At 55.6% G+C, this 44,995-nt stretch carries 42 protein-coding genes; 37 read left to right on the top strand and 5 right to left on the bottom strand.

Translation table 11 applies throughout. The annotated features are described in order from the left end of the window. The first annotated feature begins 147 nt into the window (after positions 1-147). From HMPREF1627_RS05240 to HMPREF1627_RS05175, 14 genes are all read left to right on the top strand, one after another. Positions 148-795: a malonic semialdehyde reductase gene (locus HMPREF1627_RS05240; RefSeq protein WP_034501660.1), complete on the top strand. Its 648-nt coding sequence runs from the start codon at positions 148-150 to the stop codon at positions 793-795. An 18-nt stretch (positions 796-813) separates the two neighbouring features. After that, a complete protein-coding gene (gene rbfA / locus HMPREF1627_RS05235) occupies positions 814-1,260 on the top strand; it encodes a 30S ribosome-binding factor RbfA (protein ID WP_034501659.1) in 447 nt (148 codons plus the stop codon). Further along, positions 1,260-2,270 carry a tRNA pseudouridine(55) synthase TruB gene (gene truB / locus HMPREF1627_RS05230; RefSeq protein ID WP_034501656.1) on the top strand — a complete coding sequence of 337 codons (1,011 nt, stop codon included), beginning with the start codon at positions 1,260-1,262 and terminating at the stop codon, positions 2,268-2,270. Before rbfA ends, truB begins: the two co-directional genes overlap by 1 nt. Positions 2,271-2,282: 12 nt before the next feature. Beyond that, entirely contained in the window at positions 2,283-3,272 is a 990-nt protein-coding gene (locus tag HMPREF1627_RS05225; RefSeq protein ID WP_034501654.1) for a bifunctional riboflavin kinase/FAD synthetase, read from the top strand. 162 nt (positions 3,273-3,434) lie between these two features. Continuing rightward, complete coding sequence (gene rpsO / locus HMPREF1627_RS05220; protein WP_034501653.1) at positions 3,435-3,704, top strand: 30S ribosomal protein S15; 270 nt, start codon at positions 3,435-3,437, stop codon at positions 3,702-3,704. Between the two features lie 243 nt (positions 3,705-3,947). After that, positions 3,948-6,302, top strand: coding sequence for a polyribonucleotide nucleotidyltransferase (locus tag HMPREF1627_RS05215; protein ID WP_034501652.1), 2,355 nt, complete (start codon positions 3,948-3,950; stop codon positions 6,300-6,302). A 431-nt stretch (positions 6,303-6,733) separates the two neighbouring features. Continuing rightward, positions 6,734-8,044, top strand: coding sequence for an MFS transporter (locus HMPREF1627_RS05210; RefSeq protein WP_034501651.1), 1,311 nt, complete (start codon positions 6,734-6,736; stop codon positions 8,042-8,044). A gap of 28 nt (positions 8,045-8,072) precedes the next feature. Then, positions 8,073-9,053 (top strand): acetyl esterase, encoded by a 981-nt coding sequence (gene aes, locus HMPREF1627_RS05205; RefSeq protein ID WP_034501650.1) that lies wholly within the window; start codon positions 8,073-8,075, stop codon positions 9,051-9,053. Positions 9,054-9,093: 40 nt separating this feature from the next. Then, complete coding sequence (gene caiA / locus HMPREF1627_RS05200) at positions 9,094-10,227, top strand: crotonobetainyl-CoA dehydrogenase (protein ID WP_009407921.1); 1,134 nt, start codon at positions 9,094-9,096, stop codon at positions 10,225-10,227. Positions 10,228-10,246: 19 nt separating this feature from the next. After that, positions 10,247-11,467, top strand: a complete 1,221-nt coding sequence (gene caiB, locus HMPREF1627_RS05195) for an L-carnitine CoA-transferase (RefSeq protein ID WP_034501649.1) — start codon at positions 10,247-10,249, stop codon at positions 11,465-11,467. A 3-nt stretch (positions 11,468-11,470) separates the two neighbouring features. Then, entirely contained in the window at positions 11,471-13,027 is a 1,557-nt protein-coding gene (locus HMPREF1627_RS05190; RefSeq protein WP_034501648.1) for a crotonobetainyl-CoA--carnitine CoA-transferase, read from the top strand. Positions 13,028-13,038: 11 nt separating this feature from the next. Further along, positions 13,039-13,914: a MaoC/PaaZ C-terminal domain-containing protein gene (locus tag HMPREF1627_RS05185; RefSeq protein WP_009407924.1), complete on the top strand. Its 876-nt coding sequence runs from the start codon at positions 13,039-13,041 to the stop codon at positions 13,912-13,914. A gap of 19 nt (positions 13,915-13,933) precedes the next feature. Then, positions 13,934-15,322: an MFS transporter gene (locus tag HMPREF1627_RS05180; RefSeq protein ID WP_034501647.1), complete on the top strand. Its 1,389-nt coding sequence runs from the start codon at positions 13,934-13,936 to the stop codon at positions 15,320-15,322. Between the two features lie 3 nt (positions 15,323-15,325). Further along, positions 15,326-16,003 (top strand): MBL fold metallo-hydrolase, encoded by a 678-nt coding sequence (locus HMPREF1627_RS05175; RefSeq protein WP_034501646.1) that lies wholly within the window; start codon positions 15,326-15,328, stop codon positions 16,001-16,003. Here the strand turns inward: HMPREF1627_RS05175 and HMPREF1627_RS05170 are convergent. Further along, positions 15,964-16,596, bottom strand: a complete 633-nt coding sequence (locus HMPREF1627_RS05170) for a TetR/AcrR family transcriptional regulator (RefSeq protein WP_034501704.1) — start codon at positions 16,594-16,596, stop codon at positions 15,964-15,966. The genes HMPREF1627_RS05175 and HMPREF1627_RS05170 overlap by 40 nt on opposite strands. Positions 16,597-16,742: 146 nt before the next feature. Between HMPREF1627_RS05170 and HMPREF1627_RS05165 the strand changes: the two genes are divergently transcribed. From HMPREF1627_RS05165 to HMPREF1627_RS05150, 4 genes are read left to right on the top strand one after another with little or no spacing between them, the layout of a single operon-like run. Beyond that, positions 16,743-17,504 (top strand): electron transfer flavoprotein subunit beta/FixA family protein, encoded by a 762-nt coding sequence (locus HMPREF1627_RS05165; RefSeq protein ID WP_034501645.1) that lies wholly within the window; start codon positions 16,743-16,745, stop codon positions 17,502-17,504. 15 nt (positions 17,505-17,519) lie between these two features. After that, the gene (locus tag HMPREF1627_RS05160) at positions 17,520-18,392 is read left to right on the top strand and encodes an electron transfer flavoprotein subunit alpha/FixB family protein (RefSeq protein WP_034501644.1); all 873 of its coding nucleotides are present in this window, start codon (positions 17,520-17,522) and stop codon (positions 18,390-18,392) included. A gap of 8 nt (positions 18,393-18,400) precedes the next feature. Continuing rightward, positions 18,401-19,705, top strand: a complete 1,305-nt coding sequence (locus tag HMPREF1627_RS05155) for an FAD-dependent oxidoreductase (protein ID WP_034501643.1) — start codon at positions 18,401-18,403, stop codon at positions 19,703-19,705. Positions 19,706-19,718: 13 nt separating this feature from the next. Next, positions 19,719-20,015: a ferredoxin family protein gene (locus tag HMPREF1627_RS05150; protein ID WP_034501642.1), complete on the top strand. Its 297-nt coding sequence runs from the start codon at positions 19,719-19,721 to the stop codon at positions 20,013-20,015. Between the two features lie 41 nt (positions 20,016-20,056). Here the strand turns inward: HMPREF1627_RS05150 and HMPREF1627_RS10165 are convergent, their stop codons facing one another. After that, positions 20,057-20,755 (bottom strand): LacI family DNA-binding transcriptional regulator, encoded by a 699-nt coding sequence (locus HMPREF1627_RS10165; RefSeq protein WP_234305253.1) that lies wholly within the window; start codon positions 20,753-20,755, stop codon positions 20,057-20,059. Between the two features lie 185 nt (positions 20,756-20,940). On the opposite strand from HMPREF1627_RS10165, the gene HMPREF1627_RS05145 reads away from it, so the two are divergent. From HMPREF1627_RS05145 to miaA, 14 genes are all read left to right on the top strand, one after another. Beyond that, on the top strand, positions 20,941-21,549 hold the full coding sequence (locus tag HMPREF1627_RS05145; RefSeq protein ID WP_052040850.1) for a hypothetical protein: 609 nt from the start codon (positions 20,941-20,943) through the stop codon (positions 21,547-21,549). Next, entirely contained in the window at positions 21,546-22,880 is a 1,335-nt protein-coding gene (locus HMPREF1627_RS05140) for a M16 family metallopeptidase (protein ID WP_034501641.1), read from the top strand. Before HMPREF1627_RS05145 ends, HMPREF1627_RS05140 begins: the two co-directional genes overlap by 4 nt. Then, positions 22,877-23,434, top strand: coding sequence for a GNAT family N-acetyltransferase (locus tag HMPREF1627_RS05135; RefSeq protein ID WP_034501640.1), 558 nt, complete (start codon positions 22,877-22,879; stop codon positions 23,432-23,434). Before HMPREF1627_RS05140 ends, HMPREF1627_RS05135 begins: the two co-directional genes overlap by 4 nt. Before the next feature lie 49 nt (positions 23,435-23,483). Next, the gene (locus HMPREF1627_RS05130; protein ID WP_034501639.1) at positions 23,484-25,175 is read left to right on the top strand and encodes a ribonuclease J; all 1,692 of its coding nucleotides are present in this window, start codon (positions 23,484-23,486) and stop codon (positions 25,173-25,175) included. Positions 25,176-25,226: 51 nt separating this feature from the next. Beyond that, positions 25,227-26,165, top strand: a complete 939-nt coding sequence (locus HMPREF1627_RS05125) for a PfkB family carbohydrate kinase (protein ID WP_034501638.1) — start codon at positions 25,227-25,229, stop codon at positions 26,163-26,165. 63 nt (positions 26,166-26,228) lie between these two features. Further along, the gene (locus HMPREF1627_RS05120) at positions 26,229-28,913 is read left to right on the top strand and encodes a DNA translocase FtsK (RefSeq protein ID WP_034501637.1); all 2,685 of its coding nucleotides are present in this window, start codon (positions 26,229-26,231) and stop codon (positions 28,911-28,913) included. Positions 28,914-28,932: 19 nt separating this feature from the next. Then, complete coding sequence (pgsA, locus tag HMPREF1627_RS05115) at positions 28,933-29,586, top strand: CDP-diacylglycerol--glycerol-3-phosphate 3-phosphatidyltransferase (RefSeq protein ID WP_234305251.1); 654 nt, start codon at positions 28,933-28,935, stop codon at positions 29,584-29,586. Between the two features lie 189 nt (positions 29,587-29,775). Further along, on the top strand, positions 29,776-30,096 hold the full coding sequence (locus HMPREF1627_RS05110) for a helix-turn-helix domain-containing protein (protein ID WP_034501696.1): 321 nt from the start codon (positions 29,776-29,778) through the stop codon (positions 30,094-30,096). Then, positions 30,093-30,341: a DUF3046 domain-containing protein gene (locus tag HMPREF1627_RS05105; protein WP_034501636.1), complete on the top strand. Its 249-nt coding sequence runs from the start codon at positions 30,093-30,095 to the stop codon at positions 30,339-30,341. Before HMPREF1627_RS05110 ends, HMPREF1627_RS05105 begins: the two co-directional genes overlap by 4 nt. A 201-nt stretch (positions 30,342-30,542) precedes the next feature. Then, on the top strand, positions 30,543-31,634 hold the full coding sequence (gene recA / locus HMPREF1627_RS05100; protein WP_034501694.1) for a recombinase RecA: 1,092 nt from the start codon (positions 30,543-30,545) through the stop codon (positions 31,632-31,634). 3 nt (positions 31,635-31,637) lie between these two features. After that, on the top strand, positions 31,638-32,237 hold the full coding sequence (locus HMPREF1627_RS05095) for a regulatory protein RecX (protein ID WP_034501635.1): 600 nt from the start codon (positions 31,638-31,640) through the stop codon (positions 32,235-32,237). Beyond that, positions 32,227-32,727 carry a CinA family protein gene (locus HMPREF1627_RS05090; protein WP_034501634.1) on the top strand — a complete coding sequence of 167 codons (501 nt, stop codon included), beginning with the start codon at positions 32,227-32,229 and terminating at the stop codon, positions 32,725-32,727. The genes HMPREF1627_RS05095 and HMPREF1627_RS05090 overlap by 11 nt, the downstream gene beginning before the upstream one ends. Before the next feature lie 11 nt (positions 32,728-32,738). Then, on the top strand, positions 32,739-34,271 hold the full coding sequence (miaB, locus tag HMPREF1627_RS05085) for a tRNA (N6-isopentenyl adenosine(37)-C2)-methylthiotransferase MiaB (RefSeq protein ID WP_034501633.1): 1,533 nt from the start codon (positions 32,739-32,741) through the stop codon (positions 34,269-34,271). Beyond that, positions 34,271-35,281, top strand: a complete 1,011-nt coding sequence (miaA, locus tag HMPREF1627_RS05080) for a tRNA (adenosine(37)-N6)-dimethylallyltransferase MiaA (protein WP_052040849.1) — start codon at positions 34,271-34,273, stop codon at positions 35,279-35,281. Before miaB ends, miaA begins: the two co-directional genes overlap by 1 nt. Before the next feature lie 31 nt (positions 35,282-35,312). Here the strand turns inward: miaA and HMPREF1627_RS05075 are convergent, their stop codons facing one another. Beyond that, complete coding sequence (locus tag HMPREF1627_RS05075; protein ID WP_034501632.1) at positions 35,313-35,930, bottom strand: class I SAM-dependent methyltransferase; 618 nt, start codon at positions 35,928-35,930, stop codon at positions 35,313-35,315. A 127-nt stretch (positions 35,931-36,057) separates the two neighbouring features. Here HMPREF1627_RS05075 and hflX point away from each other — a divergent pair, with 127 nt between their 5' ends. The 3 genes from hflX to HMPREF1627_RS05060 all read left to right on the top strand — a co-directional run bounded on the left by hflX (position 36,058) and on the right by HMPREF1627_RS05060 (position 40,603). Continuing rightward, positions 36,058-37,575, top strand: coding sequence for a GTPase HflX (hflX, locus tag HMPREF1627_RS05070; RefSeq protein WP_034501631.1), 1,518 nt, complete (start codon positions 36,058-36,060; stop codon positions 37,573-37,575). Next, a complete protein-coding gene (locus HMPREF1627_RS05065; protein ID WP_034501630.1) occupies positions 37,572-39,521 on the top strand; it encodes an ATP-dependent DNA helicase in 1,950 nt (649 codons plus the stop codon). The genes hflX and HMPREF1627_RS05065 overlap by 4 nt, the downstream gene beginning before the upstream one ends. Before the next feature lie 95 nt (positions 39,522-39,616). Then, a complete protein-coding gene (locus HMPREF1627_RS05060) occupies positions 39,617-40,603 on the top strand; it encodes an L-lactate dehydrogenase (protein ID WP_034501629.1) in 987 nt (328 codons plus the stop codon). Between the two features lie 67 nt (positions 40,604-40,670). Here the strand turns inward: HMPREF1627_RS05060 and lexA are convergent, their stop codons facing one another. Next, entirely contained in the window at positions 40,671-41,360 is a 690-nt protein-coding gene (gene lexA, locus HMPREF1627_RS05055; protein WP_034501628.1) for a transcriptional repressor LexA, read from the bottom strand. 185 nt (positions 41,361-41,545) lie between these two features. On the opposite strand from lexA, the gene HMPREF1627_RS05050 reads away from it, so the two are divergent. Together HMPREF1627_RS05050 and nrdR are read left to right on the top strand one after the other, a co-directional pair. Then, complete coding sequence (locus HMPREF1627_RS05050) at positions 41,546-42,001, top strand: LysM peptidoglycan-binding domain-containing protein (RefSeq protein ID WP_052040854.1); 456 nt, start codon at positions 41,546-41,548, stop codon at positions 41,999-42,001. Between the two features lie 72 nt (positions 42,002-42,073). Further along, positions 42,074-42,553, top strand: a complete 480-nt coding sequence (gene nrdR, locus HMPREF1627_RS05045; RefSeq protein WP_034501627.1) for a transcriptional regulator NrdR — start codon at positions 42,074-42,076, stop codon at positions 42,551-42,553. Positions 42,554-42,563: 10 nt separating this feature from the next. Here nrdR and HMPREF1627_RS05040 read toward each other — a convergent pair whose 3' ends face one another. After that, positions 42,564-44,822, bottom strand: a complete 2,259-nt coding sequence (locus tag HMPREF1627_RS05040) for a HelD family protein (protein ID WP_034501626.1) — start codon at positions 44,820-44,822, stop codon at positions 42,564-42,566. Between the last annotated feature and the right edge of the window lie 173 nt (positions 44,823-44,995).

Raw genomic sequence — 44,995 nt, 5'->3', positions numbered from 1 at the left:
GCCACAACACACTTACGGTGGGGTCTTGGAACACAGTGTTCCAAGACCCCACCGCATTTCTTACACCCACAACACACACCACCCCAGCTACCACTAGCACGACTTGCTCTCTCAGCAGCCTTCCTGCTCCAGCGTTAAAGTCGAGGTATGAGTGAAGTTTCCAAATCCTTAAGCTCTATGTCGCAGTTCCGTGATGAGCTGAATGCGCGCGAAGTTCTCGCTGAACTTTTCACTGACGCGCACACCGCATACACCTTTACTGATGAACCGGTTACGGATGAGCAGCTTCGTGCCGCTTACGATTTGGCTAAGTGGGCACCGACTGGAGTGAACGGCCAGCCGCTTCGCGTCGCAGTCGTTCGTGCTGGAGCAGCGAAACAACATCTGCTCAATGCTCTTCCCCGCGGGAACAGGGAGCAAGCTCAAGGCGCACCTTTAGTATTGGTGTGCGGTGCAAAAATGGATTTTTACCGCGATCTTCCCGCACTGCATCCACGTGGTGAACACTATGAAAAGCTCTTGATGGCAAATGAGAAGATGCGCACGCATATGGCCCATACATCAGCCACGATTCAAGTTGCTTATTTGATTCTGGCTCTTCGGGCACAGGGCTTGGAAACCGGCCCCATGAACCCAGATGACGCGCGACTTCTTCATGACTACTTCTTCCCTGGAGAGGATATCGAGCCTATTTTGGTGATTAATGTTGGCCACGCGGGTGCGAATGCATACCAGGAACGCGGGCCACGGGTGGGGTACGATGAGGTGTTTCGCGAACCGCAGGTTAACGCCTGAAGCCACGAGGAGGATGCCATGGCTGATGAAGCACGAGTTCGAAAAGTTCAAGATCGTATCCAAGAGACGGTCGCTTCTCTTTTAGGACGTCGCATCAAGGATCCGCGCCTAGGCTTTGTCACGATCACTGACGTTCGCGTGACCGGAGATCTCCAACACGCCTCGATTTTCTACACTGTGCTCGGAAATGAAGACGACCGTGCCGGTACCGCGCGCGCCTTCGAATCAGCAAAGGGCCTTATTCGTAGCGAGGTTGGTAAAGCCCTTGGCATTCGGCTCACTCCCAGCCTGGAGTTTATCCCGGATGCTCTACCAGAAACGGTAGCCTCGCTCGAGACCGCACTCGCATCAGCGCGTGCACACGATGAAGAAGTCTCACGTCTCGCGGTCGGCGCAAGCTACGCTGGCGACGAGGATCCCTATCGCAAGGCTGATGACGAAGAAGACGAGCAGGACGAGCGTTAATGTCTGCTGCTTCGGTGAGCTCGGGGCTTCTGATCGTTGACAAACCCCAGGGAATCACAAGTCACGATGTTGTCTCGCGCGTTCGTCGCCTCGCGCATACACGCCGTGTTGGTCACGCAGGAACGCTTGACCCAATGGCGACCGGCGTCTTGGTCCTTGGAATCAACAAAGCGACACGACTTCTCACGTGGATCACTGACCATTCAAAACGTTACGAAGCTCGCCTACGCCTCGGCGTGGAGACGACAACTGAGGACGCGGAAGGGGAAGTGACGCTCGCGCGAGGGTGCACCGGCCTCGATAGTGAAGAATTTGCGCGTACACTGGAGCGCTTTCGCGGGCTAATCTCGCAAGTTCCCTCCGCAGTCAGTGCAATTAAAGTTGACGGAAAGAGGGCTTACGCGCGGGTTCGCGCCGGAGAAGAAGTGAAGCTCAAGCCTCGGCAGGTGGAAATTTCCCTGCTCGAGGTCAAGGGCGAAGCGCATCCTCACAGCGTCACTTACAACGTTGAAGGGGAAGAACGCCGTGTCCCCTGCGTAGATGTCGATATCGTCGTTGAATGTTCCGCCGGAACATATATCCGTGCTCTCGCCCGCGATATCGGTCATGCACTTGGCTGCGGCGCGCATTTGATTGCACTGCGACGTACTCGGGTTGGAGAGTTCTCTCTTGAACGTGCACACACTTTAGATTCTCTTTCCGAGGCCCAGCACCGCGACGGGGAAGACCTACCGGAAAATGAAGGAGCTCCGCTCCCGTTGACATCGCTCAGCGAGGCAGCGCGTGCAATGTTCCCCGTGCTTGAACTGACGCAAGCCGAGGCCGGTGCTTTCGCCCATGGGCAGGCGCCTCGCCGTTCTGCCCTTGAAGTTCGCGAATTTGCTGAGCGATGTGGGGGAAGGGACACAGCTTCGACCTGCGGTCCCATTGCCGCGATTAATGGCGAAGGGGAAGTTGTCGGACTTCTTGAGATTCGTGATTCTCGTTTGAAGACAATCCTTGTTTTTTAGAAAGTGACCACTGTGAAGATTTGGCGTTCGATTGAAGAAATCCCGAACGAGATAACGTCGGTGGTGACAATCGGCAATTTCGATGGGATGCACGAGGGGCATCGTCAGGTGATTGCGACAGCTGTTGCTCGGGCAAGAAGTAGGGGAGTGAAGGCTGTTGCTTGCACTTTTGATCCCCACCCCCGCATCGTTCATAATCCTGACACTGCACTCAAACTTATTTCTCCGCTGCGGGATCGTTTGGATGCGATGGCAGCAACCGGTTTGGATGCGACTTTTGTTATTCACTACGACGCTTCGGTCTATTCCCTCACCCCTCGAGACTTTGTCGAGAAATACCTAGTTCAGGCGCTGGGGGCAGTCGAAGTTGTCGTCGGCAAAGACTTCCGTTTTGGCCGTGAAAATTCCGGCGATCTTACGACTTTGACGCAGTTGGGCCAAGAATTTGGTTTTACAGTCGAGTCAGTCGAGGACGTTGAAGCTCCTGAAGGGCGCCGCTGGTCATCATCTTGGGTGCGAGAACTCCTTGAAGCAGGCGATGTTTCTGGCGCGGCGCGTGTGCTTGGTCATCTTCACCGCATCCGTGGCACGGTTGAGCATGGGTATAAACGAGGCCGTGAGTTGGGTTTCCCCACCGCAAACCTGTGCAATGACATTGAAGGTGTCGTTCCAGGTGATGGCGTCTACGCTGGATGGCTTGTCAGGCACGTCGGGGACAGCGGTGCGGCAGAGTTCCTTCCCGCTGCGATTTCTGTGGGGACAAATCCTCAATTTGACGGTGAAGTACGCACTGTTGAAGCGCATGTTCTGGGCAGAAGCGACCTGAATCTCTACGGAGAGAACGTATCGATTATGTTCGTGAGTCGTATTCGAGCGATGGAATCTTTTGATTCCTTGGATGCCCTGCTGTGTCGTATGGATGAGGATCTTCGGGTTACTGCGTATGTTCTTGGCGTTGGTGTACCAACGCGCGTTGATCCGCAGGCAGTGACTGCGCGCTGAACTGTGCCATAGGCTCTGATCTCGGTTGACGCTCGTGCTACAGATCACGACAAAAGCTTTGAGATGAGATGCTAAACTTGCCTATGCCGTCATGTCGGCCACGGATAGTATGCGCAGGGGATGGCCCTGTGGCTCCGTGCAACAAGTATGAAGGAGAAGCCTGTGCCACTGAGCAAGGACGTCAAGGATCAGATCATCGCCGAGTACGCTACCCACGAGGGTGACACCGGCTCCCCCGAGGTCCAGATTGCGCTGCTGACCCAGCGAATCAAGGATCTGACCGAGCACTTCAAGACTCACAAGCACGATCACCACTCACGTCGTGGTCTGCTGCTGCTGGTTGGTCGTCGTCGTCGCCTCCTCGGCTACCTCGCTGAGGTCGACATTGAGCGTTACCGCTCACTGATCGAACGACTGGGCCTGCGTCGCTGATTGTCATCCGGCTCGATTCCCTGTTGGAATCGAGCCGGATCACTACGTGTGGGCAAGGTGCTCGCGCAATAACTCAATAGTTTGATAGAGGCGTGAACGTGCGCGGTTTTCGACAGTGGTTTACGGCTTCTCTGGCGCCCAAAGTGATATGGGAAGAGCCGGATCAAAGCCGTGGACTTCGATCGAAGGCCGATACGAACGCCCAAGTAGTGTGAAACACGTAAATTCAAGGAGAACACACATATGATGGAAGGCGAAGATATCGTCTCTGCAGAGGCGATCATCGACAATGGTCGTTTCGGTAAGCGCGTTGTCCGCTTTGAAACTGGCCGCCTCGCCAAGCAGGCCGCAGGTGCGGCCATGGCCTATCTTGATGATGAAACTGCGATTCTTTCCGCAACCACCGCGGGCAAGCAGCCCAAGGACCAGTTCGACTTTTTCCCGCTGACCGTTGACGTTGAGGAACGTTCCTACGCTGCGGGTCGTATCCCCGGATCCTTCTTCCGCCGTGAAGGCCGTCCCGGAACCGAGGCAATTCTTGCGGCTCGTCTGATCGACCGCCCGCTGCGCCCCGGATTCAAGAAGGGCCTGCGCAACGAGGTTCAGGTTGTCGCAACCGTCCTGGCTGCACACCCGAACGACGCCTATGACGTGCTGGCGATTAACGCGGCCTCCATGTCGACCCAGATTGCTGGTCTGCCCTTCTCCGGCCCCATTGCCGGTACCCGTCTGGCTCTCATCGACGGCCAGTGGGTGGCATTCCCGCGCTGGTCGGAGATGGAACGCTCTGTCTTCAACATCGTTGTCGCAGGCCGTATCGTCACCACTGAAGATGGTGGCGAAGACGTTGCGATCATGATGGTCGAAGCTGGCGGCGGCGAAAACGAATGGGACCTGATTCAGGCAGGCGCCGTTGCTCCTACCGAAGATGTGGTCGCTGACGGTCTCGAAGCTGCCAAGCCCTTCATCCGCGCGCTGTGCGAAGCCCAGATGAAGGTTGCTGCTGTCGCCTCGAAGGAAACCACCGAATTCCCGATCTTCCTCGATTACACGGATGAGCAGTACACCGCTGTTGAGCAGTGGGTTGGCGATAAGCTCGCCAAGGCACTCCTCACCGAGGGCAAGCTTGCTCGCGAAGAAGCTGTGGACGCCGTCAAGGCAGAGATGCTTGAAGCTTTGGCAGAAGAGTGGCCCGAAGCTGAGAAGGAACTCAAGGCAGCTTTCCGCTCCCTCGAGAAGCAAACCATCCGTAACCGCACTCTGCGCGAAGAAATCCGCATGGACGGTCGTTCGCTGCGCACCATCCGCTCCCTGAGCGCAGAGGTCGAAGTTCTGCCTCGCGTTCACGGTTCGGCTCTCTTCCAGCGCGGCGAAACCCAGATTCTGGGCGTGACGACACTGGCCATGCTCCGCATGGAACAGCAGCTTGATAACCTTTCGCCCATTACGGCGAAGCGCTACATGCACCAGTACAACTTCCCGCCGTACTCGACCGGTGAAACCGGCCGCGTTGGCTCGCCCAAGCGTCGCGAAATCGGCCACGGTGACCTTGCAGAGCGCGCTCTCAAGCCCGTGATTCCTTCACGCGAAGAGTTCCCCTACGCAATCCGCCAGGTCTCCGAGACCATGGGATCCAACGGTTCTTCTTCGATGGGCTCTGTGTGTGCATCGACCCTGTCGCTGCTCCAGGCTGGTGTGCCGCTGCGCGCCCCCGTCGCTGGTATCGCAATGGGCCTCATGACCGGTGAAGTTGATGGCAAGCAGAAGGCCGTCACCCTGACCGACATTCTGGGTGCTGAAGACGGCTTCGGCGACATGGACTTCAAGGTCGCCGGTACCCGCGAGTTCATTACCGCTTTGCAGCTGGATACCAAGCTCGATGGTATCGACTCCCAGGTGCTGCGTGGCGCGCTGGCACAGGCCCGCGATGCACGTTTGCAGATCCTTGACCTGATGGAGCAGGCAATTGACGCTCCCGATGAGATGAGCCCCTACGCTCCTCGCATCATCACCGTCCAGGTCCCCGTCGACAAGATTGGCGAGGTCATTGGTCCCAAGGGCAAGATGATCAACCAGATCCAGGAAGACACTGGCGCGGAACTCACCATTGAAGACGATGGAACCGTTTACATCGGTGCATCGACCGGTGAAGCTGCAGAAGCTGCACGTGCAATGGTCAACCAGATCGCCAACCCACAGATGCCCGAGGTGGGGGAGCGCTTCGTGGGAACCGTCGTCAAGACGACCTCCTTCGGTGCCTTCGTTTCCCTGACCCCCGGCAAGGATGGTCTCCTGCACATTTCGCAGGTCCGTCGCCTGGTCGGCGGCAAGCGCATTGATTCGGTTGAAGATGTGCTGCAGGTTGGCCAGCAAGTCGAGGTCGAGATTCACGAGATTGGTGACCGCGGTAAGCTCAGCCTGTACGCCGTCGTCGATGGCGAAACCGGTGAACTCGAGGCCAGCGATGAACAGCCTCGCCGCCGCGAGCGCTCAGAGCGTCCCGAGCGCCGTGAGCGTCGCGAGCGTCGTCCCCGCACCCGCACTCGTCGTCGCCGTGAAGACGACGAGGCCGCGGCAGAAGGCTCTGACGAGGAGTGACCTCGCGCTGAGGGCGCTGTCCTAGGACGCGTTGACGAACCTTAAACCCTGTGTGGGGCGAAGGAAATCCTTCGCCCCACACGGCATATTTGTGCCTTTGCAACAGCCTGTTTATCGCCATCAGGGTGTCATCTCAGTTATTTAGAAAAACGGTAATTATCGACGAATCTCGTCGGAAAAAATTTGATTCTTTGGGTCTAAAGACCCCTCATTTTCGTGTGGCGCCATTGATAGCGTTGGGGATGTGTCAGCGATTATTGCCTGTGACATATCGTGTTTCGACACCGATGTATGTTCGCAGAAATTCACCGCCCCCAGTGGCGGGATGCTGCACGAACAAGCCGCAATTATGGACGAATGTAGTCCAGGATATGTGCGGTATCACCCTAGTCTGATGAACTCTATTCTTCAGTGATAGAAAGGTCTTTCACATGTTGGGTTCTGCAGAGAGAAAAGCGAGTGACCTGAGCGCGGGTCACCGCATCTTCCTTCTGATCTTGGTCTCGATCGGTAGCTCGATCATTTACACCCCCGCCTATCTTCAGTATGTCTTCGAAGAACCGCTGGGTAAGGCCCTCATCGCCTCGGGTGGTGCTACGCCCGAAAACGTTGCCACCACGCTGGGTACACTTCTGAGCGCATACGCTATGACCGCACTTGTGTGCTATCTGCCCTCCGGTATCGTGGCGGATATTGTTCGCGTTCGTACCCTTTCGTGGGTCGGTTTCGGTCTGACTGCGCTGCTGACCTTCTGGTACGCAATGTTCCCCTCGCTGACCACGATTCGCTTCCTGTTTGTCGCGATGGGCGTCACAACCATCCTCATTTGGTGGGGTATTCGTTACAAGCTGGTGCGCCTGATCTCCGATGAAAATGGCTACTCGCGCAACATTGGTCTTTCTTACGCTTTCTACGGCCTCGCAGGTCTGATCCTGGGCTTCTTCAACTCATGGCTGGTTGCCCACCTCGCATCGCGTGGTGACATCATCCCCATGCGTACCCTGCTCTTCATCCTGGGTGGCCTGATTATGGTTCTCGCTGTCCTCTCCTTCTTCTTCATTCCGAAGTTTGAAGGCGAAATCGGCTCCACCGAAGGCGGTTTCTCGGTTAAGCAGATCGGACAGGTCTTGGCGAACCCCGTCGTGTGGTTGGCAGCTGCCACCTTGTTCTTCGTCTACTTCTTCTACACCGGCGTGAACCAGACCACCGGCTACATGAATAAGGTCATGATGCTTGCTCCCGCAGTGGTCACCATGGTCGCAACCGTCCGTACCTATGGTATTTCTCTGGTCTCGGCTCCCTTCTTCGGATGGGTTGCTGAGAAGGTCGGTTCGCCTTCGCGTGTCATTGCAGCTGCTTCGTTGCTGGTTGCTGTGCTCTTTGCCGGATTCGCTGTCCTGCCCTCGGGTGCAAACGCTATCCTCACCGCTGGATTGGTGATCGTCTTGGCCTTCATTGCCAACGGTGTCTTCGGCATTGTTTCCTCGCAGCTCACTGAGGGTAAGGTCGCTCCCGCGGTCTTTGGTACGGCCTCGGGCCTGCTCTCGGTCATCGGCTTCCTTCCCGATACCTTCTCCTACACCTGGTTTGGCTCGATTCGCGACGCCGCAGGTGATGCACAAGAATCAGCGTTCCATCAGATCTTCATGATCCTTGGCGGCGCAGCCCTTCTGGCAGCAGTTTGTGCGATCGCTCTGGTTGTCGTGATTCGTATTCGCGAGAAGAAGAACGTCGAGGCCTGAAAACCACGTACTGAGGAAGGAGGACGTAGTGGCACACAAACTTGATGTTCCCAGCATGTGGAGTGAGCAGATGGGCGCCGTCGTTGCCAAGCAAAACGAGCTGGCAAAAGACGCATACTCGACCGATCAGAGCATCGAAGAGATGCGACAGGCCTATCGCAGTGAACGCCGTTTCTGGAACGAGGGCGGTCCGCATGTGGAAAGCGCGGAAGATCGAATGGTCCCGACGCGTTACGGGAGTATCCCGGTGCGCCGCTACGTCCCCCAGGCCTCGGAAGAAGAACATAACGAATCTGCTCGCCCCCTGATTGTTTATGTTCACGGTGGCGGCTGGTTGATCGGCGATGTCGATACCCATGATCGCATCACGCGCACGATTGCCTCGCTCACAGGAGCCATCGTCGTTTCAGTGGGCTATACGCTCTCTCCGGAAGCGCAATACCCGCAGCCGATTGAAGAAATTTCAGACGTCACCGACTACATCGTCCAGCACGCTCAGGAGTGGGGAATTGATCCTCAGGATGTCTCCTTCTCGGGGGACAGTGCGGGTGCAAATATGGCATTCGGTGCGCTGCTCTACCTGCGTGATCACGGCAAAGCTGTGAACGCGCGCAGCATGTTGCTCTTCTACGGAGCATACGGCTTGCGTGACTCTCGTTCGATGCGACTGTTGGGCGGTCCTTGGGATGGGCTTACCGAAGCCGATTACGAGTACTATCTCAAGGCCTACCTTGGGGACCTTGAAAAGATTCGCGAACCTTACGTGAATATTTTGGATAACGATATGTCTTCGGCAGTCCCTCCCTGTTTCATCGTGGCCGCAGGCTTGGATCCTCTCAAAGACGATTCCGAGGCGCTCCACGAACTGCTTGATATCGCGGGGGTGGATAACGAATTCGTCGTCTATCCGAAGGTCATCCACGCATTCCTTCATCATTCTCGGATGTTGGATGACACGATCGATGCGATGCGGCGGGCCGCTGACTTCTTCCACAGCCACAAAATCTAAGAAACTCACACATTTCACATCACTGACGATAGGAAGCAAAATGGACTTTTCACTGAGCGAAGACCAGCAATTGATGGTCGATGGATTCACCGAATTGATGGAGTCGCGTAACTGGGAGAAGTACTTCCAGGAATGCGATGAACGCTCCGAATACCCCCAGGAATGGGTTTCGGCCATTTGCGAGCTCGGTTTTGACCAGATCCTCCTTCCTGAGGAAAACGGCGGTCTGGGGGCCGATTGGGTAACCCTTACCGCCGCTTACGAGGCCCTTGGCCGCGCCGGTGGCCCCACCTACGTTCTCTACCAGCTTCCCTGCTGGGATACCGTTCTGCGTGAAGGCACCGAGGAACAGAAGGAAAAGATCCTTTCCTTCGTGGGCACCGGTAAGCAGATGCTCAACTACGCAATGACCGAGCCGAGTGCAGGATCATCGTGGGATGACATGCGCACGACCTACACCCGTAAGGACGGTAAGGTCTATCTGAACGGTCACAAGACCTTTATTACTTCCTCCAAGTACGTGCCTTACCTGGTTGTCATGGCTCGCGATAGCGACAACATGGACACCTACACCGAATGGTTTGTCGATATGTCCCTGCCGGGCATTACCAAGGAACCCCTGCACAAGCTGGGCCTGCGCATGGACTCTTGCTGCGATATCTACTTCGATAACGTCGAACTTCGCGAAGAAGACCTCTTCGGAACTGAAGGAAATGGATTCCGCCGCGGAGTCGCCGACTTCGATCTTGAGCGTTTCCTTGTTGCTCTGACCAACTACGGCCAGGCCTACTGCGCCTTCGAGGACGCAGCGCGCTACGCCAACCAGCGTGTCCAGGGTGGACAGGCAATTGCCCGCCACCAGCTCATCCAGCTCAAGTTCGCGGACATGAAGGTTGCGCTCACCAATATGCGCAACATGCTCTACGAAATTGCATGGAAGCACGATAACGGTCTGCTTGGCCGTGGTGACTGCTCCATGGCGAAGTACTACTGCGCACACGCAGCATTTGAGGTCGTCGATAATGCTCTTCAGGTTCTGGCAGGCGTCGGTATTACCGGTGAACACCGCGTCCAGCGTATGTTCCGCGACCTGCGCGTTGACCGCGTCAGCGGTGGCACTGACGAAATGATGATCCTCACCGCAGGCCGTGCAGCTCTGAAGGAATACCGCTGATCGGCGGGAGGTGTATCTGATGTCATTACCCGTTGATAAGCCGTCCTACGGCAACCTTGACGGCCTGAAGGTCGTTTACTCTGCGGTGGAGATTGCTGTTCCTACCGCATGCGAAATTATGTCGGAGTGGGGTGCCGATATCACCTGGATTGAGAACACCTACAGTGGTGACTCTGTGCGTGATACCGAGTTCGTCAAGGAGATGGAACGACGTAATCAGCGCTCCATCTCGATGAATCCTTTCACGGATGAAGGAAAAGAGATTATCCGCGCGCTGGTCAAGGATGCGGATATCTTCATCGAATCCTCGAAGGGCCCGGTGTGGGCACGAAAGGGGATCACCGATGACTTCCTGTGGGAGGTCAACCCCCGCCTAGTCATTGTGCACGTTTCCGGTTTCGGCCATGTTGGTGATCCCAAGCGTGTTCACTCTGCGGCATATGATCTGACCGTCCAGGACTATTCGGGTTACGTGTACCAGAACGGCACGCCTGAAGAAGCAATGACGGCAGCGCCCTATACCGGTGACTACTTCAACTCGCTCATGGTGATCTCCTCTGCACTGGCTGCGGTTTTCCGCGCTCAGCGCACCGGAGAAGGTGAGTCGATCGACATCGCAATGTATGAAACGATGCTGCGCGTCGGCAGCTACTACATGATCGACTACATGAATAAGGGTGTGCTCTACCCGCGCGCGGGCGCTCGTCACCAGAACCTGTGCGCGATCGGCCAGTACAAGACCAAGGATGGTGTCTTGGGTCTGTGCTGCTACGGCATTCCTCAGAACAAGTACCTGCTCGAGGTCATTGGTCTGGGTGATCTGTGGGGGACAGAAGAGTACCCCGAGGACACCTCAGCGCTGTGGCTTGACGGCCCCAAGGCCTCGTTGATCGAGCAAAAACTGGAAGAGTACCTGCTCACCCAGAACGTCGACGATGTTGAGGCAGATTTTGTTGCCCACAAGATCGCTGCTCAGAAGTGCTTGGATTTCGACGACCTCATGGCCGAAGAACACACCAAGCTGCGCGGAAACTTCATGGAGTGGGAGAACCGCGAAGGGGAGACGATCAAGGGCCTGAATACGGTTCCTCGTTTTGCACATCGCCCCGGCGGTTTCTGGCGTCCGATGCCCGCATTGGGTGAAGACACTCGAGATGTCCTCCACCGCAGCGGTTTCTCAGATGCGGATATCGAGCGTTTCAAGGCCTCCGGTTCCATCAAGTTCGCCGAAGAGGACTGATTCGTGACGATTCGGGATGAGATTCACTCGCGCACTAATCTGCGCGACATCTGGGAGGATGCGGTCAATGCAGCCCCAGAACGCAGCTTCCTTATTTTTGAGGATGTGTGCGCTGGCGTGCGCGTTGAACGCTCCTACCGTCAGACAGATGAGCAAGTGAATCGATATGCGAATGTCCTTCTCAAACTGGGCTTTCGCAGCGGTGACCGCATTGCACTCTACCTGCCCAATAGCGTCGAGTTCATCGAATGCTTCTTGGCGATCGCGAAGATCGGTGCGGTCATCGTTCCCCTGGACACGAAGGGAACTTCTTTTGAACTTGCCGGGCTGATCGGTGCCAGTGGTGCTCGTGCGGTGATTTGTACCCGAGGGTGCTCGCTGACCCTCGACGAGGCCGTGTTGGCCTCGGGAGTTCAGGTGCTCTTGGTGGGAAGTGATGCCGGTGAGGAGGAGTCTTCTCTACCCGCTCTCAGTCGGAGCTGCTCGCCTCAGCTGGATTACGATCCGCAGCTTGAAGCGCTGAGTCTTTTGGAAATTATGTTCACCTCTGGGACGACCGCGTCTCCTAAAGGTGTCATGATCACGCATGCCAATGCCGTATTTTCAGGAAAATACGTTAACTGGGAACTGGCGATGACCAGTGATGATCGCTACGCGACTTCTATGGTTGCTAGCCACGTGAATTTCCAGCTCTCAGCCTTCATTCCGGTCATCACCGCTGGAGCGACGCTGATTCTTCTTAGCCGTTACAGCGCACATCGTTTCTGGAAATCGGTGTGTGAAACCCGAGCGACTTTGGTCCAGGGAATGGCACTGATTGTCATGACGATGCTTGCTCAACCCGTGGATCCAGAAGAACAGAACCACTGCGTGCGTCAGATGCACTATTTCCTGATGCTGTCTGATGAAGATAAAGAACGCTTTGAAAAGCGTTTTGCTGTTCCACTACTCAATAACTATGGCTCGACCGAGACCCTGGTTGGAGTTGTCACCGATCCGCCCGTGGGGGAGCGGCGCTGGCCTTCAGTGGGACAGGTTGGTCCTGGCTATGAGCTCAAGATTTGTGATGAATCCGGAGCAGAAGTAGCGCAGGGACACAATGGTGAGATCCGCATTCGGGGCGAGATGGGGATCTCGCTTATGCAGGGGTACTGGCAGCGCCCCGATGCGACTGGGGAGGCGGTCATCGATGGGTGGTATCACACCGGTGACTGGGGATACGTTGACCCCGACGGATGGCTCTTTTTCGTCGATCGGCGACACGACCTCATCAAGCGCAACGGTGAGTCGGTGACCTCGGGTGAAATTGAAAACCTTCTTCGCCAAATCCCGGAAGTGAGCGATGCGGCGGTCGTTGGAGTACGCCACCCCATTCGCGGGCAAGATATTCATGCCTTCCTCACCCTCCACCCGGGTAAGGAGCTGAGCCCTGACAGTGTGTTGGAGTTTTGCCGCCAACGACTGTCTTCCTTCAAAGTTCCCAACGAGGTACGGATCGTCGATGAGCTGCCTCGCGGTGAATACGGCAAAGTCAACAAAGAATTACTCAAAACCCTGTGAAAGGAACAGGCATGGCAATCAATACGGATATGGTCGGACAGACCTTCGGTCCTTTCGTCCGTGACTACACTTTCCGTGATCTTGAGCTGTTTGCTCTTGGCTGCGGTGCAGGTATCGATGGCAAGGACGGCCTCGAATACCTCAACGAGCACGATGAACGTAATCCTCAGCTCAAGGTTCTGCCCATGTTTGGTGCGATGCTCATCGTGGATTCCGAGGTCACTCGTACCATTGACTACGGCTACAACTATGCGGGCTCCCTGCACTGGGGCTTCGATATTCGTTTCCACCAGCCGATCACTAAGATGAGCGATCACTTGGAAACTATGGTTCGCCTTGAAGGCCTCTATGACCGTGGTGAGGGCCGTGGCCTGCTCGCTCAGCATATTGGGGACACCTACGATTCGGACGGAAACCTGCTTTTCACGAACGAATCTTGGGACTGCCTGATTTACGACGGCGGTTGGGGTGGCCCCAAGCCTCCCAAGGACATCGTTGAGATGCCAGAGCGCGAGGCTGACGTCGAGGTTGTTGAGCGTATTCCTGAGAACCAGGCTTTGATCTACCGCCTGTCGGGCGACTATCACCCGCAGCATATCGACTGGGATTATGCAGCTGAGAACGGTGAGCCTCGTCCCATTCTTCACGCGATCTCTTACGCGGGTGTTGTTATGCGTCATGCAATCAACGCTTTCGTTCCCGGAGAACCCGAGCGCATCACCCGTTTCAAGACCCGCATTACTTCGCCGGTTCTGCCCGGAAGCACTCTGAAGACGAAGCTGTGGAAGGTCGGAGAAGGCGAGCTCCGTTTCCAGCTGGTGGACGAAGATGCTGATGTCACCGGTGCGAAGCCGCACCTGAACTGGGGGATTATCGAATACCGCTGAAGTAACCTTGAAAGCATAGCTGCGTGATCACACGATGATCTGCAGTTCTGCTATCGAGGTGTTAGAGGAGATACACGCAGTGAAAAAGGAAGTAACAGATCTCGAAGATCTGGATATGTCGGGTGTGCTGTGGCGCATCATCGCATTTTCCAGTGGTGGTCCATTCCTTGAAGGCTATGTTCTAGGAATTATCGGCGTGGCGCTTTCACGCCTAGGTACCGATATCGAGATCAGTAATTCCATGTCGGGCTTGCTGGGAATTGCCGCTTTGGTCGGTCTTTTCTTAGGTGCCGCAGTCGGAGGATGGCTGACGGACCTCATTGGTCGTCACAAGATGTTCATTCTTGACCTGATTGTCATTGTCGTTTTGTCGGTACTGTGTGCCGTCGTTACGTCTCCTCTGCAATTAGTGGCTCTGCGCTTCCTCATCGGTGTGGCAATCGGCGCAGATTATCCGATTGCCACATCGATGATTGCGGAGTTCTCACCGCGCAAACATCGCGCAATGTCGATGGGCATGATCGCTGCCGCATGGTATCTCGGTGCCAATGTCGCAGCTCTTGTGGGCTACGCGCTTTACGAAACCCCTCACGGCTGGCGCTGGATGCTGGCGTCGTCTGCGATCCCGGCAGTACTAATTCTTATCGGACGTTGGGATATCCCCGAATCTCCCAGGTGGTTGGCATCGAAAGGCCGCCAAGAAGAAGCCGATCGCGTTGTCATGAAGCTTTTCGGTGAAAATGTCCGCCTTCCTGCGCAAGAGGTTGCCGAGAAAACTGAGTTTAAGAAGATCTTCAGTGGTGTTTATCTGCGTCGCGTGATCTTCGTTGGTGTGATTTGGCTCTGTCAGGCAATTCCGATGTTTGCTCTTTACACCTATGGCCCCACAATCGTTGGCTCCATTGGCCTTGGAGAGGGACGCAATTCGCTGATTGGCGAGCTTGTTATCGGCACCTTCTTTATGCTCGGTACATTCCCCGCAATGTACTTGGCTGAACGCGTGGGGCGTCGTCCGCTCATCATCTGGTGTTTCTTCGGCATGACGATTGCGCTTGGTTTGATCGGTTTCTTCCCGCAGGGGGGAATCGTTCTGATTTCCATTTGCTTCATCGCCTACGCACTTCTTGCTGGCGGTCCGGGCAACCTCGAGTGGCTCTACCCCAACGAGCTCTTCCCAACCTCCATTCGCGCCTCGGCAATGGGTGTTGCTATGGCTCTGAGCCGAATCGGCACCGTCTACTCAATGTTCGTCCTTCCGGCATTTATCGCCGATTACGGGATCTCGGCAACCATGCTTGCCGGTGCGCTCATTTCGGCACTTGGATTTGGTGTTTCCTTCGCTTGGGCCCCTGAAACCAAGGGACTGAGCTTGGACGTTACAGGATCAGCGGACTTCAAGGGGCGCTAAACGATGTATCGCATTGATTCAGTGGTTGTGAGCGCGTACCGCACGAATTGCTACGCGCTAACGAATGAAGGCGGGACGATTATTGTCGACCCGGGCGACCAAGCGAGCTTCCTACAGCAATGGACGCAGGACTTGGACGTCGTCGGTATCGTGCTCACCCACTGTCATTGCGACCACATCGGGGCAGTTAATGAACTTGTCGCTCAACACGGGTGCTGGGTCGCCTGTGGAGCTGCAGATGTTGCTGGAACGCGCGACTTGCATCTGTCTGGATTCGATGTCGAAGGTATCGACTACGTCGTGGATCACGTTGATCGGCCTTTGAAGGAAGGCGATGTCATTGAGTGGGGGAGCGATCGCCTTGAGGTGATCGATACCCCGGGACACACTCAGGGACATATCTGTTTGATCGATCGCGCCAACTCGATCCTGTTCAGCGGCGACATGCTATTTGCCGGAACGATTGGACGGACTGATTTTCCCGGGGGAGACCGGGCGCTTATGGCCTCATCCTGCGCGAAACTCGCAGAGGTTAATCAGGATCTTCGCGTACTTCCCGGGCACGGTCCAGCCACCACTTTGGCGGCAGAAAAGGCGCAGCTCACGCACTGGGCGCGCGTTCTCTGTCCGCGGGAAGTGGCTCAGGATACTGCGCGTAGTGACGAATTGAGATTGCCATGAAGCTGATCGTCAATCAAAGCTTCAAGGTAACGCGGAACCTTCAGCATGAAGCAGTCGATGTAGTCATCGGGCAGGCAGAAGGTGCGCATCAGAACCGAGCCTTCAATCGCGTCAAGCAGGCGGGTCACCGACAGGGTGTCCTTAATCTGCCCCGCGCTCTTGAACTCCCACAAGCGTGTGCGAATCGCACCCAGGGGGGTAACGAAAATCTTGTTGTGAATCAGGGCGATCGTCGGATCGTTCGTTTCACCAGCCTCGACGAACAGGCGACGAACTGCCCGACGATTCGGCCCAAGGTACTCGCGAAGGCGGAATTCGGCCTCGTTCATCAAAACTTCCCGCGCGCTATTCCCGCGTGGGCCAGGGCAACGAACCAATCGCGCGAAGGCGTCCTTCAGGAGGGCATCGCGGGTTTCCCAGCGTGTGTAAATGCTGGATTTGCCCACTCCGGCAGCGCTGGCGACCTTGGTCAGGTTGAAAGCGGCCCAGCCGACCTCTCCGTAGAGCGTCAGGGCGCTTTCGATGATCTTGGTTTCGACCACTTCATCGCGTGGCCGACCAACTTTGGGCGCGTCTTGTCGAGGATTCGGCACGACTTGCACCTTTCTTTCATAGCTGCTGGTAAGCGCCATATTACTCGCACCTTGCGGGTTAATGCGTGCGCTTTTCGGGAGCTGAGAAAACTTGGGGAGTCTTCCCTGTATCTATCCGAAAACAACACTCAAGAGAGAAGGACACGATGAGTATCGTTGTCGCGTATAAGTACGCTGCAAACCCGCAGGATACAACCGTGGGTTCTGATGGTGTCGTTGACTGGTCGCGTGCGAAGGCCGCGGTGAGTGAATACGACCCCGTTGCCATTCAGGTGGCACGCACTGTCGCAGATGCTAAGGGCGAAGAGCTCGTTGGTATTTCCGTAGGAGACGCACTGGTGTCCTCCTCAATGGCAAAAAAGGCTGCTCTTTCGCGCGGATTCGACCGTGCGTTGGTCGTTGCCGATGATGCCGCTCGTGATCTGAACGCCACTGCGGTCGCAGCTGCGCTTGCCGCTCTGGTTCGCAAGGTTGAAGGCGCGAATATCCTCTTGACGGGCGACTCTTCCATTGACGAGTCCGCCAAGATGATGTCTGCTCTGGTCGCAGGTTACCTGGGATGGCCCTGTTTCCAGGAGGTTTCCGCGGTTGAGGCCAACGGAAATGGATGGACCATCACGCAGGCTACCGCCTCTGGTACACGTACGATCACGGTCGATGGCCCCGTCGTCGTTGCCGTGACAACAGATGCTGCGACCGTCAAGGTTCCCGGTATGAAGGATGTTCTGCAGGCAGGAAAGAAGCCGATGGACACCGTTGCTCTTGCAGATCTGGGTGTCGAGCCGATTTCTGTTGAGGTCACCGGCCGCCTGCGCCCGGTCGCTCAGGAACGTAAGAAGGAAATTCTCAGTGGTGACGACGCCGCTGTGAAACTGGTCGAGGCGCTGCGTAGCGCTGGTGTGCTCTGAGAAAGGACTTGGACAATGACTAACACATGGATCATTACGACATCGAATCAGATTGCATCCCTCGTCGAGGCCGCGCGTGCGATCGGTCCCGTAACCGTCATCGCTCTTGGCGACGAGGCCACCGGCATCGCTGGTGTTGACCGCGTTGTGGCCATCGGTCGTGGAAGCAATGCGCCTCTTGAGGCTTTTGCCCCCGCAGTGAACGCTGTGTTGGAAGGCGCTGGCGCAGATATCGTCTTCGCCGCGAACCGTCCCGTTGAGCGCGTCCTTGCCGGCGCTGTCGCAGCGCGCCTGGGCCTTCCCCTCATCAACGGTGCGCTCCGCGTTTCCGCTGGCGAGGCCGAAGTTTCGCGCTTTGGTGGCCTGACTCAGGAGACCATTTCCTTCCCCGGCGGCGCTGTTGTCGTCCTCGAAGGTGGAGCCCCCGTCGAAGGCGCAGAAGTTGCGCCCGAGGCCGGCTCGGAAGAGCACTACGAGGCCAGCGTGAGCGCTGTGGAGCCCGCTGGTTCAGGTCCCGCCAATCTTGCTGCAGCGCGTCGTATCGTCGCAGCCGGTCGGGGCTTCAAGGCCGAGGAAGATCTGCAGATCGCCCGCGACCTGGCCGCAGCACTGGGCGCAGAGCTCGCCTGCTCCCGTCCCTTGGCTGAAGGTACCGCTTGGCTGTCAAAGGATCGCTATGTTGGTGTTTCCGGCATGCACGTTGCTCCGGATCTGTACCTTGCTGCCGGTATTTCCGGTCAGGTTCAGCACACCTCGGGTATGTCCGATTCGAAGGTCGTCGTTGCTGTCAATAGTGATGCCAATGCCCCGATCTTTGAGGTTGCTGACTACGGAATCGTGGGCGACCTCTACGATGTCCTGCCTGCGATTACCGCAGCACTTTCCTGAGGAAGAGTATGTCTGAAGAAGTAGAGGTTGATTTCGAGGTCATCGTGATCGGTGGAGGTGTAGCCGGTTGTGTTGCCGCCTATACTCTTGCCGGACAGGGACACGAGGTCCTTCTCATTGAGCGTGCGATGGAACCCGGTTCCAAGAATCTCTCGGGTGGTGTTTTCTACTGCCGAGTAATGGAACAGGTCTTCCCGGACTTCATTCATGAAGCTCCTGTAGAACGCCGAATCACACGTAATATCGTCAGCCTGCTCAATGAAAAGTCAGCGGTCAACATTGACTACTGGGATCAGCGTCTTGCTGAGCCCGCTAATGCAGTCACAGTGTTGCGCGCAAAGCTCGATTTGTGGCTGAGCGAGAAGTGTGAGGAGGCCGGTGTCACTGTGATGCCGGGTGTGAAGGTTGACTCCCTCATCATCGAAAACGGACAGGTTGTTGGTGTTCGTGCCGGGGAAGATGAGCTGCGCTCCCACGTTGTGGTTGCAGCAGATGGGGTGAACTCTTTCATTGCCCAGCAGGCGGGAATCCGCACTAAAGAGCCGAAGAAACACCTTGCAGTGGGTGTGAAGTCGGTGATCGCTCTTCCCGAGAAGGTCCTTGAAGATCGCTTCAATGTTCGCGATAACTGCGGTGCAGCCTACGCAATGGTTGGGGATGCGACCCAGGGCGTTGCAGGCGGAGCTTTCATGTACACCAATAAAGATTCCGTCTCTATCGGTGTTGTCATGCGCCTTGATGACTTGGAAGCATCGGGCTTGTCTTCTTCGGATGTCCATGATCACCTGCTCACCCATCCGGCAATTGCTCCTCTTCTTGAAGACGGCGAATTGCTTGAGTACGGGTGCCACCTGACCATTGAAGATGGGCCTCAGATGGTGACGCATGATCTCACCCGTCCGGGGTTGGTGATTATTGGCGATGCAGCTGGATTCACTCTTAATACTGGTTTGACTATTCGAGGGATGGATCTTGCTGCGGGTTCTGCGCTAGCGGCTTCAACGGCGGTTCATGCTGCCCTTGAATCCGGCGATTTCTCTCAGGCAGCGATGGATCGCTACCTCAGTGAGTTGAAATCTTCCTTCGTCGGGCAGGACATGCAGACCTACGCGAAGGCCCCTGCTTTCCTTGAGCGTCCTCGTATGTACAAGGACTATGGACGCCTTGCTGCAGAGGTTTTCTACGGAGTCTTCAACCATGATCTTCGCCCGCGTCGCCACATCATGAAGGTTGCGATGGACGCGTTCAAGGCTTCTGGCCTGCGTTTGCGTGCTCTCATTAGTGACGGCTTGGCCGGTATCAAGGCGTTGTGAGGCAGGAGGAACAATGAGCACATTGAAAATTGAGAGTGTTCCCGCCCGTCTTTCGCGTAACACTTACAACCTTGACGAGGAAGAATCTCATATCGAGGTCAACCAGGAGCGCGCTCGTGCCACCGGTGCCGGCAAGCTCTTGGAGCGAATCTGCCCGGCACATGTCTACTCGGTAGAAGAGGATGGGACCGTTGGAGTGGAATATGCCGCATGCCTAGAATGCGGTACCTGCTTGGCTATTGCCCCTGAAGGTGTTTTGAAGTGGCACTATCCCAGGAGCGGTTTCGGGATCATGTTCCGAGAAGGCTAAGGGCTTCTCCATTTGAAGTGGTGGGTTGAAAGCGTCTGCTTTCAACCCACCATTCTTGTTGTGTCCCTCGAATCCATAACTGCCTCAATGCATTCGGTGATATTTCCACGGGTGAGGGAATGACCCTCTGCAGAATTCCCGCCTACATGTAGAGGACGCCATTCAAGTGATGCAGTCTTTCTTTCTCCATGGAGTCTTTGTGGGCCATGAGCATTTAGATGAACCTCAAATATGGGAAGATCCCGAGTCGCTGAGGTGCTTTGACCTATCGGAAACAATCGATGCTCATCCGCATGCGTTCCCGTCGCATGTGCATCGGCGTCGATGAATGTGCACGAGGAAGATTCAGCGCTAAGACATATGAGGAGTGAATGTAAGTGTGATCGCTTCGCGCGCATGACGATATCCGTGCAATCTTCTAGGCACAAATGTTTGGCGGAAGAATGAGTGGTGGAGAGGACCAACGCTTCCATTCCGCTTCGTCCCAGTTCCCGGGCAAAAGGGAGAAGGAAAGTGCAGGCGGCTTGTTCCACTTCTTTGCGTGCGCCTAAAAGCCCGACACCAACGATGTTTTGGTAACCCAAGCGAAGTGCTTGGGCTGATGGATCAACTCTGTATCCCAAAGTTTCTGCCGCCTCGTGAACGCGCTTGGTGAGCGCATCGCTGACGTGAGCGCTTCCCCGCAGGACATGAGAGACAGTCCCAACGGATACTCCAGCAAGAAGAGCAACGTCGGACATTGTTGGTGTTTTGGCCATGAGAGCCCCCTTTCTCTGGCCAACACTGTGCCGTAATCGCACGCCTGCCGGGTGCAGAACAAGTAAATTGTGGAAACACGCCGATGGGGTTCTTCCCTGTGCATAGGGAGACTGCGCCTTGCACGCGTGCATATTAAGCTGGTCATCAGGCGACCCTAGGAGGAGAAATGCTGCGACGCCTGACGGACACGATCGTATGTGGAGTACTGCTGATCTTTGATGTGCTGGCGTGGCTCATTGTCGGAACCTTTTCGGGTTTTGATCATTCAGAACCGGGAAAGATTGCTTCAGTGTCCTTGAGTGCTCTCATCATTGTTGCTGTACCCGCACTTGCAACGTGTATGATCGCGGCGCTCGCTCGCATGATCACAAAGACTTCCGCACGTCGTTTCTACGCGTGGGCGCTCTTCCTGAGCGCTGTGGCTGGGGGATTTTGCTACCTCACCGCAATGGTCTCTTCCTTCCAAGGAATGGAAGTCGGTCTGCGCTGGATGGCATGCTATTTCGCGATCCAAGCGATTATCTCCCTGGTCCTGTTGATCGTGGGCCTTACCGGTGGCATCCCGCAGACCGCTGAAGACGCGCACGCTTTGAACCAAGCCGCGCTGAAGAGGTCGTCTTCTGCCGCGAAGCCTTCCTCTGCCGAGGCCTCGGCCCCAACCGTGCGCACCTCATCCGCCGTCCCTCCTGTTCCGTCAATTAGTTCCACGCAAAAGCCAACCGCTCGCGCAGACGCCGAAGCGGCCTCGTCAGAAGAGAAAAAGGAACGTTCATGACCAACGATGAATTCCGGGTGCTCCCGCTGGAATCAACCGGCGATGGCGCGCAGCAATGGGAGGACTCGGGATCGACGGTGACTCGAAGCGTTCTCGACAATGGACTACGCGTTATCACCCAAAAGATTCCGGCGACCCGTTCTCTTGCACTGAGCTGGTGGATTGGCGCGGGGTCTCGCGACGAAGACGAAGACAGCGCAGGTTCAACGCACTTTCTTGAACATCTTCTCTTCAAAGGCACAGCTCGACGCAGCGCTTTTGATATCGCACAGGCATTTGACGCCGTAGGGGGCGAATCAAACGCTGAAACCGGGAAAGAACATACAAACTACTGGGCTCGAGTCCTCAGTGATGACACGGCAATGGCCATTGATGTTCTCGGTGACATGATCTCAGGATCGCTCATTGATCCCGAGGAATTTGAAACCGAGCGCGGCGTCATTTTGGACGAGCTCGCGATGTCAGAGGACAACCCTCCCGAGGTTGTTCACGAGGCATACCAACTGGCAGTTTTTGGCGATAACTCACTGGGGAGGCCCGTGGGGGGAAGCCAAGAGACCATTAGAAGTGTCAAACGGGACGACGTCTGGGACTACTATCGACGCGTCTATGCCCCTTCGTCTTTGATCATTGCTGCAGCGGGGGATGTCAATCACGACGAAATCGTTGAGAAGGTTTGTCGCTCTCTTAGTGGTGCTTGGTCGGAAGAGCTTTCACGCGCTCAAAGCCCCAGGCCGCGACGTTCAACGCAGATGACGAACAGCGATGAATATCAGCCCGAACGCGTGACTCGCTACCGTCATATTGAACAAGCACATGTCATCGTCGGCGGGCCATCCATGCGTGCCGGAGATGATCGCCGTCCCGTCATGTCGGTTTTACTATCGATTTTGGGCGGTTCAATGTCTTCCCGTCTCTTCCAAGAAATTCGTGAGAAGCGTGGTCTTGCCTATTCGACCTATGCATTTGATTCCGCCTATTCGAACGCGGGTGCATGGGGAATGTATGCGGGGACTTCACCTGAACGAATTACTGAAGTTGAAAAACTCATGCTTGGAGAGTTGGAGAAACTCGCAATTTACGGGCCTAGCGAGGAAGAACTCATTCGCGTGCGCGGGCAACTTCGAGGTGGAATGGCTCTGGGCTTGGAAGATACGCTCTCGCGAATGTCACGACTGGGACGTTCCGAGCTTAACGGCAGGTATTTCACTGTTGATGCCGCTCTTGCTCGTATTGAAAGAGTTCAAGCCGAGGATGTTCGCGCGCTAGCGGAAGAACTTGCTGGGCGAAGTGTCTTCACCGCCGAGGTCTTGCCGGGGGAGCGTCAGTGACGAAGCGAAGTGTTCGTCCTGCGCGCCTGAGCGACTTGAATGCGATTGCTGCTCTTGCGCAAGAGTCTTTCACGGAGATCTTTGACGCGTGTGCTCTCCCTATTGATCATCCGCTTCGAGGCCACGTGTTGGGAAGTACTCGCCAGCTGTGGGAGCGGACCCTTTCCACGCAGGGAAAGAACGCGGATTCAGGACACACTTTCGTTGCCCTCGAAGGGGAAAGTCCCGTTGGTTTGATCTCGATCATCTCTGCGCCGGTTCAGTCTCTTGAGCTTGGGCAGGCTAAGGAAATTCCTGCTGGAGTAGAGGTGACAACGCTCTATGTTCATCGCAGTTTCCGTCGAAGCGGACATGGATCGCGTTTGCTCGCAGCAATTGTTGATACTCTCCAACCCGCTTCCCTTCGAATGTGGCTGGCACCCGAAGATACGCTGATGCTCCGTTTCCTTCAGGGAAGTGGTTTTCTACCAGCGGGACTGAAGCGCTCGTTCATGTTTGATGAGGCGCTTCAGGTCCGGCGTGATGAGCACTTGTGGTGGGCACTTCGCTCCTAGCTTGTGTTCCGAGTGGGCCGTGAAAGTCTAGACGTGGCACACTTATTGCATGATGCCTCTGTACGACAACTTGCCCGAACCTGCCCCCTTGGAAAAGGGAAGCCTCCGGATTGTCCCCTTGGGTGGCTTGGGAGAAGTCGGTCGAAACATGAACGTTTTGGAGTTTGATGGCAAACTCCTCGTTGTTGATTGTGGCGTGCTTTTCCCCGAAGAATCCCAGCCCGGTGTCGATCTGATTTTGCCTGATTTCTCTTGGCTTGAAGATCGTTTGGATGACATCGTTGGTATGGTGCTCACTCACGGTCACGAAGACCACATCGGTGCGGTTCCCTATCTGCTCAAGTTGCGTGAAGATATTCCGATTTACGGTTCAGATTTGACTCTTGCTTTCGTTGAACCAAAACTTCGCGAGCATCGTCTTTCCGCCGATAACCTGCGTGTAGTCGCCGAAGGGGATCGCCAGGCGATCGGTCCTTTCGACTGCGAATTCGTCGCCGTCACGCACTCGATTCCCGATGCTCTTGCGCTTTTCGTACGCACTCCCGCTGGAAAAGTCCTCATCACCGGCGATTTCAAGATGGACCAGCTTCCCCTTGATCATCGCCTTACAGATTTGCGTTCTTTCGCCCGCTTCGGCGAAGAAGGCGTCGATCTGTTCATGGTGGACTCGACCAATGCGGAAGTTCCGGGCTTCGTTACCCCTGAGCGCGAGATCGGTCCTGTTCTCGATCAGGTTTTTGCCGAGGCCACGGGGCAGATTGTCGTCGCATCTTTCGCTTCTCACGTTCACCGCGTGCAGCAGGTCTTCAATGCAGCTGCTCGCCACGGGCGTCGCGTTGCTCTTGTTGGGCGTTCGATGGAACGTAATATGCGCATTGCTCAGGAAAAAGGCTACCTAGCCATTCCCGATGGCTTGATCGTCGATTCCAATGAGATTTCTCTTCTGCCTGCAAACCAACGCGTATTTATGGCAACTGGTTCGCAGGGCGAACCGATGGCCGCACTTTCGCGGATCTCTCAAGGTTCACACCGCTTTGTCAGTGTGGATCCCGGCGATACTGTCATTTTTGCCTCGTCACTGATTCCCGGGAATGAAAATTCTGTGTACCGGGTGATCAATGACTTGACTCGCTTGGGCGCAAAGGTCGTTCACCAGGCCAATGCGAAGGTTCACGTGTCCGGTCACGCTGCTGCCGGCGAATTGATCTACTGCTACAACATCGTTCAGCCTGCGAACGTCATGCCTATTCACGGGGAAATCCGTCACCTTGTTGCCAACGGCCAATTGGCTGTTCTCACCGGTGTGAAACCCGAGAATGTTGTTCTTGCAGAAGACGGCGTTGTTGTTGATCTGTGTGATGGCCATGCCCAGGTGGTTGGTGCAGTTCCCTGCGAGTACATCTACGTTGATGGTTCTTCCATTGGAGAGATTTCCGAAGACGAATTGGCGACTCGTCGTACCCTGGGATCTGAAGGCTTCGTCAGCGTGTATGCCGTTGTTGAGCGTGAATCTGGGATGGTTTTGGCATCGCCGACGATTCGCGCGATCGGTATGGCCGAAGACTCCTCGGTATTCGACGAGATTCTTCCCGATGTGACGGCGGCCCTAGAAGAAGCGGCTGCTGGTGGAAATGTCGATCCGCATATTCTGCAACAGGCAATGCGCCGGGTCATTGGACGTTGGGTTGGTCGTCACCTGCGCCGTCGTCCCATGATTGTCCCGGTTGTTGTTGAACAGTAGATTTCGTGCGAGCGAGCTCAGACAATCTGGAAGTAAAGGTAGGGTAGAACTATGAGCGGTCGTTTTATCTCGACGTATTCGGTTGTTCTCTCACTTCCAATGCGCATTTCCAAATTGCCCGAGCGAGGCGGTTCCATCCATGCAGCGGCGGCAACCTCTCTTCCTGCCGGCGGATTTACTACTTTGTGTGCAGCAGCGAAGCTTGGGGTTCCCACCGCAACTGCGTCTCCGCTGGGGACGGGGCCGAATTCCTTCATGGTCCGTCAGCTTCTTGCCGAGGCCGGAGTCAAGATCCTGATTCCCGAGCTTGTCGGTGATATCGGAGTTGCGATTCAGCTGATTGAGGACGATGGTTCGATGACCTCAATCGTGACGACAGGCGTTGAATCAGAGCCTTCTCGCGAGTCTCTCGACCAGTTAGATCTCCATGATGGGGATCTCGTGCACATTTCGGGTTCTGACCTAGTTAGTGAAACGAGCGCTGAAGTTCTTGTTGGCTGGGCAGAAAATCTTCCAAAGGGAATCACAGTTCTGGTCTCCGCCTCGCCCTCCGTCGCTCAGGTCCCCGCTTCAGTATGGTTGCGCATCCTGAGGAGGGCGGATATCGTTTCACGCAATATTCGCGAAGCAGGAACTCTATCGGACATTCTTGGTGGCTATGAACCCGGACTGAGTCTGCAAGATGCTACACGGGAGGACGCTGTCATCGTCCGTCGCCTCGGCGTCATGGGATGTGAGGTCTTTTTAAAGGAAACCGGCGAAAAAATCAGCTTGCCGGCTTACGAATCGAATACGGTCGATACCGCGGGGGTCGGAGACACACACATTGCAACAATGTGTGCAGCATTGCTCCTTGGTCATGATCCTGTTGAAGCAGCGCGAATGGCTAACGCAGCTGCGGCAATTACCATCTCGCACGAATCAGCACTTCCTGTTCCCACTTGGGAACAGATTCATGCAGTGATGAAACACGGTGATGTGACGCATTAGGAACGCTGGATTTCGGCGTGCCTTCAGGGTTTCGCGCCGCTCCGGCGGTAGCGTTTTTCTACCATGGCACGAAAATCCCCATCTTCAGCATCTCCGAAATCTTCTTCGCGATCCGGGAAGCCCACTGCGACTCCAGGGCTTCTTGCTCGTATCTTTTCCGGCATTGGTCGAGGCTGTCTTGCAATGATTCGCGCGTGGCGCGCAACCGATGCACAGGTGAAACGCGATGCCTTGGCTTTCGTTGTGATGGCCGCTGCTGTTCTTGTCGCTTTACGCGAGTGGTTTGGCATCTCGGGGCAAGCCGGTGATTTTATCCATCATGCGGCCGCTGGATTCGTCGGCATTTTCTCCGTCGTGCTGCCGATTATTCTTGTTGCCTTTTCCGTCGAACTCGTTCGAGTGCGCGCGGGTAACTCGGCTCTTCCTCACCGGGTTGCGGGTTGCCTTGGGATCGTTTTTTCCCTCACGGGACTTGTCCATGTCAGTAAGGGAAACCCCGCGTTTGATTCTGCGCAGTCCATTGAAACGGCTGGTGGAATCCTCGGATGGTTCATTGCCCGCCCGCTGGTTTTAATGCTCTCGTCATGGGGAGCTGCAGCGATTCTTCTGCTGCTCTTTGCCTACTCAATTTTGCTTGCGACGCGGACTCAAGTTGCCCAGGTCCCTGGGCTGATCCGAGATCTTATCAACCGCCTCTCAAAGAAAACAAAGCCGGAAGAAGAAGCTGATCCGATCGCTCGCGCGCGTGAAGATGCGCGCCGTTCTCTGGCTGCCGGAGATGACCCCTTCCTCGATTCCTACGATGGGGACGAGGAGTTTCGCCGTGCGGTTGAGCCCTCTACCGAGGAGGAATCACCCAAGCGCGTGGATGCCCAGCGTACTAGGCTCATGCCATCGGCCTCGGCACAGGAGGGGACTGCGGAGAAGGCAACGCCTGCACCAATGGATGCGCCGACGGAAGCTATGCAGGTTCCCGCGCTCTCTGTCACCGAGAACATTGAAGAACACTCTGATCCTGAACCTCCTGCGCACACGGAAGAACCCGCCGGAGGATTCCAGGCAGAGCTGGATGAAACGCTGTCCTATACCTTGCCCTCGAGTGAACTTTTGGTTCGAGGCGCTCCGCACAAGACTCGTTCGGCAGTCAATGATCAGGTCGTTCAGTCTCTGCGTCAGGTTTTTGCCGAATTTAACGTGGATGCGCAGGTTACGGGCTTTTCTCGAGGCCCGACAGTCACTCGCTATGAAGTTACGCTTGGTCCGGGCGTGAAGGTTGATCGCCTGACAAATCTTTCAAAGAATATTGCCTATGCCGTCGCTTCGGCCGATGTGCGTATTCTTGCGCCGATTCCTGGAAAATCAGCGATCGGTATTGAGATTCCGAACTCTGACCGCGAAACCGTTGCTCTTGGCGACGTCCTGCGCTCTGGAGCGGCGCAGCGTAACCAGCACCCTCTAGTTGTTGGTGTTGGTAAAGACGTTGAAGGTGGCTATGTTGTCACCAACCTAGCGAAGACCCCGCACCTCTTGGTCGCCGGCCAGACCGGTTCCGGTAAGTCGTCCTTCGTCAATTCAATGATCACTTCGATCATGATGCGTGCGACCCCTCAGCAAGTTCGAATGATCCTTGTTGATCCCAAGCGCGTGGAATTGACGATTTATGAGGGGATTCCGCACCTGATTTCTCCGATCATTACTGACCCGAAGAAGGCAGCGGAAGCGCTGGAATGGGTCGTCAAGGAGATGGACGCGCGCTACGACGACCTCGCGACCTACGGTTTCAAGCATATTGACGATTTCAACAAGGCTGTCTCTGCTGGACAGGTAAAGGCGTTGCCGGGATTGAACCGCGAGCTGCGCCCCTATCCCTATCTGCTTGTTGTTGTCGATGAGCTCGCCGATTTGATGATGGTTGCTCCTCGAGACGTAGAAGCTTCGGTTCAGCGCATTACCCAGTTGGCGCGTGCTGCTGGTATTCACTTGGTTTTGGCGACCCAGCGTCCCTCAGTTGACGTTGTAACCGGTTTGATTAAGGCGAATGTTCCCTCCCGCTTGGCCTTTGCGACTTCTTCGCTAGCCGACTCTCGAGTGATTTTGGATCAGCCGGGTGCAGAAAAGCTGATCGGTCAGGGCGATGCTCTTTACCTGCCTTCGGGAGCGAGCAAACCTATGCGTGTCCAGGGTGCGTGGGTGACCGAATCTGAGATTCATGCCGTTGTCTCTCACGTTAAGGAACAAATGCAGGCTCAGTACAGGCCTGACGTTCTCGCTCCTGCAAAGACCGCGAAGGTCGCTGAGGATATTGGTGACGATCTTGATGATCTTCTTGCAGCAGCAGAGCTCGTAATTTCTACGCAGCTCGGGTCGACGTCGATGCTTCAACGAAAGCTTCGCGTTGGTTTTGCGCGAGCAGGTCGCCTCATGGATTTGCTGGAATCGCGTGAAATTGTTGGTCCTTCCGAGGGGTCGAAAGCACGTCAGGTCCTTGTTTCACCAGAGCAACTTCCTGAAGTTCTAGCGATGCTGCGTGGCGAAACCTCTCCCGAAACTCCTTCGCAAACCCCTGCTGTTCAAGAAGAAGTCACGCAGACTTTTACTGAACAGTCGTCTAACGGGCCTCAGGACGAGTACGATGGGGGTACGTCTCCTTCGGATCCATACACCGGACACGACTTCGGTGGAAGGACTGACTGGGTTGACGAAGAGCCTGAAGACAACGAAGACGCCTGGCAACTGACAGGACGATAGACAGCAAAGGGGCATAATCGTGGCTACTCACGTGTCGCGTGTCGAGCGTCATGCGAAGGTCTCTGCGATCAATGTGCCGAATGCACTTACTGTTTTGCGTTTGATCCTGGTACCGATTTTTATCTACCTCAAGTTTCAGGATCTGTGGAGTGCGCAGTGGTGGGCGCTTGTGGTCTTTTGTGTTGCCGCAGGTACTGACCAGCTTGATGGAAAGATTGCCCGCGCCTACGGCCTCGTGACGGATTTTGGCCGCGTCGCAGACCCCATTGCGGATAAAGCCTTGACTCTGAGCGCTTTTGTCATCTTGAGTATTCAGGGAGTTTTGCCCTGGTGGTTCACAATTCTGGTCGCAATTCGTGAGCTTGGAATTACGGTCATGCGTGCCTTCTTCTTGAAGCGCGGAATTGTTGTCGCGGCTTCGCAATCAGGGAAGATCAAGACCTTCCTTCAGGTGTTGGCTATTTTCTTGCTCCTGATCCCGTGGGACTACTTCTTGGCGCTTAATCTGGCAAATAAGCCGTGGGCCTCGTTCGGTCTGATGACTGCGCTGTGTGTCGCTGGAGCAGCTCTTGCTGCGACTTTGTGGTCTGGTGTTGCCTACGTCCGCGAGGGGATGCGTCTTGCTCGCGATAGTGAGGAGACCCCGGTTCAGGATGCTGAACAGGAGAACTGAGCTTCGGTTCCAAAGTTGAGTGCCAGTGGCGCAACTTCGATTTTTGTCGTGTATGGTGGGAATACAACACGATGGGATGACGTTAGGATGGACATGATGAAGAAGCAGAAGAACACTGTGCCAATGTCTGCGCGTCCATTGAATGAATCGACGATGCATAAGGTTGCCCAGACGGGCTATCGTCAATCTATGACACCTTCTCAGACAGCGCCGGTTGCGCCTCTCTTGCGCACAGAAATTGGTGATGTGCTGCGTGAAATCCGCCGCAAGCAGGGGCGCACCCTTCGTGAGGTCTCTTCGGATGCGCAGGTGTCTTTGGGCTATCTCTCTGAAGTCGAGCGCGGTCAGAAGGAAGCATCTTCGGAACTTCTTGAAGCAATTAGCGTAGCTCTCGGCGTTCCTTTGTGGTACATCCTCCGCGAGGTCTCAGAGCGTATGGCGATCCTTGATGGAACTGTTGTTCCCGATACTGTGCCCGACGATTTGCTTCCGGTGGCCTTGATCTCGTGACACTGTCAGAGTTTTGGGATGCCGTCGACGAGGTCTTTGGGGCAACTCTTGGGCGCTCGTTGACGGCAGACCTATATCTGCCCGCGCTACGTGCGACCTGTGTTGAGGCGCTGGAGCAGGGAATTTCCCCCGACGAGGTGTGGGGGGAGCTTGTGCGTGAGAGCGGTAGTGACGAGGCTGTGCGCTGGGTGCATCGAATGAATTCGAAAGATCGCGAAAAGCTGCGTCGAGCGATTCGTCGTTAATGGCGTGTCGGCGTGCGTCGAACACCTGTTCCATTTATTCTGTGGAAGCAGTGAAATGTGGGCAAGTTTTCCACAGAAGAAGAAAACTGTTCGCAAATGCCAGTGGTCGAGCATAACTTCACTGAGTAGTCCTCGGAGAGGGGATCTACTACATAGACCAGGACAGTAATGGCCGGAGAGGCTTCGACGAAAGGTACCACCATGGCAGCGCCGCGTAAGGGCTCCTCATCATCAGCTAATGGGGATCGCAATAAGGCTTTGGAACTTGCCCTGTCGCAAATTGACAAACAGTTTGGTAAAGGGTCCGTCATGCGACTGGGAGACGACTCACGTCCGCCAGTTCAGGTGATTCCTACCGGTTCTCTAGCGCTGGATGTTGCGCTGGGAATTGGCGGTTTGCCACGTGGCCGAGTCATCGAAATCTACGGTCCAGAATCCTCTGGTAAGACCACTGTCGCCTTGCACGCTGTTGCCAGTGCGCAAAAGGCTGGAGGTAACGCAGCTTTTATCGATGCCGAACATGCACTGGACCCGGTCTACGCGCGTGCCCTTGGCGTCGATACAGATAATCTTCTTGTCTCTCAGCCTGACACCGGCGAGCAAGCTCTTGAAATTGCAGACATGCTCATCCGTTCCGGAGGCATTGACATCATCGTCATTGACTCCGTTGCAGCTCTTGTTCCCAAAGCTGAAATTGAAGGCGAAATGGGGGATTCGCACGTTGGCTTGCAGGCTCGTTTGATGAGCCAGGCTCTGCGTAAGATTACCGGTGCCCTTTCGGCCACAGGAACGACTGCCATTTTTATCAACCAGCTGCGTGAAAAGATCGGTGTTTTCTTTGGTAACCCGGAAACAACAACCGGTGGTAAGGCACTGAAGTTCTACGCCTCGGTCCGTATCGACGTTCGTAGGATTGAGACGCTCAAGGAAGCAGGCGCGCCGGTTGGTAACCGGACGCGTGCAAAGATCGTTAAGAACAAGATGGCTCCGCCTTTCAAGCAGGCTGAGTTCGACATTGTCTACGGCAAGGGCATTTCACGAGAAGGCTCCATCATTGATATGGGCGTCGAAACTGGAATTATTCGTAAATCCGGTTCATGGTTCACCTACGGGGATGACCAGCTCGGACAGGGCAAGGAAAACGTACGCCAGTTCTTGTCCGATAATCCTGAGCTTGCAGATGAAATTGAACAGAAGATCCTCGTCTCTCTAGGAATTGGACTTCAAGACCAGCCTCAAGATGATGCCGCTGCTGTTGAAATGGATTCCTCGATTGAGGACGCCGGCTTCTAGTCAATGGTCCGCTACTACGACCCGGAAACAACATCTGAGGAAGATGTGCGTCCGCGTGAACGCACTCGTAGCCCCGCCCAGCGACAGGCTCTTATGCGTGAACGCAATGCTGCCCTAGAAGGTAAGGCAGCATTTGACGCCGCAAAAGAAGTCGCGCTGCGTCAACTCGATGTGCGCGCTCGCTCACAACACGAGCTCGAAAGCGCGATGACTTCGCGGGGTTTTTCCTCTGAGACCGCACGCGAGGTCATCGAACGCTTGGCAGAGCTTGGTCTTGTCGACGACCTTGCCTTTGCTCGCGCTTTTGCTCGGGGGCGTTTTGAAGCCGGAGGAAAAACTGGATCTGCACTCAAGATGGATCTTTCCCGTAAGGGACTTTCCTCGCAGATCATTGCCCAAGTACTCTCAGAAATTGATGCTGACGAAGAGTATTCACGGGCGCATGCGTTGGCAGAAAAGAAGATACGCTCACTGACGATGCATGATCGACAGGTGATTCGTCGGCGACTTTTTTCGATGCTCGCTCGAAAAGGGTACGCACCTCAAGTGTGTATTCGCGTCATTGACGAACTGCTTGAAAGTGAGGACTGCGATGAGCTGTGAAGAAGTATCGTGCGCGGAACTGATTAATTTGCTTGAGGCGCACAAGAAAACTATCGCCGTCGCTGAATCCCTTACGGGCGGCTTGCTTGCGGCCGCATTTGTGGAAGTGCCGGGTGCCTCTCACGTATTTCGCGGGGGAGTGTGCACCTATGCAACAGATACGAAGCACTCAGTGTTGGGAGTAAGTGAGCGGAGGTTAGCAGCTACCGGGCCGGTTGATCCGGAAGTTGCGAAGCAGATGGCCATGGGGGTTCGCTCACTCATGGATTCAGATTTTGCACTCTCAACGACTGGAGTTGCCGGTCCCGGGCCCTCGGACGGGCACCCGGCCGGTACTGTTTTCGTTGCTTGCGCATGGAACGGAGGAAGTACTTCACGGCAGCTGAATCTGTCGGGGGAGCGCGATCAGGTGCGAGCGGGTGCAGTGTGTGGCGCGCTTGCTCTTCTCAGCGATCTCCTCAAGACGGAACTTTTGGCCTCGGCACGTTAGAATTTCCGACGATGAGTGTTGAAATGATGGACTTCCCGCGGACCTATGCGGTGCGCACCCTTGGGTGCCAGATGAATGAGCACGACTCTGAACGTATTTCAGGGCTTTTAGAGAAGGCAGGTCTGGTTCCTGTCGAACGCGTACCCGCCGCAGCTGCGCGAGCAACAGATGCGGGAGACATGGGCGCGGACGTTATCGTCATTAACACCTGCTCCGTTCGTGAAAATGCCGCCACACGTCTTTTCGGCAATCTTGGACAATTAGCAGCAGTCAAGCGCGAACGTCCCGGAATGCAGATTGCTGTCGGAGGATGCCTCGCTCAGCAAATGCGCGATGGCATCATCGAGAAGGCACCCTGGGTTGATGCGGTTTTCGGCACTCACAATATCGATGTGCTCCCCGCTCTATTGCGCCGAGCCGAGCACAACCGCCAGGCCGCAGTAGAAATTGAAGAGTCGCTGAAGGTCTTCCCCTCAACGCTTCCTACTCATCGTGAAAGCGCGTACGCGGCGTGGGTATCGATTTCAGTTGGTTGCAATAACACCTGCACCTTCTGCATCGTTCCCCATCTGCGAGGAAAAGAAAGAGACCGCCGTCCCGGTGAGATTCTCGAAGAAGTCCAGGCCGTCGTTGATGAAGGCGCCATCGAAATCACTCTCTTGGGGCAAAACGTCAATTCTTATGGCGTGAGCTTCGGACAACGAGGTGCCTTCTCTGACCTCTTGCGGGCAGTGGGACAGATCGAAGGCCTCGAGCGTGTGCGCTTCACCAGTCCGCATCCCGCAGCTTTTACCGACGACGTCATCGAAGCGATGGCACAGACCCCGACGGTCATGCCCTCCTTACACATGCCCCTTCAATCAGGCTCGGATGCAATCTTGCGACAGATGCGGCGTTCCTACCGTCGTGAACGTTTCATGGGGATTCTGTCACGCGTACGTGCAGCAATCCCAGACGCTGCCATTACAACTGACATCATTGTCGGATTCCCCGGTGAAACAGAGGAAGACTTCCAACAGACTCTGGAAGTCGTTGAAGAAGCTCGCTTCACCTCAGCCTTTACATTCCTCTACTCGCCGCGCCCCGGAACTCCAGCTGCTGACCGTGACGATCAAGTGCCCCAAGACATCGCACTCGAAAGATACAAGCGCCTCCTTGCGCTCCAAGAGCGTATTTGCGCAGAAGACAATGCGGCTCTGGCTGGACAGGAAGTCGAAGTCCTTGTCGCCGCGGGCGAAGGTCGAAAGGACGGCAGCACACACCGCATTTCTGGTCGCGCGCGCGACAATCGTTTGGTCCACGTCGCTCTTCCTCTTGGTATGAGTGAAGCCGATCGGCCTCGTCCCGGGGATATGCTCCGTGCGCGCGTCACTTATGGCGCTCCCCATCACCTCATTGCCGACTCTGCCTTAGAAGAGGGCGGGCTCTTTGAATTACGTCGTACACGCGCAGGCGATGCTTGGCAGGCGCGTCAAGCCCATGAGGAAGACTCAAAGATTTCTTTGGGAATTCCGCGGATCCGCGTCGGTTCCTCAGGGGCGTAATGATCGACCGCGAAACCCCAACTGCGCGGCTTGGAGCAGAGCGTAACTTAATTGTTGCGCTCGTCGGACCGACGGCCTCGGGAAAGAGCGATCTTGCGCTAGACCTTGCGCAACTACTCCCGCAGGAGATGGGGGCCAAGCAAGGCGAACTCGTATCAGCCGACGCGCTTCAGCTGTATCGCGGAATGGATATCGGCACGGCTAAAACTCCGCTCAACGAACGTCGAGGAATTCCGCATCATCAGATCGATGTCCTTGATATCAGTGACGAGGCCTCCGTTGCCGCATATCAAAAATACGCACGAGCAGACATTGCGCAGATTCACGCGCGTTCAAACCTGACTGTTGTTGCAGGTGGTTCTGGACTATACCAGCGTGCTCTTTTAGACCATTTAGATTTTCCCGGTACCGATATGGAGCTACGCAGCAGGCTCGAGGAAGAATCACGAAGTCCTGGGGGAGTGGAGCAGCTCTTTGCGCGCCTCGAAGAATTGGACCCTCTTTCTGCCTCACGTATCGATGCGCATAACGCTCGGCGGATCATCCGCGCACTTGAAGTGATCGAGCTGACTGGAAAGCCCTTCTCCTCGTCGATGCCTCAGTATGTGTATGCTGCGCCGGCGGTCATGATTGCTCTACGCTGGCCGCTTGAAGAACTTGATCAACGGATTTGGCTGCGTACACAGGTGATGTTTGAGCAGGGGCTTGTCGAGGAAACACGAGAACTGGACAAGCAAGGTTTGAGGGCAGCAAAAACTGCCGCAAAAGCAACTGGCTATGCTCAAGCGCTCGCGGTTATTGATGGAGAACTCACAACTGAGCAGGCGATTGACTCTGTTGCCCTAGCCACCAGACAGCTTGCGCGCAGGCAGATCAAGTGGTTGCGTCGCGACCCGCGCATTGTGTGGATTGATCGTTCCTCGCGTGACACTTCCATGTCTGCCGAGGCCGCGCTTAGCCTTGCGCGAGAAACCGTCCTTCGCTCCTGCTCTCTTTTTGATATCGCATAGGCCGTGGTTCAAGAAGGCGACTTCGCAGCTTTTAGGCCTGGGCGCGCACCTCGATAATCCGGTAGCCCTTCTTTGACGCAATCTTTTCGGAAGGAAACCCCTGATCGCAAAGCCACGAAGTCAAAGAATCCGCCCCAAGGTTCTTTTGAACGACAAGGTAGGCGACACCGTCGTGGCTCAAAAGGGAAAGCCACGTGGTCAGTAACTCGTGGAGAGCTTTCTTACCGATGCGGATTGGCGGGTTTGACCAAATGACATCAAAGGTTACTCCCTGAGCCGCAACGATTTTTAAGGCTTCCTCGGCGTGGAGTGCTTGAACATTATCTGCCTCATTGAGAGAGGCGTTGCGTGCGGTCAGATCGACTGCGCGAGAGTTAACGTCGACCGCCCACACACTGGCCTCGGGAGACTCCAGAGCCATCGTGACAGCAAGGGGACCCCAGCCGCAGCCCAAATCAAGGAAGGTTCCACGCGCGGGAAGATCGGGGGCCTCGGCAATGAGCTGGCGTGTCCCCAAGTCAATGCGTCCGCCAGAAAAAACGCGATCGCTTACCCACATTTCGAGGTCGAAGCCCCGAACATGGTCGCGAAGAAGATGCAGTTCGTCGGCGGAGGCTGGTTGCGAATCGGTGAAGTACTGTTCATCCACGCTGTTAAGACTACTTGACGTGGGGTGGGAGCAGCGAAACAACGCGACTTGTCCACAAGGAAGCCCGAGAAGACAGCAAACATGGGAAAATAGAAAACACTATTCTCACGACTTTTGGAGACGATTGATGTCAGAAGATTCCACTGAGCGGGCACGAGGCGTTGTCGCGCGAATTCTTGCGCGTACCGGAACCGCATTGGAATCGACAGCAGGGCAAGAACACTACTCGCAAGCCGGTGAACTCGAGCGAGAGGCACGAGCAGGTACCAGGCGTATCCAAGGTTTGTCGACGGAACTTGAAGAAATCTCAGAGGTCGAGTACCGGCAAATTCGCCTTGAAAAAGTTGTTCTTGTTGGCTTGCGGACAAGCGGGAGTGAAGAAGAAGCAGAAAACTCGCTGCGTGAGCTCGCTGCTTTGGCACAGACAGCAGGATCTCAAGTTCTTGATGGTGTGATTCAGAAACGAAGCCATCCTGATCCAGCAACTTATTTAGGCTCGGGAAAAGCACGTGAACTTGCCGAACTTGTCGCGGCAGACGGGGCTGATACCGTGATTGTCGATGGAGATTTGGCTCCTTCGCAACGCCGTGGTCTTGAAGATGTCGTCAAAGTGAAGGTTGTTGATCGCACTGCGTTGATCTTGGATATTTTTGCACAGCACGCTAAATCACGTGAAGGCAAGGCTCAAGTTGAGCTGGCACAACTTGAGTATCTTCTTCCACGATTGCGTGGTTGGGGCGAATCGATGTCTCGCCAAGCCGGTGGACGAGTTGCTTCAGGTGAAGGCATCGGTTCACGTGGTCCAGGTGAGACAAAAATCGAATTGGATCGTCGTCGCATTCGTACTCGAATGGCGAAGCTGCGCGAGCAAATCCGTCGGATGGAGCCGGCGCGCCGCGCTCAGCGCGCCAATCGCGAGCGCTCGAAAATTCCGGCGGTTGCGATTGCCGGTTACACGAATGCTGGGAAATCGACACTTCTCAATGCTTTAACCGGGGCGGGAGTGCTGGTTGAAGATGCTCTATTTGCGACCTTGGATCCTACTGTTCGACGCACTCAGACCGAAGACGGACGCGCGTACACGCTTTCCGACACCGTCGGTTTTGTCTCGCGTCTTCCCACTCAGCTTGTCGAGGCTTTTCGCTCGACTTTGGAAGAAGTGGGGCAAGCTGACGTTATCGTCCACGTTGTTGATGCCGCACACCCTGATCCCGTTGGGCAGATTCAAGCGGTGCATTCCGTTTTTGAGACGATTGACGGGGCGCGGGACATCCCAGAACTGATTGTCTTTAACAAGGTCGATCTCGCTTCCTCCGAACAACGAGCATTCGTACGTTCCTTGGTTCCCCACGCCGTGCTTGTCAGCGCGGCCACAGGGGAGGGGATCGCTGAGCTCCAGCATGCGATTGCCGACATGCTCCCACGGCCAACCGAAGTCATTGATTGTGTCGTTCCCTATGCTCATGGCGCTTTGATCCATCGAGTGCACGAAGAAGGAGAACTCATCTTCGAAGATTATCTCGAACAGGGACAACGCATTCGGGCACGCGTTGGGGGTGCTTTAGCTGCAGCGGTGCGCGCTGTTGCCTACTCTGAAGGCTTGGCAGGCGAAGACGCGAGCGGCGCCGAAAAGGATGAGTCGTGAGTCGCGGGTCTTCGCTCAAAGCACTCAATCGAGCTCTCAGCGATATTGGTGGTTCCCCGCGGCCCGGGCAAGAAACCATGGTAAGTGCAATATGTGATGCACTTGCCGCGCCAGAGAACCTGCTTGTTCAGGCGGGGACCGGAACGGGTAAATCCCTGGGGTATTTGATTCCCCTCATGGACTTTGCGATGAATCGAGACGAGCGTGTCCTTGTCTCGACTGCGACAAAGAACCTCCAGCACCAGATCCTCACGAAAGATGCGCCGGTAGCAGCCGATGCCATTGAAGCAACGAGCGGTCGGCGGCCTCGTGTTGCTCTCCTGAAAGGCTGGAATAACTACCTGTGTAACTATCGTCTTGGCGGGGGATACCCTCTCGAAGGAACCCTTTTCGACATGGGACCTGAGCAAAGCGAAGACGAAGAGGGAACCCATACCACTGAAATGGGCGCACAGATACTTCGGCTTCGATCGTGGGCTGGAGACACCGAAACAGGGGACCGCGATGAGCTTGACCCCGGGGTGGATGATCGTGCATGGTCGCAGGTGTCAGTGTCAAGCTTGGAATGCCTTGGAAAGCAGTGTCCAATGATTGACAACTGCTTTCCTCAAATGGCGCGCGAGCTGGCCCAAGATGCTGATGTCGTCGTGACGAACCATTCTCTTCTTGGAATCAATGCCCTAGGCGAGGGGGACCTCTTCGGTCCGATCGGCGCGCTCGCGGTCGACGAGGCCCATGAACTCGCTGACAGGGTGCGTGAACAAGCCTCAGTGTCGCTGTCCGTGAAGATGCTTTCAAGGATCTCGAGGCGCTTGCGTTCGTTGGCTTCGATGGACACCTCGGCACTGGAAAGTGTGGGTGCCCAGCTCGATTCGGTGATTCGCACTCTTCCAACTGGGCTTCTTGATGACCGTGCACCGCTATCGGGGATTCTTTCTTCCTTTGACTCGGCTTGCCGTGATTTGGAGACGCAATCCAGCGAGCAGCAGTTAGAGGCAACAGCAAAAGTCATGGTGAAGTCCCTCCTTGACCAGCTTGCGCAGGTGGGAGTTGCGTGGGGGAGAGATCCCGAAAAGAGCGTGACCTGGATTGAGCAAGATGATGATCGAGGCCTCAGTGAACTTGTGATCGCCCCTCTGCATGTTGCCCCCGCCCTTGCCGAGCATGCCTTTGGGGAAAAGCCGACGATTCTGACTTCGGCGACCTTGCGCTTGGGAGATAGCTTCGAGCCTCTTGCCTACAAGACTGGGGTTATGATGGCGCCTCTGCCGTGGAAGGGGATCGATGTAGGTTCTCCTTTCGATGCGGCCAAACAGGGAATCCTCTATATCGCCGCTTCGCTTCCCGCTCCTCGTCCAGAAGGCCCCAGCGTTGACTCTTTGGAACACATGAGTCGTCTGGTGCGTGCCAGTGGCGGTGGTGCTCTTGTGCTTTTTTCCTCGTGGAAAGGTGCCCGTGCGGGAGCTGAGCAGCTTCGAGCTGATGGGATGAAAGACGTCATGCTCCAAGGTGAGGACTCACTGAGTACTTTGATCAAACGTTTCCGTCGCGAACGTGATTCAGTTCTTGTAGGAACGATGTCTTTGTGGCAAGGCGTTGATGTGGTTGGAGATGCGTGTCGCCTCGTTGTCATCGACAAAATTCCATTTCCGCATCCTCACAACCCCATGGTCAAGGCCCTGACGCGAGATGCTGATCGACAGCGGCAGAGTGGCTTTTGGCAGGTGAGTGTCAATCACGCGGCCCTCATGATGGCGCAGGGAGCCGGACGTTTACTTCGATCACACGAAGATCGTGGAGTCGTTGCAGTTTTGGATTCACGCCTTGCGACACGGAATTATGGTGCTTATATCCGTGCTTCCATGCCTAAGCTCTGGCCAACACACGACATTGATGTTGCCTGCTCTGCCCTTGAGCGTTTACAGGCGGATTTGCCAGAAAAATAAAGCGGTACAACTCACCGCTAAGTGGGAGTTTAGCCCTGTCATCCGCTTGAGTGATCTGCAACAATAGACGTGCTCAGTCGTTTAGGAGGTCATTCATGCCCACCCATGCTCAAAGTCTGTATCCCGGATCTTCAGGCCGTCCTTCGAAGATCGCAATTGTTGGTGCCGGTGCGGTCGGTACTGCTGTCGCTTATGCCTGTTTGATGCGCGGGGATGCTCGTGACATCGTCCTTCATGACATCAATAAGCCCAAGGTGGAAGCTGAAGCCTTGGATATGGCGCACGGTATCCAATTCACGCCCTCCGGTTCCGTAGAGGGATCCGACGACGTGGAGATCGTTCGCGGCGCTGACCTGGTGATCGTCACTGCCGGAGCGAAGCAGAAGCCCGGGCAGTCTCGTCTGGAATTGGCCGGATCCACCGTTGACTTGATGCGCAAGATTTTGCCCAACCTTCTCAACGTCGCTCCCGAAGCGCGCTATATGTTCATCACGAACCCGGTTGACGTTGTCACCTACGCCGCGCTCAAGATTACGGGCCTTCCTCGTAACCAGGTTTTTGGTTCGGGTACCGTTTTGGACACTTCACGCCTGCGCTACTTAGTCTCTTTGGAAACCGGAGTCGCAACGCAGAATATTCACGCCTATGTCGCTGGTGAACACGGCGATTCCGAGGTGGCACTGTGGTCCTCTGCTGAGATTGGCAACGTGCCCTTGCGTCACTGGGGACCGACCCTGTCTGGCAAGCTTTTTGACGCTGAGCTGCGTCAGCAAATCGCACTGGACGTTGTGAACTCCGCTTACAAGATTATTGAAGGCAAGGGTGCAACGAACTACGCAATTGGCTTGGCTGCTTCGAACATTGCTCGCGCGGTGCTTCGTGATGAAAACCGGGTCCTGACGATTTCGACCCTCTTGGAAGATTGGGAAGGAATCTCGGATGTCTGCATGGCTGCGCCGACACTGGTTGGGCGAGAAGGCGCTGGGCGCGTGTTGAATCCGCCTTTGACGCTGGCTGAGCGTGACGGTTTGACCGAATCTGCAACGCGTCTGCGTCAGGTTGCTCGCGATCTGGGCTTCTGAGCGCTCCGCTGTTCACTGAAAGGTTTGTGGCCAAGGCATAGGATGCCTTGGCCACAACTATTATGTTTTAGAGCGAACGAATAACGGTGACTACTCTTCCCATAATTGTCGATTCATCGCCCGGGATGGGGGCGTAGTTTTCGTTGTGGGGGAGCAGCCAGACGTGACCCTGAGTGCGTGAAAACTCCTTCACGGTTGCTTCCCCGTCGATCATTGCCGCAACGAATTGCCCGTTGAGAGCTGTTGACTGGCTGCGGATGACGACGAAATCTCCGTCGAGGATACCGGCATCGACCATAGAGTCTCCGTGTACTTCAAGCATGAAGAGTTCCCCGTGGCCTGTGAGGCGGGTGGGGAGTTCAAAGATGTCCTCGATTGCTTGTTCCGCTGTAATGGGAGCGCCTGCTGCAATTCTTCCGACAAGAGGAATTGCTGAAGCTTCTTCGTCAACGTGAGCAGTGGGAATTTCAACTGTGACGACTTTTGTGGAGTCTGGATTCTTCGGTTCTTTGTCTTCCCCTAAAACGGATTTGCCAAGTTCTGAGACTTCAAGTGCACGAGGAAGTCCGGGCACCTTCTGGAGGAAGCCCAAACGCTCGAGAGTGTCGAGGTGATGCTTGACGGTTGATGGGGAAGACAATCCAACGACCTGCGCGATTTCTCGCACCGATGGAGGGAAACCGCGAGTGCGTACTTCGGTGTTAATCAGGCGCAGAATCTCGATTTGCCGCTCGGTCAATTCTGTGTCGCTGCTCACGATAATTCCTTCGAGGCTCAAAAGTGGATGGAAGTGAAAGTGTCCCGTGGTCCACTCTCACCGTTAAGAATACGGGAGAAATCAGCTAAATCAAACATATGTTCGAAAATGGCTCGACATTTCTCGAAAGAATTGCTATCGTACAAGTGTTCGACGAACATGTGTACGACCGAAAGGGGAACATTGTGAGCACACTGACTGTTTCTGCCACTCAAGAGGCAAGCCGTCGTCCGCACCTTGAAATCGTTCGTGATGAACCTCTTGCACGTGTCTATGACATTCAAAACGCACCTTCTGTTCGTCGCCGTCGACAGGTTCTTCGCGCGGACGATCCCTCGATGCGGCGTCATCCCGTCTTGGTGCAGCGTACCCAGATCAATCTGCGTCGCGTGCTCACCTCAGGTCTTGCATTTGTCGCCGCGGTGGGGATTGCGATCGGCGCAGGTCTTGCTCTGCAGACTTCCCCATATGATGGGCCAACGCGGGTTGTCTCCGTTTCCAGAGGGGACAGCGTGTGGAGCTTGGCTCAAGGTGTTGATACTTCTCGTCCCTTGCAGGACGTCGTGACAGACATCGAACAGCTCAATGATATTCAGGGAGCTCTTCAGGTTGGGCAGGAAGTGCGCATTCCGACTCGCTAATGCTTCGTGAACTATCGCTTTGCTCCACGTGTCATAGTTGCGAATCATCACGATCAACCGTAGCGTTAGAGGGTGCATTGCCCCTTCTGTCACAACCCCGATTCGCGTGTGGTCGATACGCGTATTGCGGATGATGGCGCCTCGATCCGGAGGCGAAGGGAATGCACGTCGTGCAAAAAACGATTCACCACGCTTGAGACTTCATCCTTCCAAGTCGTTAAACGCTCGGGTGTGATTGAGCCTTTCTCGCGTAATAAAGTCGTTGCTGGCGTGCGGAAAGCGTGCCAGGGGCGTCCCGTCAGTGATGACGAATTGGCTCTTCTTGCACAGCAGGTTGAAGAGCATCTTCGCACCTCCGGGGTTTCCTCAGTGTCTAGTGATGAAGTGGGGAAGGCGATTTTGCCCTTCTTGCAGGATCTCGACGAAATTGCTTACTTGCGTTTCGCTTCGGTCTACCACGCCTTCAACTCGCTTGATGACTTTGCGCGGGCTATTGACACCCTGCGCCAACGCTCGCAAGAAAAGGCTCAGGCCAGCAAAGCACGCGGCTAAAATCACGGGGTTACTCGTCCCAGTCTTCCATGCCGCGGGGAAACTCGTGGCATGTGAGCGCGTGTAAATCGTGGGTCGCGCGCGTGAGAGCAACGAAGAGATCTCCGCTTCCCTGTTCCAAAATTTCCTGAGGCTCAACGACCACGACGGAGTCGAACTCCAAACCTTTGGCACCAGCTGCAGTCAGGTAGCTCACTCGTTGATCAAGTGCCGCGGCTCCCGATTCATCCGCATGCCACTGGCGAGCTTGGGAATCGGGTACGATGACGCACACGCGGCCATTGCCCTCGCCTTGCTCAAGATTCAAGCGTTCTTCCATTGCGCTTACCGCACCTTGTACGCGAATCCGTAAATCGGCCTCGTCGCGAGCGCGGGAGGCACGGTAACAATGAGGAACATCGCGGACAGCCTCCATGGGATAGAGCACGGGGGAGCCATGCAATGCCATAACAGACTGCGCGATACGAGTGAGCGTTCGAGGAGTTCGATAGGAGATTGAAAGAACAAACTCCTCGCTGAACGCGCGAGCGGCAGGTCCAAGTGCTTGCTTCCATGAAATCGGACGACGGTGCCCACGTTTTTGATCAAGGTCGCCAACAACTGTCATCGAACGAGTTGGACAGCGTCGAAGAAGACACCGCCACGCCATGGGGGAGAGGTCCTGGGCCTCGTCGATGACGATGTGCCCATAGGTCCACGCGCGGTCGGCGCGCGCCCGCTCAGCCAAAGGAACAACTGCGCGAACCTCTTGGGTCTGACGCATAAGCATCTCGGCAGTCACGATGCCGCCACCTAGACCCGTTGCCTGCAAAGCATCGTTTGCGCGTTCGCGTTCTTCCTTTTCACGTTGTTTCTCGGCCCGCGCGCTCTGAGCTGAGGCCACATCAAGAGTGCCCAGAAGTTCTTCGAGCTCGTCAATGAGAGGAATATCAGCAGTGGTAAAGGGGGCGTCGGCACTGCGCTTCAAAGCCGTGAGTTCTTCAACAGACAGGGGAGAGCCAGCGTGGCGATTGGCAGCGGCTAAGAGAGTGGGACGAGACCAGAGTTTGCGCAGGAATGCTGGAGCTTGGGTTGGCATCCAGGCAAGGTTGATGGCGCGCCTGGCATCGATTGAATCGCGAATCTCGGCCATCCATGAATTGAGATCGTCAGGATCAATATCGGCTGCGCTGTGAGCGTCCCCCGCTTCGATAATGAGCCTATTCGCCAAGAGTTCCATGAGTCCCAATGCGAAAGACTCACGAACAACATTGTGGGGGCGTCCGCTGCGGCGTGCGCGCGAAATTGCAGAGCGCACCTCTTCAGCGCTCAAGGTAACGCGTCGGTTCCAGACCTGAAGGACCTGATCGCTGTCGGGATTGCGGGGGATGAGGCGCACGGCCTCGCGAAGGATACGGGCAAAGGCGGCACGCCCCTTGATTTCGGCGCATTCGGGCGATTCCTCGCCACGGCTCGACACTCCCGGGACGAGGTCGCCGATGGTCATCTGGACGACTCCGGACTCTCCAAGGGAGGGGAGAACCTGCTCGATATAACGCAAGAAGGTCCGTGACGGGCCAATGATCAGTACTCCCGAACGCTCAAGGCGTTCGCGCTGGGTGTAGAGCAAGTAGGCTGCGCGGTGAAGAGCAACGGCAGTTTTTCCGGTTCCCGGTCCGCCCTGGACGACAAGGATCCCACGGTCACTTGCTCGAATGACTCGGTCCTGCTCGCCTTGAATCGTTGCGACGATATCGCCCATTCTTCCGCTTCGTGCCGAGGAAAGAGCAGACATCAATGCTCCTTCGCCCTGCAGAGTTAAGCCATGCGTGTGGGCCTGCTCGGCGTCCAAGAGCTCGTCTTCCACGGAGGTGACGGTGCGTGCGCGGGTCGCGATGTGTCGCCTGCGAACAACGCCTTGGGGGTCTTGGGCTGTTGCTTGGTAGAAAGGCGCAGAGATCGGTGCCCTCCAGTCGACAAGGAGGGGAATAGAGTGCTCATCAAGCAAAGAAACACGGCCGATATAGTGCCGAGATTGGTCACTCATGTCGAGGCGCCCAAAAACCAGACGTTCTTCGACGTTATCGAGGCGTGTCGACAGCTCTGCAAAGTGCGAGGCCAAGGCATCGCGCTCGGTCCATCCCTGCGCATTTCCCACACCGTGATTCGCATCGATTTTTTGGCGCTGCTCGCGGTATTGCGCTCGCAGTTCATCAAGGCGCGAATAAGCGCGATCAACGAAGCTTTGTTCTTCGCTCAAGTGATCTGCGGTGCGAGCTGAGTCAGACATCGGGACCTCTCGGTAGAAAAAGTCTGGCGTTCTATTTTGCCGTATCTGGACCCCAAATTCCTGTGATATGCCCTTGGCGCAATTGTGGGATTAACCGCGCTGGAAGGATGTAAACAATGTAGTTTTACTATGAGTAGTGCCCACTGGGGGCGAGTTTGACACCGAAGGAGGGG

The organism is Actinomyces sp. S6-Spd3 (genome assembly GCF_000758755.1).
Lineage (GTDB): Bacteria > Actinomycetota > Actinomycetes > Actinomycetales > Actinomycetaceae > Pauljensenia.
The sequence above is the reverse complement of the archived record's forward strand: the minus strand, read 5'-3'. Positions and strand labels throughout refer to the sequence as shown.

Coding starts and splice junctions, on each gene's coding strand:
- miaA (WP_052040849.1), top strand. CDS start 34,271: ATGATCGACCGCGAAACCCCAACTGCGCGGCTTGGAGCAGAGCGTAAC.
- HMPREF1627_RS05125 (WP_034501638.1), top strand. CDS start 25,227: ATGAGCGGTCGTTTTATCTCGACGTATTCGGTTGTTCTCTCACTTCCA.
- hflX (WP_034501631.1), top strand. CDS start 36,058: ATGTCAGAAGATTCCACTGAGCGGGCACGAGGCGTTGTCGCGCGAATT.
- HMPREF1627_RS05160 (WP_034501644.1), top strand. CDS start 17,520: ATGACTAACACATGGATCATTACGACATCGAATCAGATTGCATCCCTC.
- miaB (WP_034501633.1), top strand. CDS start 32,739: ATGAGTGTTGAAATGATGGACTTCCCGCGGACCTATGCGGTGCGCACC.
- truB (WP_034501656.1), top strand. CDS start 1,260: ATGTCTGCTGCTTCGGTGAGCTCGGGGCTTCTGATCGTTGACAAACCC.
- HMPREF1627_RS05215 (WP_034501652.1), top strand. CDS start 3,948: ATGATGGAAGGCGAAGATATCGTCTCTGCAGAGGCGATCATCGACAAT.
- HMPREF1627_RS05110 (WP_034501696.1), top strand. CDS start 29,776: ATGACACCTTCTCAGACAGCGCCGGTTGCGCCTCTCTTGCGCACAGAA.
- rbfA (WP_034501659.1), top strand. CDS start 814: ATGGCTGATGAAGCACGAGTTCGAAAAGTTCAAGATCGTATCCAAGAG.
- HMPREF1627_RS05060 (WP_034501629.1), top strand. CDS start 39,617: ATGCCCACCCATGCTCAAAGTCTGTATCCCGGATCTTCAGGCCGTCCT.
- HMPREF1627_RS05040 (WP_034501626.1), bottom strand. CDS start 44,822: ATGTCTGACTCAGCTCGCACCGCAGATCACTTGAGCGAAGAACAAAGC.
- HMPREF1627_RS05095 (WP_034501635.1), top strand. CDS start 31,638: ATGGTCCGCTACTACGACCCGGAAACAACATCTGAGGAAGATGTGCGT.
- HMPREF1627_RS05155 (WP_034501643.1), top strand. CDS start 18,401: ATGTCTGAAGAAGTAGAGGTTGATTTCGAGGTCATCGTGATCGGTGGA.
- caiB (WP_034501649.1), top strand. CDS start 10,247: ATGTCATTACCCGTTGATAAGCCGTCCTACGGCAACCTTGACGGCCTG.
- HMPREF1627_RS05240 (WP_034501660.1), top strand. CDS start 148: ATGAGTGAAGTTTCCAAATCCTTAAGCTCTATGTCGCAGTTCCGTGAT.
- HMPREF1627_RS10165 (WP_234305253.1), bottom strand. CDS start 20,755: ATGTCCGACGTTGCTCTTCTTGCTGGAGTATCCGTTGGGACTGTCTCT.
- HMPREF1627_RS05210 (WP_034501651.1), top strand. CDS start 6,734: ATGTTGGGTTCTGCAGAGAGAAAAGCGAGTGACCTGAGCGCGGGTCAC.
- HMPREF1627_RS05145 (WP_052040850.1), top strand. CDS start 20,941: ATGCTGCGACGCCTGACGGACACGATCGTATGTGGAGTACTGCTGATC.
- HMPREF1627_RS05090 (WP_034501634.1), top strand. CDS start 32,227: ATGAGCTGTGAAGAAGTATCGTGCGCGGAACTGATTAATTTGCTTGAG.
- HMPREF1627_RS05140 (WP_034501641.1), top strand. CDS start 21,546: ATGACCAACGATGAATTCCGGGTGCTCCCGCTGGAATCAACCGGCGAT.
- HMPREF1627_RS05150 (WP_034501642.1), top strand. CDS start 19,719: ATGAGCACATTGAAAATTGAGAGTGTTCCCGCCCGTCTTTCGCGTAAC.
- HMPREF1627_RS05185 (WP_009407924.1), top strand. CDS start 13,039: ATGGCAATCAATACGGATATGGTCGGACAGACCTTCGGTCCTTTCGTC.
- HMPREF1627_RS05130 (WP_034501639.1), top strand. CDS start 23,484: ATGATGCCTCTGTACGACAACTTGCCCGAACCTGCCCCCTTGGAAAAG.
- HMPREF1627_RS05175 (WP_034501646.1), top strand. CDS start 15,326: ATGTATCGCATTGATTCAGTGGTTGTGAGCGCGTACCGCACGAATTGC.
- HMPREF1627_RS05120 (WP_034501637.1), top strand. CDS start 26,229: ATGGCACGAAAATCCCCATCTTCAGCATCTCCGAAATCTTCTTCGCGA.
- recA (WP_034501694.1), top strand. CDS start 30,543: ATGGCAGCGCCGCGTAAGGGCTCCTCATCATCAGCTAATGGGGATCGC.
- caiA (WP_009407921.1), top strand. CDS start 9,094: ATGGACTTTTCACTGAGCGAAGACCAGCAATTGATGGTCGATGGATTC.
- HMPREF1627_RS05165 (WP_034501645.1), top strand. CDS start 16,743: ATGAGTATCGTTGTCGCGTATAAGTACGCTGCAAACCCGCAGGATACA.